The organism is Streptomyces vulcanius (assembly GCF_042653945.1).
GTDB lineage: Bacteria > Actinomycetota > Actinomycetes > Streptomycetales > Streptomycetaceae > Streptomyces > Streptomyces mangrovi.
Window position 1 is genome coordinate 1 of the sequence record NZ_JBHSFK010000016.1, and the last position, 56,467, is coordinate 56,467.

The 56,467-nt window shown below is 71.1% G+C and carries 51 protein-coding genes and 2 pseudogenes (1 of these 53 cut by a window edge); 30 read left to right on the forward strand and 23 right to left on the reverse strand.

What is annotated here, in order from left to right:
• Window positions 1-1,129, forward strand: a 1,129-nt coding sequence (locus ACFPIH_RS24300) for a discoidin domain-containing protein (RefSeq protein ID WP_381168885.1), incomplete at its 5' end; no start/stop codon positions are given.
• Between the two features lie 18 nt (window positions 1,130-1,147).
• Here ACFPIH_RS24300 and ACFPIH_RS24305 read toward each other — a convergent pair.
• On the reverse strand, window positions 1,148-1,513 hold the full coding sequence (locus tag ACFPIH_RS24305) for a hypothetical protein (RefSeq protein ID WP_381168883.1): 366 nt from the start codon (window positions 1,511-1,513) through the stop codon (window positions 1,148-1,150).
• Window positions 1,510-2,037, reverse strand: coding sequence for a MarR family winged helix-turn-helix transcriptional regulator (locus ACFPIH_RS24310; RefSeq protein ID WP_381168882.1), 528 nt, complete (start codon window positions 2,035-2,037; stop codon window positions 1,510-1,512). The genes ACFPIH_RS24305 and ACFPIH_RS24310 overlap by 4 nt, the downstream gene beginning before the upstream one ends.
• A gap of 94 nt (window positions 2,038-2,131) precedes the next feature.
• Between ACFPIH_RS24310 and ACFPIH_RS24315 the strand changes: the two genes are divergently transcribed.
• Complete coding sequence (locus ACFPIH_RS24315) at window positions 2,132-3,373, forward strand: MFS transporter (protein ID WP_381168880.1); 1,242 nt, start codon at window positions 2,132-2,134, stop codon at window positions 3,371-3,373.
• Between the two features lie 8 nt (window positions 3,374-3,381).
• On the opposite strand, the gene ACFPIH_RS24320 is transcribed toward ACFPIH_RS24315, so the two are convergent.
• From ACFPIH_RS24320 to ACFPIH_RS24340, 5 genes are all read right to left on the reverse strand, one after another.
• Entirely contained in the window at window positions 3,382-4,410 is a 1,029-nt protein-coding gene (locus ACFPIH_RS24320; RefSeq protein WP_381168878.1) for an L-idonate 5-dehydrogenase, read from the reverse strand.
• A gap of 27 nt (window positions 4,411-4,437) precedes the next feature.
• Window positions 4,438-5,208 (reverse strand): SDR family oxidoreductase, encoded by a 771-nt coding sequence (locus tag ACFPIH_RS24325; protein WP_381168876.1) that lies wholly within the window; start codon window positions 5,206-5,208, stop codon window positions 4,438-4,440.
• The gene (locus ACFPIH_RS24330) at window positions 5,205-6,197 is read right to left on the reverse strand and encodes a 2-hydroxyacid dehydrogenase (protein WP_381168874.1); all 993 of its coding nucleotides are present in this window, start codon (window positions 6,195-6,197) and stop codon (window positions 5,205-5,207) included. Before ACFPIH_RS24330 ends, ACFPIH_RS24325 begins: the two co-directional genes overlap by 4 nt.
• Before the next feature lie 95 nt (window positions 6,198-6,292).
• Entirely contained in the window at window positions 6,293-6,679 is a 387-nt protein-coding gene (locus ACFPIH_RS24335; RefSeq protein WP_381168872.1) for a LysR substrate-binding domain-containing protein, read from the reverse strand.
• Window positions 6,680-6,964: 285 nt separating this feature from the next.
• Window positions 6,965-7,291, reverse strand: coding sequence for an antibiotic biosynthesis monooxygenase family protein (locus ACFPIH_RS24340; RefSeq protein ID WP_385877468.1), 327 nt, complete (start codon window positions 7,289-7,291; stop codon window positions 6,965-6,967).
• Between ACFPIH_RS24340 and ACFPIH_RS24345 the strand changes: the two are divergent.
• Window positions 7,292-8,233, forward strand: a pseudogene (locus tag ACFPIH_RS24345) (recombinase family protein); the annotation flags it as partial. It abuts the gene before it with no gap.
• Window positions 8,234-8,305: 72 nt separating this feature from the next.
• Complete coding sequence (locus tag ACFPIH_RS24350) at window positions 8,306-8,911, forward strand: recombinase zinc ribbon domain-containing protein (protein WP_385877520.1); 606 nt, start codon at window positions 8,306-8,308, stop codon at window positions 8,909-8,911.
• Between the two features lie 372 nt (window positions 8,912-9,283).
• Here ACFPIH_RS24350 and ACFPIH_RS24355 read toward each other — a convergent pair whose 3' ends face one another.
• Window positions 9,284-9,661: a winged helix-turn-helix transcriptional regulator gene (locus ACFPIH_RS24355; RefSeq protein ID WP_381168868.1), complete on the reverse strand. Its 378-nt coding sequence runs from the start codon at window positions 9,659-9,661 to the stop codon at window positions 9,284-9,286.
• Window positions 9,662-9,710: 49 nt separating this feature from the next.
• Here ACFPIH_RS24355 and ACFPIH_RS24360 point away from each other — a divergent pair, with 49 nt between their 5' ends.
• The 3 genes from ACFPIH_RS24360 to ACFPIH_RS24370 all read left to right on the forward strand — a co-directional run bounded on the left by ACFPIH_RS24360 (window position 9,711) and on the right by ACFPIH_RS24370 (window position 12,415).
• Window positions 9,711-10,454, forward strand: coding sequence for an alpha/beta fold hydrolase (locus tag ACFPIH_RS24360; RefSeq protein WP_381168866.1), 744 nt, complete (start codon window positions 9,711-9,713; stop codon window positions 10,452-10,454).
• Between the two features lie 328 nt (window positions 10,455-10,782).
• Complete coding sequence (locus ACFPIH_RS24365; RefSeq protein ID WP_385877470.1) at window positions 10,783-12,015, forward strand: transposase family protein; 1,233 nt, start codon at window positions 10,783-10,785, stop codon at window positions 12,013-12,015.
• A gap of 109 nt (window positions 12,016-12,124) precedes the next feature.
• Complete coding sequence (locus tag ACFPIH_RS24370) at window positions 12,125-12,415, forward strand: SDR family oxidoreductase (RefSeq protein ID WP_381168862.1); 291 nt, start codon at window positions 12,125-12,127, stop codon at window positions 12,413-12,415.
• 194 nt (window positions 12,416-12,609) lie between these two features.
• On the opposite strand, the pseudogene ACFPIH_RS24375 reads toward ACFPIH_RS24370, so the two are convergent.
• Window positions 12,610-12,867, reverse strand: a pseudogene (locus ACFPIH_RS24375) (transposase); the annotation flags it as partial.
• A 476-nt stretch (window positions 12,868-13,343) separates the two neighbouring features.
• Between ACFPIH_RS24375 and ACFPIH_RS24380 the strand changes: the two are divergent.
• The 3 genes from ACFPIH_RS24380 to ACFPIH_RS24390 all read left to right on the forward strand — a co-directional run bounded on the left by ACFPIH_RS24380 (window position 13,344) and on the right by ACFPIH_RS24390 (window position 19,406).
• Window positions 13,344-15,569, forward strand: coding sequence for an ATP-binding protein (locus ACFPIH_RS24380; protein ID WP_381168858.1), 2,226 nt, complete (start codon window positions 13,344-13,346; stop codon window positions 15,567-15,569).
• A gap of 353 nt (window positions 15,570-15,922) precedes the next feature.
• Window positions 15,923-16,864 carry a hypothetical protein gene (locus tag ACFPIH_RS24385; RefSeq protein ID WP_381168856.1) on the forward strand — a complete coding sequence of 314 codons (942 nt, stop codon included), beginning with the start codon at window positions 15,923-15,925 and terminating at the stop codon, window positions 16,862-16,864.
• Between the two features lie 244 nt (window positions 16,865-17,108).
• Window positions 17,109-19,406, forward strand: a complete 2,298-nt coding sequence (locus ACFPIH_RS24390; protein ID WP_381168854.1) for a LamG domain-containing protein — start codon at window positions 17,109-17,111, stop codon at window positions 19,404-19,406.
• 307 nt (window positions 19,407-19,713) lie between these two features.
• Here ACFPIH_RS24390 and ACFPIH_RS24395 read toward each other — a convergent pair whose 3' ends face one another.
• Window positions 19,714-21,567: a glycoside hydrolase family 35 protein gene (locus tag ACFPIH_RS24395; RefSeq protein ID WP_417801375.1), complete on the reverse strand. Its 1,854-nt coding sequence runs from the start codon at window positions 21,565-21,567 to the stop codon at window positions 19,714-19,716.
• A gap of 48 nt (window positions 21,568-21,615) precedes the next feature.
• Between ACFPIH_RS24395 and ACFPIH_RS24400 the strand changes: the two genes are divergently transcribed.
• From ACFPIH_RS24400 to ACFPIH_RS24435, 8 genes are all read left to right on the forward strand, one after another.
• Window positions 21,616-22,635 carry a LacI family DNA-binding transcriptional regulator gene (locus tag ACFPIH_RS24400; protein ID WP_381168850.1) on the forward strand — a complete coding sequence of 340 codons (1,020 nt, stop codon included), beginning with the start codon at window positions 21,616-21,618 and terminating at the stop codon, window positions 22,633-22,635.
• A gap of 164 nt (window positions 22,636-22,799) precedes the next feature.
• The gene (locus ACFPIH_RS24405; protein WP_381168848.1) at window positions 22,800-24,125 is read left to right on the forward strand and encodes a carbohydrate ABC transporter substrate-binding protein; all 1,326 of its coding nucleotides are present in this window, start codon (window positions 22,800-22,802) and stop codon (window positions 24,123-24,125) included.
• A 2-nt stretch (window positions 24,126-24,127) separates the two neighbouring features.
• Entirely contained in the window at window positions 24,128-25,096 is a 969-nt protein-coding gene (locus ACFPIH_RS24410; protein WP_381168846.1) for a carbohydrate ABC transporter permease, read from the forward strand.
• A gap of 16 nt (window positions 25,097-25,112) precedes the next feature.
• Window positions 25,113-25,991, forward strand: coding sequence for a carbohydrate ABC transporter permease (locus ACFPIH_RS24415; RefSeq protein WP_381168844.1), 879 nt, complete (start codon window positions 25,113-25,115; stop codon window positions 25,989-25,991).
• Between the two features lie 19 nt (window positions 25,992-26,010).
• Window positions 26,011-26,190: a DUF6903 family protein gene (locus ACFPIH_RS24420; RefSeq protein WP_381168842.1), complete on the forward strand. Its 180-nt coding sequence runs from the start codon at window positions 26,011-26,013 to the stop codon at window positions 26,188-26,190.
• On the forward strand, window positions 26,187-27,548 hold the full coding sequence (locus ACFPIH_RS24425) for an alpha-L-fucosidase (protein ID WP_381168840.1): 1,362 nt from the start codon (window positions 26,187-26,189) through the stop codon (window positions 27,546-27,548). Before ACFPIH_RS24420 ends, ACFPIH_RS24425 begins: the two co-directional genes overlap by 4 nt.
• Window positions 27,545-28,579, forward strand: a complete 1,035-nt coding sequence (locus ACFPIH_RS24430; RefSeq protein WP_381168838.1) for a peptidylprolyl isomerase — start codon at window positions 27,545-27,547, stop codon at window positions 28,577-28,579. The genes ACFPIH_RS24425 and ACFPIH_RS24430 overlap by 4 nt, the downstream gene beginning before the upstream one ends.
• A gap of 35 nt (window positions 28,580-28,614) precedes the next feature.
• Window positions 28,615-30,903 carry a discoidin domain-containing protein gene (locus ACFPIH_RS24435; protein WP_381168836.1) on the forward strand — a complete coding sequence of 763 codons (2,289 nt, stop codon included), beginning with the start codon at window positions 28,615-28,617 and terminating at the stop codon, window positions 30,901-30,903.
• 16 nt (window positions 30,904-30,919) lie between these two features.
• Here the strand turns inward: ACFPIH_RS24435 and ACFPIH_RS24440 are convergent, their stop codons facing one another.
• Window positions 30,920-31,801, reverse strand: coding sequence for a helix-turn-helix domain-containing protein (locus ACFPIH_RS24440; protein ID WP_381168834.1), 882 nt, complete (start codon window positions 31,799-31,801; stop codon window positions 30,920-30,922).
• A 215-nt stretch (window positions 31,802-32,016) separates the two neighbouring features.
• Here ACFPIH_RS24440 and ACFPIH_RS24445 point away from each other — a divergent pair, with 215 nt between their 5' ends.
• From ACFPIH_RS24445 to ACFPIH_RS24470, 6 genes are all read left to right on the forward strand, one after another.
• Window positions 32,017-33,984: a maleylacetate reductase and hydroxyquinol 1,2-dioxygenase domain-containing protein gene (locus tag ACFPIH_RS24445; protein ID WP_381168832.1), complete on the forward strand. Its 1,968-nt coding sequence runs from the start codon at window positions 32,017-32,019 to the stop codon at window positions 33,982-33,984.
• On the forward strand, window positions 33,981-35,750 hold the full coding sequence (locus tag ACFPIH_RS24450; RefSeq protein ID WP_381168830.1) for an FAD-dependent oxidoreductase: 1,770 nt from the start codon (window positions 33,981-33,983) through the stop codon (window positions 35,748-35,750). The genes ACFPIH_RS24445 and ACFPIH_RS24450 overlap by 4 nt, the downstream gene beginning before the upstream one ends.
• Window positions 35,751-35,856: 106 nt before the next feature.
• Entirely contained in the window at window positions 35,857-36,354 is a 498-nt protein-coding gene (locus ACFPIH_RS24455) for a DUF2975 domain-containing protein (RefSeq protein ID WP_381168828.1), read from the forward strand.
• Window positions 36,354-36,566 carry a helix-turn-helix domain-containing protein gene (locus tag ACFPIH_RS24460; protein ID WP_381168826.1) on the forward strand — a complete coding sequence of 71 codons (213 nt, stop codon included), beginning with the start codon at window positions 36,354-36,356 and terminating at the stop codon, window positions 36,564-36,566. Before ACFPIH_RS24455 ends, ACFPIH_RS24460 begins: the two co-directional genes overlap by 1 nt.
• A gap of 124 nt (window positions 36,567-36,690) precedes the next feature.
• Complete coding sequence (locus ACFPIH_RS24465) at window positions 36,691-36,954, forward strand: DUF3040 domain-containing protein (protein ID WP_381168824.1); 264 nt, start codon at window positions 36,691-36,693, stop codon at window positions 36,952-36,954.
• A 391-nt stretch (window positions 36,955-37,345) separates the two neighbouring features.
• Window positions 37,346-38,563, forward strand: coding sequence for a cation:proton antiporter (locus ACFPIH_RS24470; protein WP_381168822.1), 1,218 nt, complete (start codon window positions 37,346-37,348; stop codon window positions 38,561-38,563).
• Window positions 38,564-39,323: 760 nt separating this feature from the next.
• Here ACFPIH_RS24470 and ACFPIH_RS24475 read toward each other — a convergent pair.
• Window positions 39,324-39,809: a cation:proton antiporter regulatory subunit gene (locus ACFPIH_RS24475; RefSeq protein WP_381168820.1), complete on the reverse strand. Its 486-nt coding sequence runs from the start codon at window positions 39,807-39,809 to the stop codon at window positions 39,324-39,326.
• 122 nt (window positions 39,810-39,931) lie between these two features.
• Here ACFPIH_RS24475 and ACFPIH_RS24480 point away from each other — a divergent pair, with 122 nt between their 5' ends.
• Entirely contained in the window at window positions 39,932-40,339 is a 408-nt protein-coding gene (locus tag ACFPIH_RS24480) for a hypothetical protein (protein WP_381168818.1), read from the forward strand.
• On the opposite strand, the gene ACFPIH_RS24485 is transcribed toward ACFPIH_RS24480, so the two are convergent.
• From ACFPIH_RS24485 to ACFPIH_RS24495, 3 genes are read right to left on the reverse strand one after another with little or no spacing between them, the layout of a single operon-like run.
• Window positions 40,317-41,912 (reverse strand): polyamine aminopropyltransferase, encoded by a 1,596-nt coding sequence (locus ACFPIH_RS24485; protein ID WP_381168816.1) that lies wholly within the window; start codon window positions 41,910-41,912, stop codon window positions 40,317-40,319. The two genes, ACFPIH_RS24480 and ACFPIH_RS24485, sit on opposite strands and share 23 nt — an antisense overlap.
• Window positions 41,913-41,923: 11 nt before the next feature.
• A complete protein-coding gene (locus tag ACFPIH_RS24490; RefSeq protein WP_381168814.1) occupies window positions 41,924-42,361 on the reverse strand; it encodes a DUF350 domain-containing protein in 438 nt (145 codons plus the stop codon).
• Between the two features lie 56 nt (window positions 42,362-42,417).
• Complete coding sequence (locus ACFPIH_RS24495; protein WP_381168812.1) at window positions 42,418-42,834, reverse strand: DUF4247 domain-containing protein; 417 nt, start codon at window positions 42,832-42,834, stop codon at window positions 42,418-42,420.
• 141 nt (window positions 42,835-42,975) lie between these two features.
• On the opposite strand from ACFPIH_RS24495, the gene ACFPIH_RS24500 reads away from it, so the two are divergent.
• On the forward strand, window positions 42,976-43,272 hold the full coding sequence (locus tag ACFPIH_RS24500; protein ID WP_381168811.1) for a glycosyltransferase: 297 nt from the start codon (window positions 42,976-42,978) through the stop codon (window positions 43,270-43,272).
• 27 nt (window positions 43,273-43,299) lie between these two features.
• Here ACFPIH_RS24500 and rfbC read toward each other — a convergent pair whose 3' ends face one another.
• From rfbC to ACFPIH_RS24515, 3 genes are read right to left on the reverse strand one after another with little or no spacing between them, the layout of a single operon-like run.
• Window positions 43,300-43,860, reverse strand: coding sequence for a dTDP-4-dehydrorhamnose 3,5-epimerase (gene rfbC / locus ACFPIH_RS24505; protein ID WP_381168809.1), 561 nt, complete (start codon window positions 43,858-43,860; stop codon window positions 43,300-43,302).
• Entirely contained in the window at window positions 43,857-44,765 is a 909-nt protein-coding gene (rfbA, locus tag ACFPIH_RS24510) for a glucose-1-phosphate thymidylyltransferase RfbA (protein ID WP_381168807.1), read from the reverse strand. Before rfbA ends, rfbC begins: the two co-directional genes overlap by 4 nt.
• 49 nt (window positions 44,766-44,814) lie before the next feature.
• Window positions 44,815-45,417 (reverse strand): TetR/AcrR family transcriptional regulator, encoded by a 603-nt coding sequence (locus tag ACFPIH_RS24515; protein WP_381168805.1) that lies wholly within the window; start codon window positions 45,415-45,417, stop codon window positions 44,815-44,817.
• A gap of 120 nt (window positions 45,418-45,537) precedes the next feature.
• Between ACFPIH_RS24515 and ACFPIH_RS24520 the strand changes: the two genes are divergently transcribed.
• On the forward strand, window positions 45,538-46,503 hold the full coding sequence (locus ACFPIH_RS24520) for a patatin-like phospholipase family protein (RefSeq protein WP_381168803.1): 966 nt from the start codon (window positions 45,538-45,540) through the stop codon (window positions 46,501-46,503).
• 1 nt (window position 46,504) lies between these two features.
• Entirely contained in the window at window positions 46,505-47,962 is a 1,458-nt protein-coding gene (locus tag ACFPIH_RS24525) for a flavin-containing monooxygenase (protein WP_381168801.1), read from the forward strand.
• 2 nt (window positions 47,963-47,964) lie between these two features.
• Here ACFPIH_RS24525 and ACFPIH_RS24530 read toward each other — a convergent pair whose 3' ends face one another.
• From ACFPIH_RS24530 to ACFPIH_RS24550, 5 genes are all read right to left on the reverse strand, one after another.
• A complete protein-coding gene (locus ACFPIH_RS24530) occupies window positions 47,965-51,006 on the reverse strand; it encodes an AfsR/SARP family transcriptional regulator (RefSeq protein WP_381168800.1) in 3,042 nt (1,013 codons plus the stop codon).
• 71 nt (window positions 51,007-51,077) lie between these two features.
• The gene (locus tag ACFPIH_RS24535) at window positions 51,078-51,878 is read right to left on the reverse strand and encodes a citryl-CoA lyase (RefSeq protein WP_381168798.1); all 801 of its coding nucleotides are present in this window, start codon (window positions 51,876-51,878) and stop codon (window positions 51,078-51,080) included.
• Entirely contained in the window at window positions 51,871-53,043 is a 1,173-nt protein-coding gene (locus ACFPIH_RS24540; RefSeq protein WP_381168796.1) for a CaiB/BaiF CoA transferase family protein, read from the reverse strand. The genes ACFPIH_RS24535 and ACFPIH_RS24540 overlap by 8 nt, the downstream gene beginning before the upstream one ends.
• Window positions 53,044-53,046: 3 nt before the next feature.
• Window positions 53,047-54,522: an amidohydrolase family protein gene (locus ACFPIH_RS24545; protein WP_381168794.1), complete on the reverse strand. Its 1,476-nt coding sequence runs from the start codon at window positions 54,520-54,522 to the stop codon at window positions 53,047-53,049.
• The gene (locus ACFPIH_RS24550; protein ID WP_381168792.1) at window positions 54,519-55,388 is read right to left on the reverse strand and encodes a dioxygenase family protein; all 870 of its coding nucleotides are present in this window, start codon (window positions 55,386-55,388) and stop codon (window positions 54,519-54,521) included. The genes ACFPIH_RS24545 and ACFPIH_RS24550 overlap by 4 nt, the downstream gene beginning before the upstream one ends.
• A gap of 164 nt (window positions 55,389-55,552) precedes the next feature.
• Between ACFPIH_RS24550 and ACFPIH_RS24555 the strand changes: the two genes are divergently transcribed.
• Together ACFPIH_RS24555 and ACFPIH_RS24560 are read left to right on the forward strand one after the other, a co-directional pair.
• Window positions 55,553-56,350, forward strand: coding sequence for an IclR family transcriptional regulator domain-containing protein (locus ACFPIH_RS24555; protein WP_381168790.1), 798 nt, complete (start codon window positions 55,553-55,555; stop codon window positions 56,348-56,350).
• A gap of 24 nt (window positions 56,351-56,374) precedes the next feature.
• Window positions 56,375-56,467, forward strand: partial view of a hypothetical protein gene (locus tag ACFPIH_RS24560; protein ID WP_381168788.1) — the 5' end (the start) only. The gene runs 156 nt beyond the window's last position; the window shows 93 of its 249 coding nt (coding positions 1-93); the start codon lies at window positions 56,375-56,377; its stop codon lies beyond the right edge, outside the window.

Sequence of the window (56,467 nt, forward strand, 5' to 3'; positions counted from 1 at the left end):
CGCCTCCGCTCCGACACCCGCCTCCGCTCCGACACCCGCCTCCGCTCCGACACCCGCCTCCGCTCCGACACCCGCCTCCGCTCCGACACCCGCCTCCGCTCCGACACCCGCCTCCGCTCCGACACCCGCCTCCGCTCCGACACCCACCCCCGCTCCGGCAGCCGTACCGGTTCCCGATGCCCGGGCCGCGGCCGTTGCGCGGCCGGGCGAGTCCGGCGCCGAGGTTCTGGCCTCGACGGATGCCGACGGACCGGTCGCCGGGGGCGACATCCGGAGTGAGACCGGTGCCGGTGCGGGCCGGCCTCTGCTGGCCGCCGCGGGGATCGTCGGCGCACTGCTGATCGCCGTACCGTTCCTGGTGGCGGCGCTCGGCGACGACTCGGACCGCTCCGCCAAGGCGTCGGGGACGGCGGCCGAGGCCACGCCGTTCGAAGCCGAGCCGACCGGCGCGTACACGGCCCTCTCGCCGTCCGCCGAGCCGTCCCCGAAGGGGTCCGCCGCCTCGGCCGGGGTCAAGCCCGCGGGCGACGCGGCCTCCCCGTCGGCGAGTCCCCGGCGGAGCCCGGAGAAGAGCACGACCACCAGGAACACGTCGAGCCCGTCGAGCACGTCCCATTCCTCGGACACCTCGAATTCCTCGAACTCGAACTCGAACTCGAACTCGGGTACGGGCACGGGCGGTTCCGGCAGCGGGACGACGTCCACCCACACCGTCAACGTGGCCCTGGGCCGCCCGGTGTCGGTGGACAGCTATGTCCAGGAGTACGTCGGCTCCCGCATCACCGACGGCGACCGGCAGAGCTACTGGGAGAGCGCCTACGGCAACGACGCGTTCCCGCACACCGTCCGCGTGGACCTCGGCGCCGAGCGCTCGGTGAACCGGGTGGTGCTGAAGCTGCCGCAGGTCGCCGACTGGAACTCGAGGGTGCAGACCCTGTCCGTGCGCGGCGCGCACGCAGGCTCCGGCACGTTCGTGCTCGCCGGGTCGGCCGGCCACACCTTCGACGTCAGCACCGGCAACACGGTGACGATCCGGTTCCCGGCCACGTCCACCCGCTACGTCGAGATCCGCTTCACGGCCAACGCCGGCTGGCCGGCCGCCCAGCTCTCCGAACTCGCCGCCTACTGAACGCGCCCATAGGCGCGGTCAGTTCGGCGGACCGGAGAATCGCGCCGCGAGGTCGCGGTGCCGGTCCGCGGCCTGCTTCGCCTGGTCCGCGCCGACGGTCGAGCCCGGCATGCCGCCCAGCCGCTCGACCTGCTCCGCGAAGCGCAGGTGTTCGCGCGCCGCGTGCTCGCGGCAGGCGAGGCAGGTGACCCGGTCCGGACGTGGCGAGGTCATCGCGTACGGCACTCGCATCCCGCATCCCGTGCCGACGACGCTGGGCAGGTCACCGGCCAGGCCGAAGGTCGCTGCCAGCATGCCCCGGACGACGGCCTCGCCGCGGACCACCTTCACCTCGACGTGGATGTGCGGATCACTCCCGCTCTCCTGGCCCCCGGCCCCGCTCATGACGCGTCGTCATACCCCTCCGCCGCGACCGCGACGCGGCGCAGCATGTCGGACAGGGCCCGGCGCTCGTCCTTCGAGAGGACACCGAGGATGCGGTACTCCTCGTGCCCGACCACGTCCATCGCGCTCAGCCAGGTCGAGCGGCCGGTGTCGGTCAGTTCCACGTCGACGCGGCGGCGGTCCGTCGTCGACGGCGTACGGCGGACGAAACCGCGGCGTTCCAGGGCGTCGAGCCGGCCGGTGACCGAGGCCGGCGCGAGGTCGAGGTCGGCGGCGAGTTCGGACGGCGTGGCACGCCCGGCGCGGGCGGCGAGCCGGTGCAGGGTGTCGAACTCGTGGCGTTCCAGGCTGTAGTCGGCCAGCGAGATCTCGCGGATCCTGCGCAGATGCCAGGTGATCTTCTTGATGCGGGTCACCGCGCCCTCGATGTCCGGATCGAGGTCGGGCAGCACCGTCAGCCAGCGGGTGACGTGCTCATCCGTCCAGTCCTGCCGGCCGGGCTCCGTGTGCTTCCCGTGCTCCATGGCGGCCACTGTACGTCCTGCCTCTTCACCCTCGGATACTTCGGCACCATATATTTCGTTGACGAAACTTCGGTACCGAAATAGATTCGCGGGCATGCCGTCACCTCCCCTCCGGCGCAACCGCGCCTTCCGGCTGCTCTTCCTGGGCCGGACGCTCTCCCTCGCCGGCGACGCCGTCGTACCCGCCGCCCTCTCCCTCGCCGTGCTCCGGGCCACCGGCTCCACGTCCGCGCTCGCGCTGGTCCTCGGCTGCGCGATGGTTCCCCGGCTTCTGCTGCTCCCCCTCGGCGGAGTCGTCGGGGACCGGTTCGACGCCCGGAGGGTGGCCCTCACCACCGATCTCGTACGCTGCGTCACACAGCTCTATGTAGGCCTTCAACTCCTGGGCAGCGCACCCGGGTTGTGGCAGATCGCCGTCGCGGAGGCGGTCGGCGGGGCCGCCTCGGCGTTCGCCATGCCGACCCTGCCGCGGCTGATCACCGGCTCGGTGCCCGGCGACGACCGCCAGGCCGCCAACGCGGCGCTCGGCGTGGTCGGCAGCGCCACCCGGCTCGGCGGCCCGGCGCTGGCCGGCGTCCTGATCCTCACGGTGGGGCCCGGCTGGGCGTTCGTCCTGGACGCCGTGTCCTTCGCGGTCAGCGCGGCACTGCTCGCCGTCCTCCGTATCGCCCATGTCCCGGGGGAACGCCACTCCCTGCGCGTCGATCTCGTGGAGGGCTGGCAGGAGGTCCGCAGCCGCGACTGGTACTGGTCGAGCCTCCTCGCCCACGCCACCTGGAACTTCGCGGCGGCCGTGCTGATGACCCTCGGACCCGCCCTGGCCGTACGGCAGTTGGGCGGCGAACGGACCTGGGTGGCGATCCTCCAGGCCGGCGCCGTAGGACTGCTGCTCGGCTCGCTGCTCGCCGGGCGCGCCCGCCCCCGCCGCCCGATCCTGCTGGCCAACCTCGGCCTGGCGACGTACGCGCTGCCGCTCGCCCTCTTCGCGGCCGGCGCCCCGGCCGTCGCCGTCATCGCCGCCTACGGCCTCGCCCTGGCCGGACTCGGCTTCCTCAACCCCGTCTGGGAGACCGCCGTCCAAGCCGCGATCCCGGCCGATCTCCTGGCCCGGGTCACCTCGTACGACTGGCTGCTGTCGATGGGCGCCATGCCCCTCGGCTACGTCCTGGCTCCGCTCGCGGCGGACGCCTGGGGGCCGCAGGCACCGCTGTGGGCCGCGGCGATCGCCGTGGGACTGGCCTGCGCGGGAACCGCGGCCGTACCGGGCGTCCGCCGCTTCACGGCGCCCGCGGACACGGCCCACCACACGGCGCCCGGGCAGGTGGAGGTGAAGTAGGAGTCCCGTCAGTCGCGGGTCAGATCCAGCAGCACCTTCGACGCGAGGGCGCGGTCGTGGGCGATGTCGAAGGCCGCCCTCGCCTCGGCGAGCGGGTAGGCGTGGGTCACGACCGCGTCGACCGGCAGCGGACCGGCGAGGAGCTCGATCGCCTCGTCGAACTCGGTGTCGAACCGGAAGGCGCCGCGCAGCTCCAACTCGCGGGTGACGGCGATGTTCCCGAGCAGCGGGACCTCACCGGGCGGCAGCAGGCCCAGCTGGACGACCGTACCGCCGCGCCGCGTCCGCTCCACACAGGTGCGCAGCCCCGCGGGCGCCCCGGACGCCTCCACCGCGATGTCGTACGACGCCGTCCGGGCCGCCGGGTCCGGGCTGTCCGCGCGGACCGTACCGGTGGCGCCGCAGGCCCGCGCGATCCGCAGCGGGGCGTCCAGAAGATCGCTCACCACGATCTCGGCGGCGCCCCGGTGGTGCAGTACGGCGGTGACCAGACAGCCGATCGGACCCGCGCCGGTGACCAGGACCCGTCGGCCGCGTACGTCTCCGGCCCGGCGCACCGCGTGCAGCGCCACGGACAGCGGCTCGGCCAGCACCGCGCGCCGCAGGTCGAGTTCCGGCGGCAGCGCCCGGATCTGCGCCTCCGGCACCGTGACGTGCTGGGCGAAGCCGCCCTGCACATGAGGGGTGCGGGCGGCGCTGCCCAGGTAGCGGGTGCCGGCACACACGTTGCGGCGGCCGGCGCCGCACTCGGCGCACTGGTCGCACGGGGTGGCCGGGTGCACGGCCACCGGGGTGCCCACCGCGGGCCCCTCGGCGCCCGGGCCGAGGGCGGCGACCCGGCCCACGATCTCGTGGCCCAGCACCATCGGCTCCCGCACGGTGAAGTCGCCGACGCGGCCGTGCCGGTAGTAGTGCAGGTCGGAACCGCAGATGCCGCCGTAGGCGACGGTGACGGCCGTCTCCCCGGGGCCGGGCGCGGACGGCGTGAACTCCTCGACGCGGAGGTCTCCCGCCTTGTGGATGACGCAGGCACGCATGGTGGGCCTTCCTTCCGGACCAGGGGATCAGAGGACTGAACTCATGCCGCCGTCGACGTACAGAACCTGCCCGTTGACGAAGTCGGAGGCGGGGGAGGCGAGGAAGACCAGGGCGCCCACCAGGTCCTGGACCTGCCCCCAGCGGCCGGCGGGCGTACGCCCCCGGACCCAGGCACTGAACTCGTCGTCCGCCACCAGGGCCGAGGTCAGTTCCGTGTCGAAGTAGCCCGGTCCGATGCCGTTGACCTGGATGCCCAGGGGGCCGAGGTCCGCGCACATGCCCTTGGTGAGCATCTTCAGACCGCCCTTGGTGGCCGCGTACGGCGCGATGCCGGGCCGGACCACCTCGCTCTGCAGCGAGCAGATGTTCACGATCTTGCCGTGGCCGCGTGCCGCCATGTGCCGCGCGACCTCCTGGCCGACGAGGAAGGCGCTGGTGAGGTTGGTCTCCAGCAGCCGGTGCCAGTCCTGGTGGGTGAACTCCAGCAGCGGGGCCCGGTGTTGGGCCCCCGTGTTGTTCACCAGGATCGACAGCGGGCCGGTGTCGGCCTCGACGCGGGCGACCCCCTCGGCGACTGCCGCCGGATCCGTCACGTCGAACGCGACGGTGCGCACCCGGTCGCCGTGCTCGACGGCGAGTTCGGCGCGGGTCCTCTCCAGCGCGGCGGCGTCGCGGCCGTTGAGGACCACCGTGCAGCCGGCCTCCAGCAGACCCGTGGCGAGCGCCCTGCCGATGCCCCGGCTGGAGCCGGTCACCAGGGCGTTCCGGCCCGTGATGTCGAACGCGGGGTGGCTCATGCGTCCACCCCGTGGAAGACGGCCGCCGTGCCGGGCAGGGGGGTGCGGGCGGGGTGGCCGGCGAGGACGTCGAGAATGTTGTCGACGGCCAGGTCGACCATCGCGGCGCGGGTGCTGTCCGTCGCCGATCCGATGTGCGGGAGCGTGACGACGTACGGCTCGTCGACCAGCGGGGAGAGCTCCGCGCCCATCGGCTCCCGCTCGTACACGTCGAGGCCGGCCGAGTGCACCACGCCCGCCCGGACCGCCCCCAGCAGCGCCTCCTCGTCCACGACTCCGCCGCGCGAGGTACTGACCAGGGTCGCCGTCGGCTTCATCGCGGCGAGTTCACGACGGGAGATCAGATGCCGGGTCTCCGCCGTGAGCGGCACATGCAGCGAGACCACGTCCGCCTCGGCCAGCAGCGTCTCCAGGCTCACCGAGGTGGAGAGGGAGTCGTCGGCCGCCGCGTACGGGTCGTGGTGGACCACCCGCATCCCGAAGCCCTGTGCGCGACGGGCCACCGCGCGGCCGATCTGCCCGTAGCCGACCAGGCCGAGGGTCGCTCCGTGGACGTCGAGGCCCAGGTAGTCGTGCATCCGGAAGACGTCCCAGCCACCCCGCTCCAGGCTCGCGGCGGCGGCGCCGAGTCGGCGGCGGGCCGCGAGGATCAGCGCGAAGGTGAGGTCGGCGGTGGTCTCCGCCAGGACCCCCGGGGTGTGGGTGACGACGATGCCGCGCTCGGCGGCCGCCGCCCGGTCCACGTTGTCGAAGCCCATGCTCGCCAGCGCGATCACCCGCAGGGACGGCCCCGCGGCGGCCATCAGCGCTGCGTCCACCGGGTCGCTGCCGAGGGCGAGGAGGCCGGCGCTCCCGGGCGCGAGCGCGGCGAGGTCGTCCGGACCGGGCTTGGCGGCGCCCGGCCAGGACACCACATCCGTCCCCTCTGCCAGCCGGCTCAGCCCGGAACCGGGCAGTTCCTTCCGGGTGGTGAGCACGCGTATCGCCATGTGTGACTCCGATCCGGGCGGGTGGTTTCGGCACACGCTAGCCAGCCTGATTCACCGCGACAAAGAGCAATTCACTGTGACCCCATCGCCGATTCCTATTCGTCGGATGCGTCGGATGCGTCGGTGTCTTCGTGGTACTCCCGCACCAGTTCCAGGAAAAGATCGTGCACCGCCAGCGCCGGTTCGGACAGCGGCTGATTGTCGGACGTGGCCAGGGAGAGCTTGACCCGGATCACCGGATCGACGATACGCCGCACGCTCAGCGAACGGACGTCGAGGATCGCGCGGGCCGCGGACCGGGGCAGCACGGTCGAACCCAGGCCCGCCTCCACGGCGTTCACCAGCGTCAGGGCCGACTCGACCTCCCCGACCACGTTCGGTTCGAGCGGCACCTGCTGGAAGGCGGCCTCCACCACCTGCCGGATGGTGTGGATCCGGCTCGGCAGCAGCAGCGGGACCCGCTCCAGTTCCCGCAGGCTCACCTCCGCCTCCCGGCTGCCCGCTCCCCGATCAGGAACAGCTCCTCCGTGCGCAGATGCTCGAACTGCACCCCACGCAACGGACCCGATAGCGCTCGCGCACGCTCCTCAGCAGGGGCAGCGCGAGCGCGGCGCCCAGACTGTACGGGGCCAGCCCCACCGAGACGCCGCCCGAGACCTTGCCCGCCGCTCCGGACACGCGGTCGCCGACCTCTGCAACCTCGGACCGCTCCTGGCCGCGAAGGGCGTCGTCGTGCAGGAGTGACGGAGGAGTAGGACCGGTGCGGGCTACTCGCCCTTCGGCGCCGCCTGCTGTACCACCTCGAAGGACCAGAGAGTGGAGGCCGAGGCCGCGGGCTGGGGGCGCTCGCCCTCCCCGCCGCCCCGGTGCGCCGCCCGCATCGGGCCCTCGAGCCAGGCCTGGAAGGACTCCTCGTCACGCCACCGGGTGTAGACGAGATAGGTGTCGGTGCCCTCGACCGGGCGGAGCAGCTCGAACCACTCGAAGCCGTCCGAGTTCTCCACGGCGTGGGCCCGCGCGGCGAACCGCTTCTCGAGGGTCTCCCGCTGCTCGGCCGGCACGGTCAGTACGTTGATTTTTACTACGCTAGGCACATGACACCTCTCGTCAAACGGGGCCCCGACTGGACCCCTAATCTGGACCATGTGCGCGCAGTGTCCTACATCCGACAGTCAAGGAAGCGTGAGGACGACTCCGCGTCGTCCCCCGAAGCACAGCGGACCAAGTGCGAGGCGCTGATCACGGCCAAAGGCTGGGACAACGCGGGCCACTTCGCCGACGTCGGTAAATCCGGCTGGGACCCCAAGGTCGTCCGGCCTTAGTTCGAGGAGATGATGTCCGCCGTTCGCGCCGGGCACGTAGACGCAGTGGTCGTGTTCTCGCTGTCCCGCCTCACTCGACAGGGTGCTCTTGAGGCCATGCTGATCAACGAGGAGTTGGCCAAACACGGCGTGCTGCTCGTCAGCGTGGAAGAGCCCTACCTGGACACGTCCACCCCCATGGGTGTCGCGATCTTCGGCCTTATCGCTGCGCTGGCTCAGCAAGAGTCCGACATGAAGTCGGCGTACATCACGGCGACGAAAGAGACCCTGCGCGCTGCGGGCTCCCACGTGTCTGGCATGGCCCCGTACGGCTTCCAGTCGACGCGTGAGCCGCGCGGGGAACTGGTGGTGGTCAAGCTGGTCCCAGATCCCGCTGAGGGCCCCCACGTACGCGAGATGGTGTCTTGGGCGCTCGGTGGTATGGCGGCATCGGCCATCGCCCGGAAGCTGAATGGCGAAGGCGTGCCGACCAAAGCAGCGGTTATGACAGCGCGTGTGACCGCCCGGCGGAACAGGGGCGTAAGCAAGCCGCTGGAGCGTACGGTGTGGGTGTCTTCCACCGTGCTGCGCATCCTGCGTGATCCCCGCCTAGCTGGCTATGCGGCTGAGCGCCAGGGAACCAAGCGCGCCGTCCTACGCGACGACTCGGGAGCCCCGCTGATGGCGCATGAAGGGATCGTTCCCGCCGATGACTGGTGGCGCCTTCAAGACGTGCTCGACGGCCGCACACCCCACGTGGTTCGCCAGGGTGGGCGGTCGGTGTCATCGCTGCTAGGAGGCGCCGGAATGCTCTTCTGCGGCGTCTGCGGTAGCTCCATGGTCACGGACAAGCGCAACGGCAAGCAGCTCTACCGGTGCAACCGTGCCCAGTCCGGCGCGGTGCAGGGGCATGGCGGGCTGGCCATCAACATGGATGCTGCCGATGACGTGGTGGCCCGTACGGTGTGGTCCCGCCTGACTGCGCCAGACCCCGAGGTCCCGGAAGATCTGGAATGGCTTGCCGAGGCGGCGCGCCGGTTTGCAGCGCAGGCGGACACCAGCGAGCGCCAGGCCGAACTAGTTGCCGCACGCGCCGAGTTGGAGCATGTACGGGAGGCGCTTCGCACGCTGTACACCGACCGGCAGGCAGGGTTGTACGCCGGGTCGGTGGGCGACCAGATGTTCCGGGAATCCGTGGAACGACTGACAGCGCATGAGGCACGTACGACCGGACGCGTGGAAGAGCTGGGAACCGCTGAGGCCGGCACGGTGGCTATCCCGTCAGAGTGGACTGCGCCGTCGTACTTTCTGGGGATCGGCCGGAAGGCTTCAGGGTGGTGGCGACATATTGCGCTCATCCAGTTCACCAGCGCGCTGAGCTCTGGGGTGTCGAGGCAGGGTCTTTGCGTGTAGTCGATTCGTCCGGTTGGTCAGGTGATTCCGCGGGCTGTCAGGATCGCGTCCCGCGAAGTGGTGTACCGATGTGGAGTTCTCGATTCCACAGGTCACACGCGCCAGCAGGGCCGACGTCCGGGCAGGGGCCGCTCCCGCGGCCGGGAACAGCATCGACACCGCTCCAGGAGCCTTGCCGGTCCATGCTGCGGAGGCGGTCACCGGAGCGAGGCGGTTCGGATTCCTGCACCACTTCGCGGGACGCCACCGCTGTCAGGGGCCGTTGTGGGTCGCAGGCGGTGTAGCGGCCGGCTACGAGCCGGACCATCTGGTCGGTTCACGGGCCGCTCAAGCAGTGCCCTTCTTGATCACCTGTCCGGTGGCGGTCACGGGTCAGGAGTCGGGGGTGCTGTCCTGCTGCGCCGCTTCCTGGAAATTGGCGACGGCGGCGCCGTACGTCTTCGCCCAGTCGGTCAGGGCGGCGATGGGTTCGGTGAGGGTCTGGCCGAGGTCGGTGAGGCTGTATTCAACCCGTGGGGGTGCCTCGGCATAGGCACGGCGTTCGACCAGGCCGTAGCTCTGAAGTTTGCGCAGTGTCTGGGTGAGTACCTTGCGGGAGATGCCACCGACGAGGTCGACGAGTTCACCGTGCCGGCGGGGCCTGCGACTCAGGGCGAACAGAACGACGACGGCCCATTTGTTGGTGATGATGTCGATGGCGAGCCGGGCGGGGCAGTCGGCGAGGAACACGCTTCCGGCTGAGTCGTGCATGGCCGAAGGTTACCAGGAGGTACCTATCGGCTCACTAGCGTCTTCCTGCATGAGTACGTCGCACACGAAAACCTATGTTCTTGTCCATGGTGCCTGGCACAGCGGGCGCGTCTGGGACCGGGTGGTTCCCTTGCTGACCCGGGCCGGGCATCAGGTGGTCGCCCCTTCGCTGACCGGCCACGGCGAGAAGGAACACCTGCTCACTCCCGATGTCGACCTGGACACCCACGTCGCCGACGTCGTCGCTCTCCTCAGCGAGTGGGATCTCACCAACGTGGTGTTGGTCGGGCACAGTTACGCCGGGATGGTCATATCGGGCGTGGCCGGAGAGGTCCCGGAGCGGATCGCGCATCTGGTGTACGTCGACGCGATGGTCCCGGTTGACGGTGAGAGCGCGCTGGACGTCATACCGGAGAAGACCCAGCGACTGATCGACGCGGCCGCCGCCTCCGACGCCCCCTGGCGTATCCCGCCCGTGCCGGAAATGCCCGCGCCCATGGGGCTGTTCGGGGTGACCGACCCGGCGGACACGGCGTGGCTGCGCACGATGCTGTCGGACGAGTCGGTGCGCTGCTTCTTGCAACCTGTCCGGCTGGACAACCCGGCCGTGGATGCGATTTCCCGGACGCACATCCACTGTGTCGGCAGCGCACCAGGAGACGTCACGCGCCGCCCAGTTCCGGCGGTGCAGCCCAACGGCGCTGCGTCGCAGGTGCGGGAGCTGCGGAGCGGCCATGACTGCATGGTCACCGTGCCGGACGCACTCACCGACCTGCTGTTGAAGGCCGGCTGACCGGTTGCCGGTTGCCTGGCGACGGCAGGTCTCCGCCGTTCAAAGCTCAAGAAAGGCCAGTACCTCGTTCACCGTGGCCCTGGGGTATTCGAATGGTGCGAAACTGTAGTTCTGCCTGTGCATGCACCGGGCAGTCGGGCTCCGGTGGCCGCGGGGAGCGTCCAGATGCTTTGCGTGTTCGCAGTTTGAGCTGGGCCGGGCGGTGATGGCCACCGGTGTCCGGTGCGGGTGGGCCAGGATGCGGATGCACGCACAGCCTCGGTGATCACGTAGGTGTCAAATCCGCATGACCACAACCGAGACCGTGCCTGCATCCCCATCTTCTCCCATGCCTGATGGGCTGGAGCAACTGGCCCGTACTACATCACCGCAGCCACTGCCCGACGCTGTCTGTCTGGCCCGGTTTCTTTCCGGTCTGCCGGATCCGCGCGGCCGCCGTGGCCGACGTTTCCCGCTGGTGGCGATCGTGGCGGCGGCCTCGGCGAGCGTACTGGCGGGTGCGAGATCCTCGACCGCGATCGCCGAGTGGATCGCGGATGCGCCCCGCTGGGTCCTTCTGGCCCTCGGCTTCGCCGTCGATCCGTTCAGCAGGGCGGTTACGGTGCCGCATCCCACCACGGTGATGCGGCTGCTCAAGCATCTCGACGGCGACGCCTTGGACGCCGTGATCTGTGCGTTCTTACAGGCCAGAAGCGCCCCGGGACACCGACGGGCGGTGGCGGTCGATGGCAAGGTGCTGCGTGGATCGCGGCGAGCGGGCGGGAAGGCGGTGTGGCTGCCGGCCGCGATGGACCACGCCGGCACCGTCCTCGGACAGCGGCAGATCGATGACAAGAGCAACGAGACCCTGACGACGAAGCACACTGGAACCTTTATCGGCTGCCAGCGAGTGAGCACCAACGCGCAGGATGCGCAGCTTCAGGCGGACGCTCTCGCTGAGGCGGGATGCGCCCGCATTTTCGAGGACAAGGCGTCAGGGTCTGGATCAAAGCGGGTCGAGTGGGTGCGCGCGGGCGGTTCCGCGTGGACCGGTGCCTCGGGGGTCGCCGACGTGGACACCGGGCGCCCACCAGCGGCATCGGGGACTACCTGCGCGGCGCGTTCCCCTCCCTCGCGCAGAACTCCACGGCGAGCATCGACGAGGGCCGTTTCCGCTCCGTCCCCGCGAAGGAACGCCGTCGAGCGCTCGATCAAATCCGCGGCCTCGGCCGAGCAGGGCTGGTGGGACGGGATCCTGCCGGACTGGTGGCTGCTGGTCGAATGGCCCGAAGACGCCGAGGCACCCACCGAGTACTGGCTGTCCAGCCTGCCGGCCGACGCTCCGGTCGCCGACCTGGTCCGGCTGGCCAGAGTCCGCTGGCGCATCGAGCACGACTACCGCGAACTCGAGCACGGCCTGGGCCTGGACCACTTCGAAGGCCGGTCTTGGCCCGGCTGGCACCACCACGTCACCCTGGTGACCGCCGCCCACGCCTTCCTCACCGAACAGAGCCTGTCCCCAAAAGCCCCCGGACCGGTCTCACCTTCGACCAAGTCCTCGACACCCTCCAGAACACCCTGAGGTGCTGGACAGGCATCTGCACCACCTGTCACCAGCGCGCGGCCACCCCCGCCGAGGCCGCGCAGGCCGGCGACCCGGTGGTGGCGACCGTTCCGCTGAACACCTGCGCGTGCAGACCGCCGCGGCAGCGTGGGGCCGGCGCGGAGCCCGCGTCAACGCCGCCAGCCCCGGCGTGATCATCACCCCGCTGGCCCTCGATGAACTCTCGGGCCCGCGCCGCGAGTGGTTCGAGACGGTGCGCGAGGTTTCGGCCGCCAAGCGCTTCGGCACCTCCGAGGAGGTCGCCGCGGCCGCCGCCTTCCTGCTCGGCCGCGAGGCCGGCTTCATCACCGGAGCCGACCTCCTGATGGACGGCGGCGTGACCGCGGCGCTGCGCGCCGGTGAGCTGACCACGCCGTAACGAGCCGAGAGCCACGGCCGTGAATCCGGCCTGGTCCGGGCTCGCAGCCCGGACCAGGCCGGACGGCTGGTCCTCACCGCTGACACCCCGGGCCCTGCGGGCGGTGCACGGCTGTCTGCGCGGTAGCGGCGTGCTTCATAGCGTCACCATCAGCCACATAGGCGCCATCGCGCCCATAGAGCCTGTCAGGCCAATTTCGCCACGGCCAGCACGTAGCTCACCCCAGCCCCCTCCAGCATCCGGCGAAATCCCCATTCCTGGCCGTAGGCGGAATCTGTGGTCACCCAGCCGATGCGCAGGTCAGAAGCGAGCGCGCGCAGCGCCTGGCGCCGGGCGAGTTCGCCCTCGGTCGCGAACGTGCAGTCCTCGGGGATCCCGGCCGCACAGCAGCGGTCCGGGTCACCGGTCCGCATCAGCTGGGCAAAGCCCGTCGGCAACCGTCCCAACTGCATCTTGGCCCCTCGGTCCATCGCCAGGACAAGGGGTGCCAGTTCACCGAGGCCCGTTTGCCGGAGCAGTCCCTGCCTGCCACGGACGCCCCCTGAGCGGGAACGACTCCCGGCCGGGGACCGAGCGGCGCAGAGGCGCAGAAAGGCTAAGGTGAGGCTGTGAGCTGGTTTGTATGTCTTTGTTCGGTCCATGGGCGGAGGAGCGTTCCTGTTCCGCTCGGTGCCTGGACTGACTTGGGCAGCACTGTGGCTCGAGGATGCCCGACCGTTGACGCCGCAGATACCGCAGATCCGGCTGCGGGCCCGTGCACGGCGGCCGGGTCCACGCCGCGGCGGTGGTGCCCGAGGCGTGCCCGCACAGGCGGCACGCGGGGGTGTCGTCGGGCGGCAGGATCAGTTGGACGTTCCCGGCACGAATCCGTGATGGTGGGAGGCGAAGCCCCCTGACCAGCGTCACCCCCGTCGCGGGGAACCTTCCCGTGACCTGTACCAGCTTCGTCGGCCGGCGGCACTACATCGCCGAGATCCGCCGCCGCCTCGGCCCGACGCGGCTGCTGACGCTCACCGGAATGGGCGGCGTCGGCAAGACGCGGCTGGCGCTGGAGGCGGCGGCCGCGTCCAGGAAGGCCTTCCCGGACGGGGTGTGGCTGGTCGATCTGGCTCCGGTGCGGGACCCGTCGACGGTGGCAAGCGCGGCCGCAGCCGCGCTGGGAGTGCCGGACCTGGGCACCAGTTCCGTCGTGGACCGGCTCACGGGGTATCTGGCCGTGCGCCGGGCGCTGATCGTGCTGGACAACTGCGAGCACCTGGTCGACGCCTGCGCCGAGCTGGCCGAGAAGCTGCTGTCGGCCGCTCCTGAGGTACGCGTTCTGGCGACGAGCCGGCAGACGCTGGGCATCGCGGGCGAGCACGTTTTGATCGTGCCGCCGCTGTCGGTGCCGGACGAGGCGGTCGAACTCCTGCGGGACCGGGCCAGTGCCGTCCGGCCGGAGTTCCGGATCACCGACCTGAACCGGGCCGGGGCCTCCCGCCTCTGTGCCGACCTGGACGGACTGCCGCTGGCGATCGAGCTGGCCGCGTCCCGGCTGCGTACGCTCACCGTCGACCAGGCGGTCGACCGGATGCAGGACCGCTTCGCCCTGCTCACGAGCGGCAGCAGGACCGCCCGGCCGCGTCAGCGCACGCTGCGGGCACTGATCGACTGGAGTTACGAACTGTGCGACCCCGCCGAGCGGCTGGTGTGGAACCGGCTGTCGGTCTTCGTCGGCGGGTTCACTCTGGACGCGGCCGAGAGCGTCTGCGTAGGGGAAGGCATCGACCGGCTCGAGGTGGTGGACCTCCTGGACCGGCTGGTCTGCCAGTCCGTCATCCTGGCCAGTGAGCACGAGGGCCTGCGGCGCTACCGGCTGCTGGAGACCATCCGCCACTACGGCAGGCAGCGGCTCACCGAGTCAGGCGAGGAGCAGCGGCTGCTGCGACGTCACCGCGACTTCTTCCTCGCCCTCGCCGAACGCGCCGCCGACGGCTGGCACGGCCCGGGCCAGGAGGAAACCCTGGCCCGGCTGCGCGCCGAACACAGCAATCTGCTCGCGGCACTGGACCACGGCGGCGACCCGCAGGCCGAGCTGGCACTGGCCGCCGCGCTGCGCTTCCACTGGTGCGCCGACGGGTTCCTCGGCGAGGGGCGCCGTCGGCTCGACCGGGCGCTCGCTGCCGCGCCCGAGCCCACCCCGGCCCGGGCCCGGGCGCTGTGGGCCGTCGGCTGGGTCGCGCTGCTGCAGGGCGACCTCACGGCGGCCGACCGGTGGCTGACCGAGGCCGACGAGCTGGGCGACCCGGCGGTACGCGCGAACGTCCGGGGCTTCCGCGGCACGTTGGCGCTGCTCCGGGGGCACATGGAGGAGGCCGTGTCCCTGTTCGAGGGCGCGGTGGCCGCTCAGACGGCGCTGGGGGAGGAAGCCGCGACGGTCTTCTGGCTGTTCCAGCTCGTCATCGCCCAGGCCCATCTCGGTGACCCGCGCGCGGCCGAGACGGGCCGGCATGCGGTCGCCATCGCGCAGGCCCACGGTGAGTCGTGGACACGCGCGCACGCGCTGTGGGTGCTGGGCCTCGACGCCTGGGTGCAGGGCGATCTGGAACCGGCCAGGGAGCTGAACCGTGCCGGGCTGGAGATCCAGCGGGGCTTCAACGACTACGTCGGGGCCGCGCTGATGCTGGAGCTGCACGCCTGGATCAGCGCCACCGGCGGCGACCACGAGCGGGCGGGGCGTCTGCTGGGCACTGCGCGCGCCCTCTGGCGGAATGCCGGTACCGCTCTCTCCGTGTTCGGCCCTTATCTTGCCGAGCACCACGCACGCTGCGAGGAGGCGGTCGTACGCGCCCTGGGCCCGGCAGCGTACGAGAAGGCGCTCACCGAGGGCAGCCGCCACGACGGCCCCGGCCGGGCCATTGCCTTCGCTCTGGACACCGGCGCCGACACCGAACGGGCTGACCCCGCCACCGCGGTCAGCCCGCTGACCCGCCGGGAACGGCAGGTGGCCGCGCTGGTGGCCCAGGGCATGACCAACCGGCAGATCGCCGCCGCGCTCGTGCTCTCCCCGCGCACGGTCGACAGCCACATCGACCACATCCTCGCCAAGCTCGCCTTCAGCCGCCGCGCCCAGATCGCGACCTGGTGGGCAGCGAATCAGGTACCCACCCCGTAAAGATCCGTAGAACCACCGATGCTCCGGAGCGGGGCCCGCATCGATCCTTATTGGCATGGACGCGCAACACGGCGGACATGACGGGCGGGTGACACGGGCCTGCTGAACGCACCAGCAGTCCGACCGCGACTCCGTCCGGCGACGCCCGTCCGTCGCCGGCGCGACCCGCCCAGGGCACGGCATGCACACAATGCGTCGGCCCGGCGGCCTCTCGGTCGAAGGCCCCGCTCACCGATGAGAGCACCGCCCTCACGCTCACGACGACTTCGAAGACGCTGATCTTCCATGACGGCCGGCCCTTGGCCGATCGACACCCTCGCATTCTCCCGCGCCTTACCCAGTCCGGAGGACATATGTTCAAACGAACCGCTGTGCATGTACGTGGAAAGACGAGATCCAGGAAAGGGAAGCCCGCGTTCGCGGCCTTCGTCGCGGTTGCCGTCGCGATAGCGCTGCTCCAGGCACTCCTGTCGATCACATCGGCGCAGGCCGTATCGATCAACGACTGCCCGGGAGGTGCTCATTCAGGAGAGGGATCATCGAGCTGTCCCAACCTGCACAATGACGACCTTCTCAACCAGAGGTCGCTCCCCCCGAACCTGTTTCGCGGAGACTCCCGCCTGCCGTACGACATTTTCACCAACGGCTTCGCGGCGCGGGGGGCAAATGACAACATAGTCTCGCACGTCCAGGGCGACCGGGCCGGAAACAGCAACTATATTTCGACGACGGGAACGCTGGGTGTGGCGGAGCCGTTCGCGCGGAGTCAGGGATTGCGTAATCTGGCATCCGCGGCGGCGCAACCGCGTTGTTCGACCGGTCGGCTCGCGCTCTACGCATTCATTCCGGGCCTTGGCAATTACCTGATACAGAGGTGCCAACACGGGCTGGTGACCTCGGAGTCCTTCGTCTATGTGATCGATCCCGTATGGGCGAGGAACGCACTGTATGTTCCCGATCAGATCCGAGGGAACGCGGATCTCTACAACCACTACAGATCCCAGGACGAGTGGGCCTTCGTTCACCGGATTCCGAGAGAAGCGATCCTGGGCGTCCGCATCTATCGAATGACGGCAACCGCCGAACGTAACACGATAAACACGCGGACCATCACCTTCAGATACGACCGATTCGCCTTGAACCCCCACCATGTGGAAGCGCGAATCGTCTACAATCCGGGCGGTGACCCGAATGGCCACTTCAACTTCCAGCAGGACCTGAACGTTCCCGCCCTGCAAGCGCACCCGTACGACCGCGGTTGTTCGACGATAACCCGTTGCAGGGGCGGATCGTGAAATTCCGCAAAGCTTCCGGCCGCAGGCGTCCGGTTCACCCGGCACCAGCTGAATCCACACTGCTTCAGGTTCGCCCACCCGGCCTCCTGACGGTACCCCAGAGAGGCCGGCCGCTGACCGCCCCGGCACTCTCCACGCCAACCCGTATCCCCATAGAGGGACCAGTGCCGCCCCACCAGGATTGCTCGAGAAAAGCGGCCTGCCAGCAAAGCGAGAGGGATCTCCCCGAGATGAGAGGCAGCGCATGCTGAGGAACAATGAGCGAGGGGTGAAGGCCCGGGCGGGCGCCTCGCCTCTACGGCGGATCCGAGCCGGTCTCGTCGCCACCCTCTCCCTCGCGCTGGTCGTCGGCGCCGGGCTGCTGACGACCGCCCCTCCGGCCCAGGCCGACATCACCGACGGCCTGCTGCTGCGGTACAAGCTGGACGAGGCCTCCGGCACGGTCGCCCACGACTCCTCGGGCCACGACCACGACGGTACGGTCGTCGGCACCGCCGACCTGGGTGGCGACGAGGGGCTGGGCTTCAACGGCACCGACACCTACGTCAAGATGCCGGACAACATCATGGCGGGGCTGAACTCGATCAGCGTCGACTTCGACGTACGGATCGACCCCACCCTGGGCAGCCCGTACTTCTTCTACGGACTCGGCAACACCAGCGGAACCAAGGGCAACGGCTACCTGTTCACCACCGGCAACTCCTTCCGCACCTCACTCTCCCTGACCGACTACACCGCCAAACAGGACATCCAGCCCTCCGGCGCCGCCTACGAGCTGCCGCGTGGCGCGTGGGAGCACGTGACGTACACCCAGACCGGCCACACCGGCATCCTGTACGAGAACGGCGTGGAGAAAGCCCGCAACACCAACGTCACCATCACCCCGGGCGCGATCGGCGGCGGGACGACGATCGCGAACTACATCGGCCGTTCGCTCTACGCCAACGACAAGTACTTCAAGGGCCGGATGCGGGACTTCCGCGTCTACGACAAGGCCCTGTCCCCGGCCGAGGTCGAGGACAGAGCCAACGCCGTAGAGCTGCAGTGGGAGGAGCTGCAGGCCCTGGCCACCTACAACGGGGCGCTCGCGGCGTTCGAGGACCCCAACATCGGCCCGGTCGTCATCTTCCCGTCGGACTACACCGGGGACATCGACAACGTCCAGCGGCCGCCGGACTGGACCGACTCCTCCGGGCACACACCGACGCTCTGGCCCACCCCCACCACCGCGAAGAGCCAGCTGTTCACCGCCGATCAGATCACCGCCCTGCAGGACGCGGTCTTCGCCGCGGTACAGCCCGACGGCGACACGACGTACGACCTGACCGTCCGCTACGACGGGATGAGCGACCGGGTGGTGGCGCAGACCAACGCCCCGTCATCGGTCACCGACCCCCTGACCACCCAGTACACCGGCCAGCTCGTGATCGACACGTCCACGGACACCCACCCGTCACCGCCCGCATGCACCCCGGCGCAGGCCGGCGTCACCAAGGGCCTGCTGCTGGACTACAGGTTGAACGAGTCCATCGGCGAGGCCGTCCACGACTTCTCGGGCCACGACCGCGAGGGCACGGTCGTCGGCACCGCCGACCTGGGTGGCGACGAGGGGCTGGGCTTCAACGGCACCGACACCTACGTCAAGATGCCGGACAACATCATGGCGGGGCTGAACTCGATCAGCGTCGACTTCGACGTACGGATCGACCCCACCCTGGGCAGCCCGTACTTCTTCTACGGACTCGGCAACACCAGCGGAACCAAGGGCAACGGCTACCTGTTCACCACCGGCAACTCCTTCCGCACCTCACTCTCCCTGACCGACTACACCGCCAAACAGGACATCCAGCCCTCCGGCGCCGCCTACGAGCTGCCGCGTGGCGCGTGGGAGCACGTGACGTACACCCAGACCGGCCACACCGGCATCCTGTACGAGAACGGCGTGGAGAAAGCCCGCAACACCAACGTCACCATCACCCCGGGGGCGATCGGCGGCGGGACGACGATCGCGAACTACATCGGCCGTTCGCTCTACGCCAACGACAAGTACTTCAAGGGCCGGATGCGGGACTTCCGCGTCTACGACCACGCCCTGACCCCGACCGAGGTCCAGGACCGGGCCAACGAGCCCGCGAAGCACTGGGAGCAACTGCAGGAGCTGGCCAACTACAACTGCGCACTCGCGTATTTCGACGACCCCAACATCGGGCCGGTGATCACCTTCCCGTCGGACTACGACGGAGACCTCGACGACCTGCAGACGCCGACCGACTGGACCGACTCCTCCGGGCAGGCACCGACGAGCTGGCCCACCCCCACCACCGTGAAGAGTCCTACGTTCACCGCCGCCCAGGTCAAGAAGATCACTGATGCGGCCTACGCGCAGATCGCGCCCGACGCCGACCAGACATACAGGGTCGCGGTCAGCTACGACGGGATGAGCGACCGGATGGTGGTGGTCACCGACGCTCCGGCCTCGGTCACCGATCCGCTGCTGAACACATACCCCGGCATGATCACCCTCCAGGCACCCCCAGCCTGACAGGCGATCCGGATCGGCTGAAATCAGGGAGGGGCCCGGGTCACCCGGGCCCCTCCCCGCGGTCGGACGGGCACCTCTGCCCGCTCCGCTCAGAAACTCCTCCGTGCTCTTCCCCGCTGCCCTGGCCCCGAGGTGCGGTATCGCGTGCGTGACGCGCCCGATCGACGACGCCGTCCACGGACACCTCGGCCAGGCGCTCTGCCGTCGGCGCCCCAGCCCTCGTCCGGCCGACTGCCCGGCGTGGACCTCGCACCGGCGACCGGCGCCACCGTCATGACGCGCCGACCCGCCAGTCGGTACGGCCCCGTCAGTCGAACTCCTCGACGTACTCCTCCGGCGGCCCCAGCTCCGGGCGGTCGCGCAGTTCCAGGACTCCGCCGAGCCGCTCCAGCTCCAGGACCGTCACGGTGTTCCCGCCCGGCCGCAGCAGCGGGGCCGGGCAGTACAGGGTGACCTGCGGGCCGATCTCCCAGTGACGGCCCAGCAGGAACCCGTTGACCCACACCAGGCCACGGGCCGATCCCGGCAGCGCGAGGAAGGTGTCCGCGGGCGTGCCGACGTCGAACCTCGCGACCGCGAACCCCGCACGCGTGCTCGCGGGACCGGCGGCGACCGCCTCGGCCAGCTCCCCGCCGGACCACTCCTGAAGCGCGAGCGGTGTGCTGTCCCAGCCCTGCACGATGCGCCGGTCCACGAGGACGGGCCCCAGCAGACCCTTGTGCCCGCCGATGCCCGGCCCGTAGTTCACCCGGCCGAGGTTCTCGACCAGCACGTCAAGGCGTACGACATCCCCGGTGCCGCGCACGACCAGCTCCGGGGCGTCGGCGTCGGCCATCCCCAGCAGGGCGCCGTCGGCGAAGACCAGCGCCCGGTCCCGTACGTCGGTGAGGAGCAGCCGGTGCTCGCCCGCCGGGACGCGCGGACGTGCCGTGTGCAGGACCATCCCCGCGTCGAGCCCGAGCCGCTCGAAGGAGGCGGGGCGCGGCGCGGTCGAGGTCGGAGCCGGGACCGCGCGCAGGCCCGCGAGCAGGTCGGAGCGGTGGACGAGCGGCACCCGGGCGGGCGGCAGCGTGGGCAGCCGCGCGGGGGAGCGGAGGGGGCCGACCGCGCCCAGGGCCTCGCGTACGGCGAAGAACTTGTCGGTGAGCGTGCCGTCCTCGGCGATCGGCGCGTCGGAGTCGTAGCTCGTCACGACGGGCCGCAGCCGGCCCGCGTCGTCGTTGGCGCCCGCCCAGAGCCCGAAGTTGGTGCCGCCGTGCGCCATGTAGACGCTCACGCTGCCGCCGTCGGCGAGGATGCCGCGCAGGGTGTCGACCGCGCTCTCCACGCCGCGGACGTGGTGCCGCTTGCCCCAGTGGTCGAACCAGCCGTTCCAGAACTCGGCGACGAGGAACGGCTCGTCGGGCCGGCGTGCCGCGAGGAGCCGGCGTGCCGCCTCGGGCTTGGAACCCAGGGTGACGGCCGTCAGGGTGCCGGGCAGGGTGCCGCCGTCCAGCATCAGCTCGGTGGGCCCGTCGGCGGTGAACAGCAGTTCCCGGATGCCCCGCGAGGTCAGCGCCCGGCGGAGCCGGCGCAGATAGGCGTGGTCGTCGCCGAAACTGCCGAACTCGTTCTCCACCTGCACCGCCACCACCGGCCCGCCCTCGGCGGTCTGGAGGGCGGCCAGGCGCGGGACCAGCTCGTCGAACCAGGCGTCGACGGCGGAGGTGAACGCCGGATCCGAGCTGCGCACCGCGACGTCCCGGCCGGTGAGCCAGCTCGGCAGACCGCCGTTGGACCACTCCGCGCAGATGTACGGCCCGGGCCGGACGATGACGTCGAGACCCTCCTCGCCCGCCGTACGGACGAACCGCTCGACGTCCCGCCAGCCGTCGAAGCGCGGCGCCCTGTCCTCGCGCGGCTGATGGAAGTTCCACGCCACGTACGTGTCGACCGTGTTGAGACCGAGGTCGGCGAGCCGGCGGATCCGGTCCCGCCACAGGTCGGGGTGGACGCGGAAGTAGTGCAGCGCCCCGGACAGGACGCGATGCGGGGCGCCGTGCCGGTACAGCCGGCCTCCGCGCCAGGTGAGCGCGCTGGCGGCGTCGGTCGTGGTGTGGGCCGGGGAGATGTGGGTCGTGCTCGGCTCAGTCACGGAGCGAGCGTATGTTATCGATGCCATGACTAACAAGCTCGCTAGGATCTGCTCAGGCAGGACGAGAGGAGCGCCATGACCGAGGGCATCACGAGGCCGAGGCAGCCGAGCATGGCCGACGTGGCCCGGACCGCCGGGGTGTCGGCGCAGACCGTCTCCCGCGCGCTGCGCGGCTCCCCGAACGTCAACCCCGAGACGAAGCGGCGTGTCCTCGCCGCCGTGGAACAGACCGGCTACCGGTTCAACAGCGCCGCCCGGGCGCTGTCCTCGGGGCGCAGCCACACCATCGGTCTGGTGCTGCTGGCGTCCGGCGGGTACTACTCGCGCTCGGCGGTGACCGCCGGCGTCGAGGCCGCCGCCGGCGAGGCCGGGTACGCGGTGAACATCGCGACCATCTCCGCGCTCGACACCGGCCTGATGGAGCGGGCCCTGGCCAAGCTCGCCGACCAGGGCGTCGACGGCTTCGTCATCGCCGTACCGCTGATCTCGGTGACGCAGAAGATGGAGGACATCACCCGCGACATCCCGACCGTCACCCTCGACGGTTCACGGACGGCGGGCGCCCGGGTCCTCGGCATCGACCAGCAGGAGGCGGGCCGGATCGCCACCCAGCACCTGCTCGACCTGGGCCACCGCCAGGTCTGGCACGTCGCCGGGCCCGACGAGTGGATCGAGGCGCGGCAGCGGCGGCAGGGCTGGCAGGAGTGCCTGGCCGCCGCAGGGATCGAGGCGCCGCCGCCCCTGGAGGGCGACTGGTCGCCCGACTCGGGGCACCGCCAGGGACAGATCATCGCGATGATCCCGGACGTCACCGCGGTCTTCGTCGCGAGCGACGAGATGGCCTTCGGGGTGATCCGCGCACTGCGCGAGCGCGGCCGGTCGGTGCCCGACGACGTGTCCATCGTCAGCGTCGACGACATCGCCCTCGCGGCCTACTGCTCCCCGTCGCTGACGACCGTACGGCAGGACTTCTACCGCTACGGCGCGGCGGCCGTCGCCCTGCTGCTGCACGGCGACGAGGCGGAGGCCGACGAATCCGCCGTCACCGCGTCGCTGTCGGTGCGCTCCTCCACGGCACCGCCCCGCCGCTCCTGAGCCCGGGGGCGGCCGTTCGGCAAAATGCCGCGGGTGACCCCTTGCGCCCCTCCGGGCATCGGTGTCACCGTAAGCCTTCATGTTATCGGTGCCACCGTAACAACGCCCGGGCCGTCCTGTGCCCGGACGTCGGGCGCGGTGGCGTCCACGGGAAGGACCCCCCAATGAGGAGATCGCTCGTCCTCGCGGGCACCGCGCTGTCGGTGCTCGGACTGCTCGCCGGCTGCTCGGCCGGCGGCGGGAGCGGCTCGGACTCCGGCCGGACCACCCTCGAGGTGGCCGCCCTCGAAGGCGGCTACGGCCGGGACATGTACACCCAGGTCATCAAGGCGTACGAGACCGCCCACCCCGACATCGACGTCAAGCTCCAGATCTCGAAGAGCATCGAGGACGAGATCACCCCGAACATGAAGGCGGGGCGCTATCCGGACGTCGTGGTGCTCGGCCAGGGCCGCAAGGCCGGCCTCACCGAGACCCTCGTCAAGGACAAGGCCCTGGAGGACCTCACCCCGGTCCTGAAGGAGAAGGTCCCCGGCGAGACCGGGACCGTGGGCGACAAGCTCACCAAGGGCATCGTCGGCAACCTCAACACCAACCCCTACGGCGACGACAAGACGTATCTGATGCCCATGTACTACGCCCCGACCGGACTCTTCTACAACAAGGGCCTGTTCGAGCAGCAGGGCTGGCAGGTACCGGCCACCTGGGACGACATGTTCGCCCTCGGCGACAAGGCGAAGAAGCAGGGCATACCCCTGTTCACCTACCCGACCGCCGGCTACCTCGACTCGTACTTCTTCGCGCTCCTCGCCGACATCGGCGGCGAGCAGTTCTACACCGACGTCATGACGTACAAGAAGGACGTCTGGAAGACGGCGAACGCCCGCAAGGCCCTCGACCTCACCACCCGGCTGCTGAGCTACGCCGCGCCGACCACCGTCGGCTACGCCAACGAGCAGGACTTCACCAAGAACCAGCAGCTGATCCTCGACAACAAGGCCCTGTTCATGCCGAACGGCACCTGGATCGTCGGCGAGATGGCGGACGCGCCCCGCGCCAAGGGCTTCCAGTGGGCCCTGACACCGCTCCCGGCGGTCACCGCGGGCGCCAAGCGCTACATCACCACCTCGGTCGAGTCGGTCTGGGTCCCCAGCGCCGCCAAGGACAAGGACGCGGCCAAGGACTTCATCGCCTATCTGTACTCCGACGAGGCCGCGAAGATCTTCGCCAAGTCGAACGCGATCCAGCCCGTCGACTCCGTCACGAGCAGCCTGTCCGGGGAGAACGCCGAGTTCTACAAGGTCTACGACGACCCCTCGGTCTCCGCGCTCGTCGGCGGCTTCGCGAGCACCGCGCCCGTCGAGGGCGTCGACATCAAGGCCACGCTCTTCGACACCGCCAACAGCGTCATCAGCGGCGACACCACCGAGGACAAGTGGCAGTCCGCGCTGAACGAGGCCAGCGAGAAGCTGCGCCAGGCCGGCGACTGACGGTGACGACACTCTCCACCCCGCCCCAGGGCTCGAAGGACCGCACACCGAAACGGGCGCCGTCCCCCGCGAGTCCCCGCCCTGCCCGCAGACGCGGGAACACAGGCTTCGTACTCGCCTGTCTGCTGCCCGCGCTGCTGCTCTTCGCCGTGTTCATGGTCCTCCCGACCGTGAACGTGTTCCGGATGTCCCTCTACACCTGGAGCGGTTTCTCCCCGGACATGCGGTTCGTGGGGCTCGACAACTTCCGCCGCCTCCTCGACGACGACCAGTTCGTGCGCGCCTTCCAGAACACGGTCGCGCTGCTCGTCGTGGTGACCGTCGTGACGATGGGCTCCGGCCTGTTCCTCGCCGCGATCATGACCCGGCAGCGGCTGCGCGGACGCAACCTCTACCGGTTCGTCCTCTACATCCCCAACGTGCTCTCGGTGGTCGTCATCGCGGCGATCTTCTCAGCCGTCTACGACCAGAAGAACGGCCTGCTCAACGGCACCCTCCGGCTGCTCTCCCTCGACAGCTGGCAACAGGTCTGGCTCGGCGACCAGAAGATCGTCCTCTACTCCGTCGCGATCGCCATGGTCTGGCAGTCGCTCGGCTACTACATGGTCCTCTACATGGCGAGCATGGCGAGCATCCCGGAGGAGCTCTACGAGGCGAGCGCACTCGACGGGGCGTCCACCGGCCGCCAGTTCTTCGCCATCACCCTGCCGCTCATCTGGCAGACCCTGCGCACCACACTGACGTTCTTCATCATGAGCTCCGTCAACCTCAGCTTCGTCCTCGTCCGCGCGATGACCGGCGGCGGACCCGACGGCTCCTCCGACGTCCTGCTCAACTACATGTACAAGCAGGCCTACACGAACTCCTCGTACGGCTACGGCATGGCCATCGGTGTCGTCGTCTTCGCGTTCTCCTTCCTCGTGTCGCTGCTGGTGAGCCGGGCGACGCGGCGCGAGCCCCTCCAGTTCTGATTCCGAGGACGGACCCATGACCACGCCCCCTGTCCACCGTCCCCGCGCGTCCCGGCTGCTCACCCACACCCTGGTCACCGCCCTCGCGCTGGCCATCGCCGTGCCGGTCGCCTGGGTGCTCCTCGCCTCCCTCAAGCAGAAGAGCGAGTTCTTCGGCAGCCCCTGGACGCTGCCCAAGAGCCTGCACTTCCGGAACTACTCCGACGCCTTCACCACCGCCCACATGGGGCAGTACTTCCTGACCTCGGTGCTCGTCACCCTGCTCGGCCTGGTCCTCGTCCTGGCGGTCTCGGTACCGGCGGCCTACGTCGTCGCCCGGTACGAGTTCCGGGGCCGCCGCCTCGTCGAAATGGCCCTGATGGCAGGCCTGTTCGTCAACGTCAACTACATCGTCGTACCGATCTTCCTCATGCTCGTCGACTGGGACCGCGCACTGATCGACGTCTTCCCCGACGGCTTCTTCATCGACAACCCGGCGATGCTGTCCCTTGTCTACGCGGCCACGTCCATCCCCTTCACCGTCTATCTGCTCACCGCGTACTTCCGGTCGATCCCGGTCGAGTACGAGGAGGCCGCTGCCCTCGACGGCGCCTCCCGCTTCCGGATCATGACCCGGATCATGCTCCCGATGGCCCGTCCGGCGGTCACCACCGTCATCCTCTTCAACTTCCTCGCCTACTGGAACGACTTCATCATCTCCCTCACCCTGCTCCCCGGACAGGGCAAGACGCTGCAGGTCGGCCTGCTCAACCTGTTCACCGCGCAGAAGGCCGCGGCGGACTACGGGCGCCTCTACGCCGGCATGGTCATCGTCATCGTGCCCGTCCTCCTCGTCTACGCGCTCATCCAGCGCCGCCTCATCGAGGGCATCGCCGCCGGCGGGGTAAAGGGCTGACCCGCAGAAGGGAACCGACATGAACGACTCGACGCGTACGGCGCTGCTGGTCACCGCCCGCGTGCTCGTCACCGCGGCCTGTCTCACGCTCGTCGTCACCGCCCGTACGACGGTCGGGTGGGGACACCTCGCGGCCATGCTCGCCGGACTGGCCGGCCTGCTGGTCCTGCTCGCCTCCTACAACCGGCGGTTCCGGTGACCGCGCCCGCCGTGTCCGGCCGCGAACTGGCCGCCGTCCGCCCCAGCGCCCGCCAACTCGCCTGGCAGGCCATGGAGTTCTACGGCTTCATCCACTTCGGCATGAACACCATGACGGACCGGGAGTGGGGCGAGGGCCACGACGACCCGGCCCGCTTCGACCCGTCCGCACTCGACGCCGACCAGTGGGTCACCGCCCTCAAGAGCGCCGGAATGACCGGAGTGATCCTCACCTGCAAGCACCACGACGGGTTCTGCCTCTGGCCGAGCGACGTCACGGCCTACTCGGTCGCCGCGTCCCCCTGGAAGGACGGCCGGGGTGACGTGGTCGCCGAGGTGGCCGACGCGGCCCGGCGGCACGGCCTGCGGTTCGGGATCTACCTGTCCCCCTGGGACCGCACCGAGGCGTCCTACGGCTCCGGAACCGCCTACGACGACTTCTACGTCGCCCAGCTCACCGAACTGCTCACCCGCTACGGCCCGGTGTTCTCCGTCTGGCTGGACGGCGCCAACGGCGAGGGCCCCAACGGCAAGGTCCAGGTCTACGACTGGGAGCGGTACTTCGCCGTCGTCCGGGAGTTGCAGCCGGACGCGGTGATCAGCGTGTGCGGGCCCGACGTCCGCTGGTGCGGCAACGAGGCCGGCGAGACCCGCCCCGACGAGTGGAGCGTGGTCCCACGCGCCCTGCTGGACGCCGAACGGACCGCCGAGCGCTCGCAGAAGGCGGACGACGGCACCTTCGCCCGGCTGGTGCGCAGCGACGACCGCGACCTCGGCAGCCGCGCCGCGCTGGCCGGACACGAGGACGACCTGGTCTGGTACCCGGCCGAGGTGAACACCTCGATCCGGCCCGGCTGGTTCCACCACCCGGCCGAGGACGCCGAAGTCCGCACCGTCGAGGAGCTGTTCGCCATCCATCTGCGCGCGGTCGGCGGCAACTCCTGCTTCCTGCTCAACGTCCCGCCGGCCCGGGACGGACGCGTGCACGACGCCGACGTGGCCGTACTGGAGCAACTCGGGCGGCGCATCGCGGACTTCAAGGACCGGCGGATCGAGACGACCATGACCGTGTCGACGGACGAACTGCCCGTTCTCACCTTGGAGTTGGAGCGCCCCAAGGCCGTCGAGGCGGTCGTCCTGGGCGAGGACATCGCGCAGGGACAGCGCATCGAGCACATCGTCGTCCGGGGCCGGGACGCGGACGGTCGCTGGACGACGCTGGGTGAGGCGCACGCGGTCGGCCACCAGCGCATCCTGACGTTCCCGCCGGTGGAGGTCGACACGGTGACGGTCGAGGTGCGGGAGGCGCGGGACACCCCCGTCGTCGCACGAGTGGCCGTGATCGGAGCGGCGTCGTGAAACGCGTGATCCTGTACGTCACCGGCGCCTGTATCACCCTCACCGCGCTGGTCGTCACCCTGGTCACCACCCTCGGCCACGACTCCTCCGACGATGTGGCCTCCGTCGGCGGACATCCGGTGACCCGGGCCGAACTGCTCTTCCACATGCGCCGGTTGGCGCCGACCGTGCAGAGCGAGCTGCGCACCGAGTACCACTTGGTGGGCACCCCCAGCTGGCAGGCCAGGGTCGGCGACAGGACCGCGCTCCAGCGGCTGGAGGACCGGGCACTGGAGGAGATCCGGCACGACAAGACCTCCCTCGTCCTGGCGAAGGAGCAGGGACTCGTCGACTCCGTGGACCACAAGGACTTCCTCGCCGACCTCACCGCCGAGAACGACTCCCGTGCCCAGGCGATGGCGGTGGGGCAGACCGTGTACGGGGTCACACGGTTCTCTCCGGAGGAGTACTACACCCATCGGCTCACCGAACTCACGACGGCCCTGGAGAAGCGGCTGAGTTCGGGTGCGAACGCACCGCTCCAGATCACCGACGCCGAGGTCAGGAAGGCCTTCGACGCCGACCGGGAGGACTGGAGCGCCAACGCGACCACCTACACGTACACCCAGCTCGTCGTGCCGGTGCGGGCCGGCACCGACGCCGCCGACCTGCGACGGCGGGTGGCCGCGGCCGGGCACCTCACGGCCGTCGCCGCCGACGAACCCGGCGCGAGGCTCACGACAGGCACGTACGACGGAGGCGGCTCGGGCGGGCTGAACGCCCATGACCAGGACCTCGCGGCGGTGCTCGGAAAGCTCGCACCGGGCCGGATCTCGGCCCCCGTCCAGGGCACCGGCCAGATCACCTACTACGAACTCGACGGCAAGAAGGTCGACGAGGACAAGGCGTTCGCCGAGTACGCGCGGCGGATCCGGCAGTCGCTCGTCGAGGAGAAGTTCGACCAGTACCTCCAGCGCCGGATCGACAAGAGCGACATCGATGTCGACACCTCGGCGGTGGACGCCATCACAGCGGAGGACATGCAGCAATGAGACCTGCCGACACCGAACCACCCCCCGTGCACCGAATGCTCCGCGCGAGTCTGGGCGCCCTGTTCACCGCCCTTCTCGCCGCCGTACTCGTCGGATCCCTCGTCCCGGCGGCGCACGCCGCCGCGCGCCCGCAACCCCGTCCCGTCCACCTCAAGGCGGCCTGGCCCGGCAACTCCCCGAACACCACCGGCGGCAAGGACTACTACCTCGACGCCACGCTCGGCCGCGACACCGCCGCCGGGACCTCCCCGGCGACCGCCTGGCGCACCCTCGCCAAGGCCACCGCGACGACGTTCGCACCAGGCGACCGCATCCTGCTGAAGGCCGGCGAGCAGTGGCAGGACCAGCAGCTGTGGCCGAAGGGCTCCGGCAGCACGGGCCGGCCGATCACCATCTCGGCGTACGGCGACCCGAACGCCGGCCGCCCGTACATCGCGACGAACGGCAAGGTGCCGAGCCCGTTCAGGGCCGACGGCACCAAGAACCCGGCCACCGTCGGACTGACCGGTGCCATCGTGCTGCGCAACCAGCAGTACTGGGACATCGACAACGTCGAGCTGTCCAACGACGACGACTTCGCGACGAACATCACCACGGGCTCGTACGTCCGCGACGGAATCATGGTGTCGATCAACGCCGACCTGCTGGCAGGCGGCGCGGACAGCGTCATGGACCACTTCCGCGTCTCGAACGTCTTCGTCCACAACCTCGACGGCCCCAGCTCCTGGCAGAAGATCCACTACGGCGCCGTCGACTTCCAGGTCTTCGGCAGCAAGAGCTACAAGGACTACGGCACCGGCGGCTACCACTTCAAGGACGTCCGGATCGAGGACAACACCTTCGAGAACGTCGAACTGCACGCCGTCCAATTCGCGTTCAACTGGTTCGCGGCCGACAGCGCGGACTCCGGTCAGTACGACGAGAGCGGCAAGTGGCACGAGGGCTGGGAGCAACTCTGGGTCCGCACCCGTGACCTGTACAGCCGCGACGTCTACATCGGCCACAACTACGCCGAGAGCATCGGCCAGGGCGCGATCCAGCTCGCCGACACCAAGAACATGACGGTCGAGTACAACGAGGTGAACGGCTTCCTCAAGCGCTACGACGCGGTGTCCTGCGCGCTCTACCTGTGGGCCGGCGCCGACTCGGTCATGCAGTACAACGAGGTGTACGGCGGCCCCGACAACGAGTACGACGGCACCCCTTGGGACCTGGAGTACACCAACTTCAACGTCACCTACCAGTTCAACTACTCGCACGACAACGCGGCGGGCTGGATGGCCTACATGGGCAACAGCTCCAACTCGGTGGCCCGTTACAACCTGAGCGTCAACGACAACGGCGTCCTGGTGAAGAACATGCTGTCGACGAACTACTCGCCGACGTACTTCGCGAACAACACCTTCGTCTACGACGGCGCGGATCTCGACTACGTCCACGACGAGACGTTCCTGAGCCGGGTCTACTTCCTGAACAACATCTTCTACAACACCTCGACGACGACCGCGACGCCCTGGTACCGGCGCACCGGCGCGCTGAGACAGGCGGTCTTCTCCAACAACGACTACTACGAGTCGGGCGGGACCCACTCCACCCAGGAGCCCGCCGATCCAGGAGGGCTGCGGGCCGATCCACGGTTCGTCGGCGACCCCGACGACTACGTCACCGGCGTGGGCGTGAACCGCATCCGGGAGGCGGCGGCGCACTTCGCGCTCCGGGACGACTCACCCCTGATCGACGCCGGCCGCTACAACCCGCACCTGGGCACCGAGGACTTCCTCGGCACCCACCTCTACTACGGCGCCGCACCCGACATCGGCATCGCCGAGAGCCGTGTCGGACCGCAGGTCACCGACCCGGTCGACGACGACCCCATCGAGGAGGAGACCGACAACCGCGTCGACCTCGCGCTCGGCAAACCGGTCACCGCGAGCTCCACCCACCCCGGCGGGGGCGGGACGCTCACCGCGGACAAGCTGACCGACGGCAGCCCGACCACCCGCTGGGCGGCGGCCGACGACGCGGCGTACCCGATCACCCTCGACATCGACTTCGGGGCGAACACGACCTTCGACGAGGTCTACCTGGACGAGTACACCGACTCGGGCACCAACCCGCGGGTGAAGTCGTTCGACCTGCAACGCTGGGACGCCGGCACCGGCCGGTGGGTGACCTTCGCGAGCCGTGACACCGGCATCGGACACGACCTCACCGTGACCGGCTTCGGCAGCGTCACCACCTCCCGGCTGCGGGTGTCGCTCACCGGGAAGATCGCGACGGAGCAGTACACGCCGACGATGACCGAGATCGCCGTCTACCAGTAGTGACGCCCCCAGCCGGTCAGCCCCGGCGGCGCAGTGCCGCCGGGGTCGTACCGAGGTGGGAGCGCAGCACCCGGGTCAGATGCTCCTGGTGGGAGAACCCGCAGGCAGCGGCCACCTGCGCGACGGGCATGGTGCCCGCCCGCAGCAGCCGGGCCGCCTGCTCCACCCGCAGCCGCACCAGATACCGGTGCGGCGGGCAGCCCGTGCGGGCCTTGAACCGCCGGGCGAACTGACTGACGCCCAGACCGGCCGCCGAGGCGAGGTCCTCCAGGGACAGCGACTCGGCGAGCCGGGCGTCGATCAGCTCCCGGACGGCCGCGAACTGCCGGTCGCCGAGCCCCCTTTGTCCTTCCTTCGGCTCGGCGTCGCGCTGCCGCACGCTGTGCCGGCGCGCCAACTGGGCCGCGGTCATCAGAGCGAGCTGCTCGGCGTAGGCGGCCCCGCTCGGCTCCCAGCGTCGGACGACCCCGTCGAGCGACAGCACGAGCTGTTCGAGGAGCGGGTCCGTGCCGCCCAGCTCCTCCCGCAGCCGCACCGGCCGCCCGTCGTCGTCCGCCGCCGACTGCAGAGCGGCGTCGGACAGATAGAAGTGCACCGTGCTGAGATGCCCGCCGAGCTCCACGTCCAGCTCCGTGCCGGCCGGGTGCAGGAACAGACCGCCGGGCGGCACCCGCCGTTGCGCGCCCAGACCCCGGCGCCCCCGCCGGACGGTCACCGGGCCGTCCAGATGCAGGATCAGCAGATGGCTGGCGGCTCCCGCGAACGAGTCCCGGTACGGCACCTCCCGCTGGGTCGACACGAACATCCGCTCCCAGCCGAGCCCCGCGCTGCTGCGGATATGACGCACCCCCGGCCGGGCCGGTATGCCGTGGGTGTCACCCAGCCCCAGTTCGCCCATCCGGCCCTCCTTCGCACCACGGCCAGTCTCGCCGCCCCGACCGCGGCCGGGCAAGCGGCAGCGGTCGCCGCCGTTTCCGTGCAGGCGGATGCTGTGTCTGTGCAGGACCGGCGGGTGCGGGGGGTTCGATACTGCGGCAGACGTCCGGCCCGGCAACGCACAGCACAGCACAGCACAGACAGCACAGGGCAGCACAGCATGGAGAGAGCGGCTTCATGAGGAGTTCCGTCAGGGGTTTCGTCCACACCACCGGCCCGAGCAGGGTGATCTTCGGCGCGGGCACCGTCGAGCGGGTGCGCGCCGAGGCGGAGCGGCTCGGCGCGACCCGGGTCCTGCTCCTGTCCGGCGGTTCCCCGGCCCTGCGCAAGGACACCGCCCGGCTCCGCGAGGCCCTGGGCGACCTGGTGGCGGCCGAGTTCGACGGCGCGGCGGCGCACACCCCCGTCGAGGTCACCGAGCGGGCGCTGGAACTGCTGCGCGAGCGGCGCGCGGACTGTCTGGTGGCGATCGGCGGCGGCTCGACGACCGGCCTGTCGAAGGCCCTCGCGGTCCGCACGGACCTGCCGCAGCTCGTCGTGCCGACCACCTACGCCGGTTCCGAGGTGACCTCCGTCCTCGGCGAGACGGAGAACGGCCGCAAGACCACCCGGTCCGCGCCCGCGATCCTGCCGGAAACGGTCGTGTACGACGTCGACCTCACCCTCGGACTGCCGCTCCCGATGTCCGTGACCAGCGGCGTCAACGCGCTGGCCCACGCCGTGGAGGCCCTCTACTCGCCGGACGCCACCCCCGTCACCGACGCCATGGCCCTGGAGGCGGTCGCCGCCGTCGCCCGCGCCCTCTCCGCCCTCCACGACGACCCCGCCGACCCCGCGGCCCGCGCCGAGCTGCTCCGGGCCGCGTGGCTCGCGGGCACCTGCCTCGGTGCCGTCGGCATGGGGCTGCACCACAAGCTCTGCCACACCCTGGGCGGCGCCTTCGGCCTGCCCCACGCCGAGACGCACACCGTGGTCCTCCCGCACGCCATGGCGTACAACGCGCCCGCCGCGCCGGAGGCGATGGAGCGCATCGCCCGCGCCCTGGGCGTGCCCGACGCCCCCACCGGAGTCTTCGACCTGATCACCCGGGCCGGCGGTCCGACGGCCCTGCGCGACCTCGGCCTGGCCGAGGCCGACCTGGACCGCGCGGCGGAACTCGCCACCGCGCAGCCGTACCCCAACCCGCGCGAACTCACCCGCGCCGGCCTCGCCGGCCTGCTGCGGGACGCCTGGCAGGGCCGCCGCCCGCAGCCCGCGGCCGGTTCGGCGCCCGACCTGCGCCCGCTCACCGACGAGGTCGTGGCCAGCTTCGGCAACTGCGCCGACCCGCGCCTCAGGCGGCTGCTCACCGACCTCGTGCGCACCCTGCACGCCTACACCGTCCGCAACGACCTGACCCCGGCGGAGTGGCAGCGGGCGATCGCCTTCCTCACCGAGACCGGCCACATCACCACCGACACCCGGCAGGAGTTCATCCTGCTCTCCGACACCCTCGGTGTGTCCAGCGTGGTCGACGCCCTCGCCAACTCCCGCACCCCGGACACCACTTCGTCCGCGATCCTCGGCCCCTTCTACGTCGCCGGACCACCCGCCGCCGCCTCCGGCAGCGACATCGCGGGCGGCCTCCCGGGCACCCCGCTGTGGGCCGACATCCGGGTCACCGACCGACGGGGCGCACCCGTCGCCGACGCCGTCGTCGACGTCTGGCAGTCCAACGAGGACGGCTTCTACGACGTCCAACTCCCGGACCTGGACGGGCCGGTGCTGCGCGCGAGGTTCACCACCGACGCGGACGGACGTCTCACGTTCTGGTCGATCCTGCCGTCCGCGTACCCGATCCCGGACGACGGCCCGGTCGGCCGGATGCTCGCCGCCGTCGGCCGCCACCCCTACCGCGCACCGCATGTGCACTTCCTCATCACTGCGCCGGGCCACCAGCCGCTGATCACCCAGCTGTTCGTGCGCGGCGGCGCCTACCTCGACGGCGCCCCCGGACAGCGCGACACGGTCTTCGGCGTCAAGGACGACCTCGTCACCGACTTCGTCCCGCACACCGGCCCCACGCCCGACGGCAGGCCGGTGGACGGCGAGTGGCGCCTGCTCGCATTCACCTTCCGCATCGCAAGCCTCCCGGAGTCAGGATGAGCACGCCCGAGCACTACGACACCGACGTCCTCGTCATCGGCAGCGGACCGGCCGGCGGCACCGCCGCCCTGGCGCTGGCGACCTACGGGGTGCGCACCCACCTGGTCACCAAGTACGGCTGGCTCGCCGACACACCGCGCGCCCACATCACCAACCAGCGCGCCATGGAGGTCTTCCGCGACCTCGGGATCGAGCAGCAGGCGCTGGAGAAGGGCACCCCGAGCCATCTGATGGGCGACACGGTGTTCGCCACCTCGCTCCTCGGCGACGAGATCGGCCGCATCCGCACCTGGGGCACCGGCGACGAGAGCCTCACCGAGTACGCGGCGCAGAGCCCGTGCGGGATGATCGACCTCCCGCAGACCTACCTGGAGCCCATCCTCCTCGCGGGCGCCGCCGAGCGGGGCGCGGTGATCCGGCTGAACACCGAACTCGTCGACTTCGAGCAGGACGCGGACGGCGTCACGGCCCGGCTGCGCGACCGGCCCACCGGAACCGAACACACCGTGCGCGCCCGGTATTTGGTCGGCGCCGACGGGGGCCGCAGCATCGTCGCGGACAAGCTCGGTCTGCCGATGGAGGGGCGGATGGGCAAGGCCGGCAGCATGAACATCGTCTTCCGCGCCGACCTCACGCCGTACGTCGAACACCGGCCCAGCGTCCTGTACTGGATCATGCGCCCGGGCGCCGACGTCGGCGGTATCGGCATGGGCCTGCTGCGTATGGTCCGCCCCTGGGACGAGTGGCTGATCGTCTGGGGCTACGACATCGACAACCCGCCGCCGCAGGTCACCGACGAGTCGGCGGCGGCGATCGTCCGCGACCTCGTCGGCGACGAACACCTCGACGTGCGGATCGACAGCGCCTCCCTGTGGACGGTCAACCACGCCTACGCGACCCGGCTGCACGAGGGCCGGGTCTTCTGCGCCGGGGACGCCGTCCACCGGCACCCGCCGTCCAACGGCCTGGGCTCCAACACCTCCGTGCAGGACTCCTACAACCTGGCCTGGAAGCTGGCGGCCGTGGTCAAGGGACACGCCGGGCCCGGACTGCTGGACACCTACTCCGACGAACGCGCCCCCGTCGCCCGGCAGATCGTCGAGCGCGCGAACCTGTCCCGGGACCAGTTCCTGCCGCTCTTCGAGGCCCTCGGCGTCGTCGGCGGGGACTCGAAAAGCTCGGAGGGCATCGCAAAGGCCCTGCACGCGGCGCGGCAGCCGGATGCCGACGGTGCGAAGAAGAGGCGGGCGATCCGCGAGGCGATCGAGCTGAAGCACTACGAGTTCAACGCCCACGGCGTCGAGCACAACCAGCGCTACCGGTCGGCCGCCGTCATCCCCGACGGCACCACCGAGACCGTCTCCCGCGACGACGAACTCTTCGGCCGCCCCACCTCCCGCCCCGGCGCGAAACTGCCGCACGCCTGGCTCGTCGACCACAAGGGCCGCCGCGTCTCGACGCTCGACCTGGTCGGCAGGGGCCGTTTCACCGTCGTCACCGGTCTGGCCGGCACCCACTGGGCCGACGCCGCCGACACCCTCGCCCGGGAGTTCGGCCTCGACCTGCGGGGCGTCGTCGTCGACCGGGACGTACACGACGCCTACGGCGAGTGGAGCCGGCGCGCCGAGATCGAGGAGGAGGGCGCGCTGCTGGTCCGCCCCGACGGCTACGTGGCCTGGCGGACACCGCGGGCCGCCGCCGACGCCACCGAGGCGACCCGGTTGCTCCGCGAGGCCCTGACGACGGTCCTCCAGCGCCCCGCCTGACAACCGCCCCCGCCTGACAGCCGTCCCGCGCGTAACAACTGTCACAACCTCGCACGGCTCCCCGGGATCGATTGATTGTCGATCGAAACCCATCGAAAATCGATGCATGAACTCGCTCTTCATCGCCATGCTCCGCGTCGGCATCGCGGGCGCCATCCTGCTCGGACTCTTCGGCCAGATCATCGTGATCCCGACGACGGCGGCCGACGAGGTCGACCTCTTCCCTCCCTACGCCCCGTTCGCCGCCCCCTATGTGACGGTGGCGATCATCGGCGTCGCCTGCGTCCAGGTGGTCCTCGGTGCGATGTGGATGCTGCTCACCATGGTCGAACGCGACGCGATCTTCACACCGCGCGCCTTCCGCTGGGTCGACACCATCATCGGCGCCTCGCTCGTGGCGACGCTGCTGGCGGTCGGCGTCACCGGGCATCTGGCCCTGGCCGAGATCCCGTCTCCCGGTGACGGGGACGACGTGATCGGCGCGCTGGGTGCCACGATCGTGGCTACCGCCGTGGGGGCGTCGTTCGCGATGCTCGTCGCCATCATGCGCGGTCTTCTGCAGAAGGCGACGAGTCTGCAGACCGAGATGGCCGAGGTCGTCTGATGGCGATCGTCGTCGACCTCGACGTCCAACTCGCCCGGCGCGGACTGTCGGTGGGGGAGTTCGCCGACGCCGTCGGCATCACCCCCGCCAATATCGCCGTACTGAAGAACGGCCGGGCGAAGGCGGTACGGTTCACGACCCTCGACGCGATCTGCCGCATCCTCGACTGCCAGCCCGGCGACGTCCTGCGCTGGGTCCCGGACGACGAATGACATACGCCCCGAGAAGACCGTGCTCGAACTCGGCGGGCACCGCCCCGAATGAGGGCCTGACGAGGCGTTTGTGGGGGTCGGCGGCCAGGAAAAATACCCCCAAGTCCGCCCGGAAGGAGAAGCCATGGCTCAGTCGGACGACGAGTGCCTGGTCGGGCTCGCGGCTCGGCTGGAGCGTGACGATCCCCGGTTCGCCCGGGCGATGAGCGCGGGCCGCCCCTCCCGGCCGCGCGAGTACCGCCGCACCGGCGCCTGGTGGGCACTGGCGGTCGCCATGGCCGTGCTGGTCACCGGTGTGGTCGTGGCCGACGGACTGCTCATCGCCACGGGCCTGGTCGCCGCCGGTATCGCCGCGCAGCTGTGCGACCCGCACCGGGCGCGGCGCTGATACGGGCGGTGGTCGTCCGGAGTTGACCGGCATTCGTCGATCTTGGCGTTTTGTGATGCGGTAGACTTCTTTACCGAACGATTACACTTCACTGAGTGAGATTTGGGGGGACGTGACATGGGTCGAGTGATCCTCGTGCGCGTCGACAAAGCCCCTCGCGACGGCGTTCCCGATACCGACTGCGCCGGCCCGAGTCGCCGCGCAGCGCGCTGACGCGCCCCGCCACACACCACTTCACTCTCACCTTCACGCCGCATCCGTACGGTCCCGCGCACCCCGCGCACCCCGCACTCCGTACGGCACCGACGACCACCCCGCGCCGAAGCGCGCCGATCGGCACCCGCAAGGGCACGTACCCCGCCGCCGAATCGACCACGGAGGACAGACGCCCGTGCACGACACCGCAGCCATGCTCATCGAACTCGGGGCCATCATCCTCGTCCTGGGCCTGCTCGGACGACTGGCCGGCCGGGTGGGCTTCTCGCCCATACCCCTGTACCTGCTCGCCGGCCTCGCCTTCGGCCAGGGCGGCATCCTGCCGCTCAGCGCCAGTGAGGAGTTCGTCGCCACCGGCGCCGAGATCGGCGTCATCCTCCTGCTGCTCCTGCTCGGCCTCGAGTACAGCGCCTCCGAACTCGTCACCAACCTCAAGACCCAATACCCCTCCGGCGCGGTCGACTTCGTCCTCAACGCGGTCCCCGGTGCCGTCATGGCACTGCTGCTCGGGTGGGGTCCGGTCGCCGCGGTCGCGCTCGCCGGCGTCACCTGGATCTCCTCCTCCGGAGTGATCGCGAAGGTCCTCGGCGACCTGCGCAGGCTGGGCAACCGCGAGACCCCGGTCGTCCTGGGCATCCTGGTCCTGGAAGACCTCTCGATGGCCGTCTACCTGCCGATCCTCACCGCCCTGCTGGCCGGGGTGAGCCTCGCGGGCGGCGCCGTCACCCTGCTGATCGCCCTCGGCACCGTCGGGACCGTCCTCTACGTCGCCCTGCGCCACGGCCGGCTGATCAGCCGCGCGGTCTCCTCCGACAGCGCGGAGATGCTGCTCCTGGTCGTGCTCGGCCTCACCCTGCTGGTCGCCGGCATCGCCCAGGAACTCCAGGTCTCGGCGGCCGTGGGCGCGTTCCTGGTCGGCATCGCCCTCTCCGGCGAGGTGGCCGAAGGCGCCCACAACCTCCTCACCCCGCTGCGGGACCTGTTCGCCGCCGTCTTCTTCGTCTTCTTCGGCCTGCACACCGACCCGGCCAGCATTCCGCCCGTCCTGCTTCCTGCCCTCGCCCTGGCCGCCGTCACCACCCTCACGAAGATCGCCACCGGCTACTGGGCGGCCCGCCGCGCCGGGATCTCGGCCAAGGGCCGCTGGCGGGCCGGCGGCACCCTGGTCGCGCGCGGCGAGTTCTCCATCGTCATCGCGGGGCTCGCCGTCGGCGTCGAACCCCGCATCGGCCCGCTGGCCACGGCGTACGTCCTGATCCTGGTCGTCCTCGGCCCCCTGGCCGCCCGCTGGACCGAACCCCTGGCCCGCCGCCTGACCCCCCTCAAACACCCCGAACCGAACACGCCCCCGGCCGCGACCGAGCCCGCAGAGCCAGCCGGAGCGGCCCACTGAGACGGCCCGGACGGCCCGGGCGGGCCCGGGCTGATCCGGCACTCAGGCGGCCCCTGGTCGTAGCCTTCGCGGGCTCGCGGATCCGGCACTCCGAGCCCACGAGCCGGGCCCACCGGGCTTGGCGGGACGACGGGAGTCGGCGGCCCTGGCACACGGCGTGCCGGGCGGGGCGGGGTGACACGGGTGAGCCGGGGAGAGTCGATGGGCCTGGCGCCTGATGGGCCGTGCGGAGTCGGCGGGTGTGGCGCACGGCGGATCGGGTGGGGCGCCGGTGGGCCGGGCGGGGGACAGGTGGGCCCACCGCACACCCGTCGGGGTGTCGCCCCACCACACGGATCACGGTGGCCCGGGCGGAGTCGGCGGGCTTGGCGCGCGGTAGATCGGCCGGAGTCGGCGGGCCTGGTGCACGGCGTGCCGGATGGGGTGGTGCCGGTGGACCGGGGGAGTCGATGGGCCTGGTGCATGGTGGGGCGGGATGGCGCCGGTGGGCCGGGCGGAACCGGTGCGCACTCGCCGGGGAGTCGCGCCGCCCGCGCGGGCCCTCCCCTGGCCCCACCCCGCGCGCCCCGTGCCGTCCTCGGCGTCTGCCGAACAGAGCCCCGCGAGGTCCGTCCTGGCTGCTCGCGGCGCGACCGAGCCGTGCCTCGACGGCTTCGAGCGGCACGCCTCGTGACGCCGCCGCGCGAACGGTGACGGGCTCCGGTCCCGGCGCGGCCTCGCCGGCGCCCCACCCGGAGGGCCGCCGTACCCCGACCCGGTGTTACTCCCGGCCGAGGATCGCCGCTGCCGCGTCCACGCCCTCTCGGGTGCCGATCACTATCAGGGTGTCGCCGCCGGTCAGGCGGAAGTCGGGCTTGGGGGAGGGGATGGCCTCGGCGCGGCGGAGTACCGCCACGATGGAGACGCCGGTCTCGGTGCGCATACGGGTGTCTCCCAGCGGCAGGCCGTTCCAGTGCGAGACCGCCGACAGTTCGATCCGCTCCGCCACCAGGCCCAGCTCGGTGGTGGAGAGCAGGTTCGGACTGTGGTGCTCCGGCATCATCGCGTCGACCAGCGCCGTCGCCTCGCCCGCCGTCAGATGCACCGACAGCGCGCAGGCGTCGGGATCGTCCTCGCGGTACGCGTTCAGCGTCCGCCCGCCGTCGCGGTGCGCGACCACCGACAGCCGGCTGCGCTCGCGCGTCGTGAGGTCGTAGCGGACCCCGATTCCCGGCAACGGCGTACTGCTCAGGCGCGGACTGCCCACGACTGCCCCCTGTCCGAATCTGCGTGCAACTGCTGATGCCAGCCTAACCAGCACCGCGACCGACGGGAGGGTGGGAGAATCGTCGGCCGGGATCCACACCGCCGTGGAAGGAGCCGTAAGGCATGATCGAATGGGTGTCCCTCAAGACCGGGACAAGGCCTGTTCCCCGTCCCGTCGCCACCCCGCTGGTGTGGGCCACGGCCTTCGGCGGGGCCCTCGCCCTGGTCGCCCTGCACAACGTGCTCGTCGGCCCCGACCGCCCCGGCCTCGCGCTGGCCGCGCTGTCCGTGCTCGCCGCCCTGCTGGGCCTGTGCGCCCGCTTCACCGCCGCCCCCGGCACCGCCATGCTGTGCTGGCTGTTCCTCAACGGCTTCGCGATCCCGCCCGTCGGCACCCTCACCTGGGCCGGACAGCGCGACACCCTCTGGCTCGGCTGCCTCTGCGCCGCGACCCTCCTCGGCACCGGCCTGGCCCGCCTGCACCACGCCCGCGCCGCCTACCGAAGAGTCAGTAGTTCTCCCACTCGTTGAGCACGTACTCCAGCACCGCCGGATCCATCAGCGTGCTCGGCCGTACGTCCTCACGGCGGCGGTCCACGGGGAACACCGTGGCCGCCTTCAGCACCGAGTCGTCGAGATAGCGCAGCCGCGGCGCGTCCGAGGCCAGCCGCAGGGCCGGGGGCGTGTCCGTGCCGGGCGCGGCCAGCACGAATCCCCAGTTGCCGAAGCTCGGCACGTCGACCTGGAACTCCGTCGTCGCGAACCCGGCCTCCTCGATCGTCGCCGCGATCGACCAGAACGTCTTGGGCGCGAAGAACGGCGACCCGCTCTGCACCATCACCCTGCTCTGAGGCGTCAGCACCTGGCCGAGCAGGCTGTAGAACTCCACCGAGTACAGCTTGGCCAGCGCCGCCGTGTCCGGGTCGGGGAAGTCGACGACGACCGCGTCGTACCGCTGCCGGGCGTCCCGCAGCCAGTTGAACGCGTCGGCGTTGACCACCTCGACCCGTGGATCGGCCAGCGCCGAGCCGTTCAGCTTCCGCAGCGGCGCGAAGTCGCGGGCGAGCCGGGTCATGGCCGGATCCAGTTCCACCAGGGTGACGTGCCGTACGTCGTCGTAGCGCAGCACCTCGCGCAGCGCGAGCCCGTCGCCGCCGCCCATGATCAGCACGTTGCCGCGGCGGCCCGAGAGCGCCGGGTGGACCAGGGACTCGTGGTAGCGGTACTCGTCGACCGAGCTGAACTGCAGATCGCCGTTGAGGAAGAGCCGCATGTCCGGCTCGCCCGTGAAGGCCGTGGAGCGGGTGACGACGATCTCCTGGTACGGCGTCGTCTCGGCGTGCACGACCGGGTCCCGGTACAGCTGTTGACGGGCCGTCACCTCCAGGTCGTCCGCCAGCGCGTACGCCGTCCCGAGCACCGCCAGCACCCCGGTCACCCCGGCCAGCAGCCCGAGCCGGACCCGGCGCCTGGTCTGCCGGCGGAAGATGAACACCACCACGACCACACCGGCCACCGCGTTGACCGCGCCCACCACCAGCGCGCCCTTCAACTGCCCGAACGTCGGCAGGAGCAGCAGCGGGAAGCACAGCCCGCCGACCAGCGCGCCGATGTAGTCGACGGCGAACATGTCGGCGACCGCGCTGCCCGCCTCCTGCCGCCGGATCCGCTGCAACAGCGTCATCAGCAGCGGTATCTCGGCGCCGATCAGCGTCCCGATCGCCAGTGTGATCACGACCATCACCGGGGTGTAGAGCTGCAGCCAGGCGAACGCCGCGTACAGCACCAGCACCGACAGCCCGCCGGTCAGCGCCAGCGCGCCCTCCACCAGCGCGAACGCGCCCACCGGGCGGCGGCGCAGTGGTTTCGCGGCGAGCGAGCCGACGCCCATCGCGAAGACCATCACGGAGATGACCAGGGAGGTCTGCAGCACGGAGTTGCCGACGAGGTAGCTGCCCAGCGCGGTGAGCGCCAGCTCGTAGACGAGGCCGCAGGCCGCGCAGAGGAACACGGCGAGCAGGAGCAGGAAACGCGCCCCCCGGGAGTACCGGGGGGCGGCCGGGGGAGGAGCGGTGGCGGAGTTCCGCTCGGCGGTGACGGTCATGGGGGCGGTGCCTACGAGACCGCGGCGCCGACCAGGAAGGCGGTGCCCAGGTACATACCGGCCTGGACCCAGGCGCCGGGGTGCGGGCGGCCGTCGCCGTCGTCGAGCACCACCGCGCCCATCTGACCCGGCGTCAGCAGGCCGATCACGATACCGACCAGCGTCATCACCAGCACCCCGGCGAGGCCGTACAGCAGGGTGCTCAACAGGCCGTAGCCCAGGCCCTGTTCGGACTCGCTCGCGCGGATGGCCTCCATGATGACCAGGCCCACGGCGATGGACTGGCTGCCCAGCAGGACGGCCGCGCCGCGGTTGCGCTCGGTCCACACCACGTGGAAGAGCCTGCCGGGTGTCACCAGGTCGAGGGCGAGGAAGCCGGCGGCCATCACCGTGAGGCCCACGACTCCGTAGAGCAGGGCCTGGCCGGTCGACTCGAGGATGTCGGTCACTGCGTTGCCTTTCCTGAGAGCGTCGTCACAACTCGCGGGGCCGGTGGGCCGGTCCGTCACTTGCCTTCGCCGGGGCCGCCGCCCCGGAAGCTCGCGCTGTCCGGGTCGGGCCAGCCGCCGAGGTACTGGCTGTGGCGGTGGTAACCGTTGCGGTAGTCCTCTATCGCGATCCGGCTGCCGGCGCCGTACGGCGAGACGGTGACCAGGTCGTCGCCGTAGCGCAGGAACTCCGAGCTGTCGCCGTTGGCACGGTCGAGCGCCGCGCGATGGCCGTGGATCGCGTCGGCGACCACGACCGGGTTGCTGTCCCGGTCGACCCAGGCCGGCCCGTTCGCGGTGTAGGTGTCGCGGATCCAGCCGCGCGGCACTCCGTTGCTGTCCCCGGAGGAGCAGGCGCCGAGCAGGGCCACGGTCAGTGCGACCCCGGCCGCCGCGCGGACGCGTCGCGAACTCTTCGGAAAACGGCTGAACACGATCCCCCCGTTCGGATCTTGCTATGAGCGGCGCCGAGTATGGCACACCAGGTCGGCGGGGGTGGAGTGGTGGGAGGAGGAACGACGGGTTCCGCGGGCGCGCGTACGCCGTACCCGCAATCGGGTGGCCGTACGTCCCCTGTGTCCGCCGGACGGCCGGGGCACCCCGACGACCGGGTCCGGGTGGAGATCGCCGACGACGTCGTCGGCGTCGGCGCGGCCGGGCGCCGGGCCTGTGAACCGGCGCGCGGCGAGATCCTCGCCGAACTCGACCACGACGACCTGCCGGCCAAGGACTGTCTGGCCGAGCTCGGCACGGCCTGCGACGCGCCCCCCGAGGCCGTGTTCGTCCACAGCGACACCGCGCAGATCACCGAGGACGCCGAGCGGGACGACAGCCGCTTCAACGGGGGCGCCAACCTCATGAAAAGACGATAAAGGCGCGGCCTGATCCATGGACGAGGATCAACCGAACGAAGGCAGTAGCCCTTGTCGCTCGGCCTCTTTCAATGTGGGTGCCGCTGCGTCCTTTTCGGAAATCAGCGGTGTGATGTCCGGGGGCCATTCGATGGCCAGCGCCGGGTCCAGCGGATTGATTCCGAACTCGCGTTGGGGAGTGTACGGCTCGGAACAGAGATAGACGACGGTGGAGTCCTCTTCCAGTGCCATGAAGGCGTGCCCCAGCCCTTCCGCCAGATAGAGGGAGCGGTGCGTGGTGTCGTCGAGGCGCACGGCCTCCCATGTGCCGAACGTCGGGGAGCCGACGCGGATGTCGACCACCACGTCGAGGACGGCGCCGCCGACGCAGGTGACGTACTTCGCCTGCCCCGGCGGGACGGCCGCGTAGTGGACGCCGCGGAGCGCGCCGCGCACGGAGCGCGAGAGGTTGGCCTGCTCAAGACGGAGTCCATGGCCGACGGCGTCCCGGAAGGCGCCGCCCTTGAACCACTCGTGGAAGCGTCCCCTGTCGTCCGGGAACACCCTGGGCGTGTCGACCCAGGCTCCGTCGATGCCGAGCGGTTTCACGTGGTCGCCTCCCTGCGCCGTGGCATGAGCGGTTGTTCCCGGGCACCTTCCAGCAGCCCCAGCAGGTAGTGGCCGTATCCGCTGCCGAGGAGCGGGCGGGCCAGTTCACGGAGTTGGCCGTCGTCGATCAGGCCCGCCCGCCACACCGTCTCCTCGACGCAGCCGACCTTGAAGCCCTGGCGCTCCTCCAGCACCCGGACGAACTCGGAGGCCTGGACGAGGGAGGTGAAGGTCCCGGTGTCGAGCCACGCGGTGCCCCGGTCGAGCCGGGTGACGTGCAGTACCCCGGCGTCCAGGTAGGAGCGGTTGAGGTCGGTGATCTCCAACTCGCCCCGCACGCTGGGCCGTAGACCGCGGACGATGTCCACGGCGCGGTGGTCGTAGAAGTACAGGCCGGGCACCGCGTACCGGGACCTCGGCCGGGCCGGCTTCTCCTCGATGGACACCGCCCGGCCCTGTTCGTCGAACTCCACGACGCCGTACGCCGAGGGATTGGCGACCTGGTACGCGAACACCCGGCCGCCCTCCGGGTCGTCGTGCAGGGCGAGTCGTGAGCCGAGGCCGCTCCCGTGGAAGATGTTGTCGCCCAGAATCAGGGCGACGGACCCGTCTCCGATGAATTCGGCCCCCAGGAGGAGGGCATGGGCGACGCCCTCCGGGTGCTGCTGCGCCAGGTACTCCAGACGCAGCCCCAGCCGGCTTCCGTCGCCGAGCAACCGGCGGAACTGGGGCTGGTCCTCGGGTGTGGTGATGACCAGGATCTCGTGAACTCCGGCCATCACCAGCGTGGAAAGCGGGTAGTAAATCATGGGTTTGTCGAAAACGGGCAGCAAATGCTTTGACACCGAGCGGGTCAGCGGCCAGAGCCGCGAGCCGGTTCCCCCGGCCAACAGAATTCCGCGCACGCCGGCAGCCTAGGCGAATGAGCGGAGAATACCGGTTTTTCGCACCGGTTCATTTCATGCATGTCGGATATCGCAGAATGAGCCGCAGCGTGTCGGTCAGGACCGCGGTGGGGGCCGTGGGATCCGCGATGCGCTGGACGCCCAGGCCGATACCGAGGCCGAGCAGAGCCGTCGCCGCCTGCTCGGCCGGCATGGCGAGTGTCGTGCCGGTGTCCCGGGCGAGGGTGACGAGCAGCTGCGCGAGCACCTCGCGCACGGCGGCCACGCGCGCCGTGATCTCCTGCCGCAGCTCGCCGTCGTGCCGGGCACCGGTCAGGAACTCGACTTCGAGCGTCGTCCAGGCCTCCTCCCCGATATGGGCCTCACCCCACGCGGTGAAGGCTGCGAGCCGGTCGTCGACCGGGCCGTCGCCCATCACGGAGGCGGCCAGCAGCGTCAGTTGCTCGGCGCGCACATCGTCGAGGACGGCGAGGCAGAGGTGGCCCTTGCTCCGGAAGTTGGAGTACACGGCCCCCTTGGAGTAACCCGCCGTCTCGGCGACCTCGCCGAGGGAGGTGGCGGCATAGCCCTTGCGCAGGAACAGCTCCCGCGCCGTCGCGACGAGCCGCTCCCGGGTGCGCTCCTGACTCTCGGCGCGGCTGAGGCGGGCCATGGTGGTGCACCTTTCTGGACGTCTGGTCCGGATCCTATCCCCGCCCTGCTCTGGTCCCGCTCATTCGGATACCGCTAGTATCCCGATCTCATCGGTATCCCGAATGCCCCGGAGCCCCCTGTGACCCCTGCCGGCACACGTACGACCCCTGCCCGAGGACTGGTGCTGGGCTGCGGCGGAACCCTCGGCGCCGCCTGGACGACCGGCGCCCTGCACTCGCTGCGCCAGGCCCTGGACTGGGACCCGCGCGAGGCCGCGGTGCTGGTCGGCACCTCGGCGGGCGCGGAACTGGCCGCTCTGCTCGGCGCCGGCATCGGCGTCGACACACTGCTCGCCGCCCAACTCGCCGAATCGGACGCCCCGCCCGAGCTCGCCCGCCACTTCGCGGCACCGCCCCGGGGCATCCCGCCCCGGCCCGCCGCCTTCCCGGGCTCGCCGGGACTGGCCCGGCGCGCGTTACGGCGTGAGATCCCCGCCTTGGCCGGACTGTCCGGCGCGCTGCCGCAGGGCCGCGGCGACGCCCGCAGGCTGACGGCCCTCGCCGACTGGCTGGCGCCCGGCGGACGGTGGGTGTCGCATCCGGCGACCTGGCTGGTCGCGACCGACTTCGACACGGGACGCCGTACCGTCTTCGGACACCCCGACACGCCGGAGGCCGCGCTGCGGGACGCACTGCGCGCGTCCTGGGCGGTCCCCGGGTGGTTCCCGCCCGTGCGCATCGGCGGACGGCGGTACGCCGACGGCGGCATCCTCTCCACCGCCTCGGCCGACCTCCTCGTACCCGCCGGCCTCGACGAGGTGTACGTCCTCGCGCCCATGAGTTCGTCGACGCCGGCGCCCCGCACCGGGCTCGGCCGGGCGGAGGCGCTGCTGCGGCGGGCGATGACCCGCACCCTGGACGCCGAGTGCGCCGCGCTGCGGGCGGCCGGCACCCGGGTCGTGCGGATCGAGCCCACGGCCACCGACCTGAAGGTCATGGGCGGCAACGCGATGGCCGCCGGACGGCGTCTCGCCGTACTCGAAACGGCGCTGCGGACGACACGGGCCGTCGTCCGCCGGCACATCGGCACACGGACGGGAGCCTGAGATGCGGGAATCCCGCGACGTGGAGGCGCTGGTCATCGGCAGCGGTATGTCCGGGATCGGCGCGGCCGTGGCGCTGCGCCGGGCCGGCGTGCGGGACCTGGTCCTTCTCGAGAAGGCCGACGACCTGGGCGGCACCTGGCGGGACAACACCTACCCGGGCTGCGCCTGCGACGTCCCCTCCGCCCTGTACTCCTACTCCTTCGCACCCAACCCGGAGTGGACGCGGGCCTTCGCCGGACAGGCCGAGATCCGCGCCTACCTCCGCGACACGGCCGCCGCCCACGGCGTCACCCCGCTCGTGCGGTTCGGCACCGAGGTGATCCGGGCCCGCTGGAGCCCCGGTGACGCCCGCTGGCACGTCGAGACCACCCGCGACCACTACACGGCCCGCCTGCTGGTCTCGGCGGCCGGACCGTGGCACGAGCCGCGGATCCCCGACATCCCCGGGCTTGCCGACTTCCCCGGCGAGGTCTTCCACTCCGCGCGCTGGCGGCACGACCACGACCTGGCGGGCGCGCGGGTCGCCGTCGTCGGCAGCGGGGCGTCGGCCGTGCAGTTCGTGCCCGCGATCCAGCCGAGAGTCGCCCGGCTGCACCTGTTCCAGCGCACCGCCCAGTGGGTGCTGCCCAAGCCCGACCACCACGTACCGCGCGCCGAACGATGGCTCCTGCGCCGGCTGCCCGCCGCCCAACACGCCCTGCGGGGCGCCGAGTACGGCGCGCTGGAGGCCCTCGGCGTCGGCTTCCGCCACCCCGCCCTGCTGCGCGCGGTGCAGAAGGTGGGCGCCCTCCATCTCGCAGCCACCGTCAAGGACCCGCGACTGCGCAGCTCCCTGACGCCCGATTACACCCTGGGCTGCAAAAGGCTGTTGCTCTCCAACACCTATTATCCGGCGCTGACCCGGCCCAACGTCACCCTCCACGCCACCGCCGTCAAGGCCGTCGACGGCAACCGCCTCATCGGGGCGGACGGCAGCACCGCGGACGTGGACACCGTCGTCCTCGGCACCGGCTTCCACATCCTCGACATGCCGATCGGCCGGCGGGTGTTCGACGCCGACGGCGCGAGCCTGGACGACCACTGGAAGGGCAGCCCGGACGCCTATCTGGGCACCACCGTGAGCGGATTCCCCAACGCTTTCGTCCTGCTCGGACCGCACCTCGGCACCGGGCACTCGTCCGCGTTCATGGTCCTCGAAGCCCAACTGGCCTATCTGGCGGGCGCGGTGCGCCACTTCCGCTCGGCGGGCTGGACCAGCATGGACGTACGCCCGGAAGTACAGGCCGCGTTCCGTGCCGAGGTCCGGCAGGCGCTGCCGTCGACGGTGTACAACGCGGGCGGCTGTGCCAGTTACTACCTCGACGCCAACGGCGTCAACAGCTTCAGCTGGCCCTGGTCGACGGGACGGATGCGGCGACGACTGGCCCGCTTCGACCCCGAGGCGTACCAGGCCCGTTGAGATCATTCCTCGCCGAGAAGCTCGCGGACCCCCTCCGCGCGCGGGGAACCGAGCGCCGTGTAGAGGGCCAGGGCCTCGCGCACATGGCGTCCAGCCCGTGCCGGCTCCCCAACGGCCCGCAGCACGGCGGCCGTTCCGACGTGGGCGCGGGCCTGTTCCTCCTGCTCCTCGATCCCGCGCGCCACTTCGAGCGCCGCGGCGTGCGCGTCGAGCGCCTCGGCGGACCGGCCGACGCCGTGCAGGGCCTCGCCGAGGCCGTTCAGGGCACCTGCCTCGCCGTAGTGCTCCCCGGATCGGCGGAACAGCTCCAGGGCCTCGCGCTGGTGCTCGGCAGCCTCCTCGTGCCGGCCGAGACCGCTCAGCGCGTTGCCCAGGTTGGACAGGGCGTGTCCCGTCCCGCTGGTGTGCGCCAGCCGGCGGAACAGCGCCAGCGCCCGCTCGAAGTGCCCGGCAGCGGCGGCGTGGTCGCCCAGCCGCGCCAGCAGGATGCCGAGGTTGCCCAGGGCGCTGGCCTCGCCGGTGGAGTGGTTCACGGTCCTGTACAGCTCCAGTGCCCGCTCGTAGCGCTCGACGGACGCCTCGAAGTCCTCCAGCAACTCCAGCACGATGCCCAGGTTGTTGAGCACGTCCGCCTCGCCGTGCGCGTCGCCGACCGAACGGAACAGCACCACCGCCCGCTCGTGCTGCTCGGCCGCCTCGCGGTAGCGTCCGCGCAGTTCGTGCAGGACTCCGACATTCGTCAGGTGCCGGGCCTCACCGGCCGCGTAGCCGATACGGCGGCACAGCGCGAGGGCGCTCTCGTGGTCGCGCAGGGCGCTGTCGTAGTCGCCGAGCCGCCGGTGGACGGCGCCGAGACAGGCGAGGACATCGGCCTCGCCCCGCGCGTCCCCCACCGAGCGTGCGGCCCGCAGCGCGTACGTGTGGACGGTCAGGGCGTCCGTGTAGTGACCCGAGCGCTCGTAGTGCCGGTGCAGCGTGGTGGCGAGGCGCACGGTGTGCCCGGAAGGGCCCGGCTCCCCGGTCCGTGAGCACAGCGCCACCAGCGTGGGCTGGGCGGCGCTCAGCCAGGCGCGGGCCTCCTCGGCGGTCCGCAGCGGCGGCAGCCCGGTGTCCGGCCGGTCGACGGCGGGACGCAGATGGCGTTCGGCGGGGTAGAGCACGTCCATGGCCGCCGCCGACGCCGCCAGGGAGTGGTCGAGCAGCCGGGTGAGCGCGGCGTCGCGGTCCTCCGACGGGTCGTGCAGGCCGGCCAGCTCCGCCGCGTACACCCGTAACAGGTCGTGCATGCCGTACCGGCCGGCGGCCGTGCGGTTCAGCAGGTGGGCGCGGGCCAGTTCGTCGAGCGCCCGTCGGACGCCGTCCACGGACCCGCCCGCGAGCGCGGCGGCCGAGTGCGTGTCCACGTCGGGTCCGGGGTGCAGGCCCAGGAGCCGGAAGAGCCGGGCGGGCAGCTCGGCGAGCCGGGCGTAGGACCAGGAGAACACGGCACGTACGGCGGCACGCGGGTCGTCGCCCGAGTCCAGCAGGTCCAACCGCCGCTGATGGTCCCGGAGTTCGGACACCAGACCGGCGAGCGGCTCGCCCGGCCGGGACAGCACCAGCTCGGCCGCCACCCGCAGGGCCAGCGGCAGTCGCGCGCACTGCTCCGCGAGGTCCACGGCGACGGCGTGCTCCGCGTCGGCCCGCTCGCCGATCAGCGCCCGCAGCAACTCCAGGGAGTCGGCGGGGGAGAGCGCGTCGAGGATCACACGGTGGGCGCCGTGCATCGACACCAGCGCCCCCAGCGAGTCCCGGCTGGTGATCAGCACCCGGCAGCCGGGGCTCCCCGGCAGCAGATGCCTGACCTGGGCGGCGGACGCCGCGTTGTCGAGGACGACCAGCAGTCGCCGTCCGTCGAGGGCCGTGCGGTAGCGGGCCGCGCGGTCCTCCAGCCGCAGCGGGACCTCCTGCCGGGGGACGCCGAGGGCGGTGAGGAATCCGGTGAGCGCCTGGGCCGCCGACACCGGTTTCTGCGGGTCGTAGCCCCTGAGGTCGACGTAGAGCTGCCCGTCGGGGAAGCTGCCTCGCGCCTGGTGGGCCCAGTGGACCGCCAGCGCCGTCTTGCCGACGCCCGCGGTGCCCGAGACGGCGGACACGACCACCGCGCGGCCGTCTCCGACGATCAGGTTCCGGGTGAGCACGGCGAGTTGTTCGTCCCGCCCGATGAACGGCCGTACATCCATCGGAAGTTGAGCCGGGACCGGGATCGCCGGGACCCGAGGTGCCGTCGGTTGCGGTGCGACGGCGGCGCCCCTCGACAACTCCTCGTGCAAGGCACGCAGTTCGGGGCCCGGAGGGACGTCCAGCTCGTCCGCCAGATGCTGCCGGATCTCGGCGTGGGCCCGCAGTGCCTCCGCCGTCGAGCCGACGGCGGCCAGGGCGCGGATCAGCAGCACGGCCAGCTGCTCGGACAGTGGGTGTTCGGCCGTCAGGGGCCGCAGAAGCTCCGGCACCCGCTGCGGGCAGCCCTGCCGCAGACAGACCTGGGCCCAGGCGAGCGCCGCCTCCAGACGTTCCTGGCTCCAGCCCGTCCGCATGCGCTCGGCCCAGGCCCCGGGCAGCCCCGCCAGCGGGGTGCCGCGCCACAGCCGCAGCGCCTCCTCGAGGAAGAGCACGCGTTCCGGGTCGGAGAGCGACGGCTCACGCCCCCGCGCGACCAGGGAGCGGAAACGTGTGAGGTCCACGGCGTCGTCGTCCGCCTCCAGCACGTAACCGCCGGAGATCCGGCCGAGCCGGATCGCCGGCTGGCCCGCCTCCTGGCCGCCCTCCGCGGCCACGGCCTCGTCGAGGAGCCGCCGCAACCGGCTGATGTGGGAGTAGACGACCGAGCGCGCGCCGTCCGGCGGGTCGCCGTCCCAGAGCCGGCCGACCAGTGTCTCCACGGTGACGGGCCGTCCCGCGTCGGCCGCCAGCGCGGCCAGGACCGCCCGTCTGCGCGGCTGTCCCAGGTCCAACCCGCCCCGCGCGACGCGCAGTTCCAGCGGACCGAGCAGATGGAGCTTCACCGGCCCTCCGTCGCAAGGTTTTCGCAAGGCCGATCCTAGATCCTCACATCGTCGGTCGTCAGGCGGACGGATCAGCCCTCGTAGGGACTCGGCGGCACGGGCCGGTTGTTGAGGTCCACGGACAGGAAGATGTCGTTCGCGACCGGCGCGCGCAGTTCCTCGGCGAGCTGGCCGATGAGGCCCGCGGTACGGGCGAGCAGGGCGAAGGCGCGCAGCAGTTCCAGCGGAAGGCCGAGGTCGGCGAGCGCGGCGCCACAGACCCCGGCGCCATTGAGCGGCAGCGTTCTGCCCAGCACCCGGGGGTGGACGCGGCCGATGGCGGCGAACAGGGCGAGGTGCGGGCCGAACTGGCCCTCCTCGCGGGCGATGCGGAACAGGCGGGGCGTACGGGGGTCGCCCTTCTTGTGGACGTGGTGCCCAAGACCTGGGATCAGCCGCCCGGCCTCCCGGGCCGATCGCACGGCGGTGAGGGCGAGCGCGTCCCAGCCGGCGTCGTCGCCCGGGAGGCCTTCCCCGTCCTCCGTCTCTGCCAGGACGTCGTGCAGGAACCGTCCGCAGTCCTCCGTGACGCCCAGGAAGCGTGAGCCGCCGCCGAGGAGGCCGGCCGCGAGGGCGCCCTGGACGGAGTCCGGGGCGGAGAGGTACGTCAGCCGTGCGGTGATGGCCGTCGGGGTGAAGCCGTGGTCGGCCAGCGCGGCCAGCACCGCCTCGAAGACGCGGACCTCGCCCCGGGACGGCCGGCGCTGCGTCGCCAGCCAGAACGCCAGCTCACCGAAGCCGACTTCGCCCATCACCTCCTCGGCGAGGTCGTGCCCGAGGAGGGTGATCCGCTCCAGGGAGGAGGCGCCGAGGGCTGTCGGGTACTCAGACATCGTCGTCCTTCGTCGGTTTGGCCAGCCACGCTCGCAACTCGGCGCCGTGTTCGTCGAGTTCGGGAGGCGGCAGCCGGTACGTGGCCGGTGACTCGGAGAAGCGGATCGGGTGCCGGGTCGTGGGAACCGCCCGCTCGCCCTCGCCGACCTCGACGACGGGTTCGAGCCCGAAGCGCTCGGCCATCGCGAACCCGCCGTCGATGGTGTTGATCGGCCCGCACGGCACCCCGGCCGCCACCAGCAGGTCGAACCACTCCAGCGCGGTGCGGGTCCGCAGCCGCTCCACCAGGATCGGCCGCAACTCCTCCCGGCGCTCGGTGCGGTCGGCGTTGCGGCCGAACCGCGGGTCGTCGGCCGTCTCCGGGGTGCCGAGCACCTCGCACAGCCGGCGGAACTGCCCGTCGTTCGCCGCCGTGACGATCAGCTCCCGGTCGGCCGTCGGCAGGGGCTCGTACGGGAACACGCTGGGGTGCGCGTTACCCATCCGGTGGGGCACGGTCCCGCCGGCGACATACGCCGAGCTGTGGTTGACCAGCCCGGTCAGCGCCGAGGACAGCAGGTTCACCTCGACGAGTTGGCCCCGCCCGGTGGCGTCCCGGTGCCGCAGCGCGGCGAGGATGCCGATCGCCGCGTGGTTGCCCGCCATCACGTCGAACACCGAGATCCCGGCCCGGTACGCGGGCCCCTCGGGGTCGCCGGTGAGGCTCATCAGCCCGGAGACGGCCTGGACCATCAGGTCGTACCCCGGCACGTGCCGCCCCGCGTCCGTCCCGAACCCGGTGATCGACGCGTACACCACCCCCGGGTTGCCGGCGCTCACCGAGGCGTGGTCGAGGCCGTACCGGGCCAGTCCGCCCGGCTTGAAGTTCTCGATCACCACATCCGCGCGCCGGGCCAGTTCCCGGGCGATCCTGGCGTCCTCGGGGTCGTGGAAGTCCAGCGCGATCGACCGTTTCCCCCGGTTGACGCCCAGGTAGTAGGTCGACACGCCGTCCCGCACCGGAGGCGTCCAGGTGCGGGTGTCGTCCCCGGCCGGGCCCTCCACCTTCACCACGTCCGCCCCGAGGTCCGCCAGCAGCATCGTGGTGTACGGCCCCGCGAGGATCCGCGAGAAGTCCGCCACCAACAGCCCGTCCAGGGGCCCGCGCACACCGTCGTCCGTCATGGTCTACGACTCCTGTCGCACGGCCACGCCCTCGCCGCGGTACTCGCTGTAGGTGTACGGGTTGGAGATCGGCTCGGTGTCCGGGATCTCCGGCGCCATCGCCTCCCGCCACGCCTCCTCGCCCAGGGTCGCGCGGGCGTACTCGACGGTGGCGCCCACCGCGTCGCGCGCCCTGCGCAGATCGGTACCGAGCAGCTCGTGGCGGTACTTGACCACTCTTCCGTTCACCACGACCGTGTCCACGTCCGCCCGCTGGGCCTGAAGGACCACATGCCCGTAGGGGTGCAGGAGCGGGAACATCGCGGGGGAGCGGTCGTTCCGTATCAGCACGAGGTCGGCCTTCTTGCCCGGCGTGAGCGAGCCGATCGTCCCGTCCAGGCCGAGCGCCCGCGCCCCGCCCAGGGTGGCCCACTCGACGACCTCCCGCGCGCGCAGCGGGTGGTGCACCACCGTCTCGCCGGTCGCGTGCGCCTCCAGGTGCTCGCGGGCGCGGTCGGCGGACAGCGTGGCGCGCATCGCCGAGAACAGGTCGGCGCTGAACCACACCCCGGTGTCCATCGACAGCGACACCGGGATGCCGTGCCGCCGCAGCCGCCAGGTGGGCGGGTAGCCCTGCCCGGCGTTCTGCTCGCTCTCCGCCGACACCGAGACCCGCCCGCCGGAGGCGGCGATCCGCTGGTAGGAGTCCTCGGCGAGGGTCGAGGAGTGCACATAGGTGACGTCCGGCGTCATGAACCCGTGGTCCCACATCAGCCGGATCCCGTCGTCGCCGGTCGCGCCCCACACCCCGGCGTGCGTGGTGACCGGCAGCCCGAACTCCCGGGCCGCCTCGAACGCGGCCTTCTCCGGGAACGCCGCGTCGCCCGTGACGTCGAACGCCAGCTGGAGGCCCAGCATGTCGTCCCGCGCGGAGAAGTGCCGGTCCACGAAGGAACGGAACGAGGCGGAACGGGTCCACTCCCAGGGCGCGCCCAGGAGATTGCCGTACGCCAGGACGAAGCGGCCGGGTACGGACCGCAGCGCCTCGACCGCCGCGTCGCCGTGCTCGGGGGTCTGCAGGCCGTGCGACCAGTCGACCGTCGTCGTCACGCCCGCGTCGAGCGCCTCGACGGCCGACAGCAGGTTGCCCGCGTGGATGTCCTCCGGACGGAAGATCCTGCCCCAGTTGAGGTAGTAGAAGACGAAGTACTGCGACAGCGTCCAGTCCGCGCCGAAGCCGCGCAGCGCGGTCTGCCACATGTGCCGGTGGGTGTCGACCATGCCGGGCATGAGGATGCCGCCGCCGGCGTCCACCACGACCGCGTCGTCCGGTGCGGCCAGTCCGTGTCCGACCCGCTCGATACGCTCCCCGCGCACCAGCACGTCCCCGCCCTCCAGCACACCGATCGCGGGATCCATGGACAGCACGGTGGCGTTGCGGAAGAGGAGCGGGCGGCCGGCGGTCAGTTCGTCCGGGCGCGGGGTGTCGTACGTCGTCATGAGGTCCTGCCTCCTTGGAGCACGAAGTCGAACTCGGCATGCAGGTAAGGCGTTTCGCAGCGGCCTCCGTCGGGGGCGGGCCCGGCCGGCCGCTCGGCGAAGTCGACGACCAACTGGTCCTTGGTGCCGAACACGACGTCGGTGTCCAGATAGGGGGATCCGGACCGGAACAGATGGGTGATCAGCCGCGCGTAACCGGGGTGGTCGATGAGGAAGTGGATGTGCGCGGGCCGGTAGTGGCTGATGGAGGTCCGGCCGATGAGCGCGCCGACCGGCCCGTCCATCGGGATCGCGTAGCCGAGCGGCGCGATGGTGCGCACGCAGTACGTCCCGTCCGGCCGCGTACGGTACTTGGCGCGCAGCCGCGCCTCGTCGACCGCCGGGAGCTGCGCCTCGTAGGCGCCGTCCGTGTCGGCCTGCCACACGTCCAGGACGACGTCCGGCAGCGGAGTCCCGTCGAGGCCGAGGACACGGCCGGTGACATACAGGGGAGTGCCCTCGACGCCCTCCGCCATGTCGTGGCCGTACGGCGCCGGCGGCGAGCCGTCGATGTGGAACGGGCCGAGGACGGTGGCCGGGGTCGACTCCGGCGCGAACCGGTGGTTGAGCTGGACGACGAGGGTGCTCAGGCCGAGCACGTCGGAGGCGAGGATGAACTCCTGCCGCTTGTCGTCGCACATCCGCCCGGTCGCCGTGAGCCACTCCACGGCCGCCAGCCACTCCTCCTCGGTGAGCCGGACCTCGCGGGCGAAGGCGTGCAGATGCCGTACCAGCGCCGACATGAGTTCGGCGTCCCGGGGCGAGTGGGCGGTGGCCCAGCGTTTCTCCGCGAGGGCGGTGAGGTTCTCCTCCGTCACGAAGGCCATGGAATCCTCCTTGATCCGGCCGGCCGACGCTGTGCGGACGAGTGTCCGTACAGCGGTCACTCTGCCTCGCGATCAAGGGGGAGGCAAGGGGGAGGTGGGTCTTTCATCCAGATCAAGGGCGGCCGATGCTGTCGGACCACTGTCCGCTCCGCTAGCGTGGGCGTATGCGTCGAGAAGGAAATCCCGAGTTCATCGAGGCCCTCGCCCGGGGCCTGGACGTGCTGTGCTGCTTCCGGCCCGGCACTGGCACGATGGCGCTCAGCGAGATCGCCGGCGCCACGGGCCTCGCCCGCCCCACCGCCCGGCGGATCCTGATCACCCTGGAACAGCTCGGCTACGTCCGCTCGTCCGACCGCGGCTTCTCCCTCACCCCGCGCGTCCTCGACCTCGGCAGCGCGTACGTCGGCTCGATGAACCTGTGGGACCTCGCCCGCCCCCACCTGCGCGAACTGGTCGACAACACCGACGAGTCCTGCTCGGTCGCCCAGCTCGACGGCTCCGACGTCGTCTACGTCGCCCGGGTCGCCGTACCGAAACTGGTCACCCTAGCCGTGACCATCGGCACCCGGTTCCCCGCCCTGCAGACCTCGCTCGGCAAGGTCCTGCTGGCCGCCCTCACCCCGGACGACCTGGACAAGGTGCTGGCCGAGCCCAGCCGCTCCGGCGTCACCCCGCACCGGACACCGGAGCGCGACGAGATCGACGCCATGCTGCGCGACGTACGGGCCAAGGGCTGGGCCGTCACCGACCAGGACCTCGCGCCGGGCATCCGCTCGGTGGCCGCCCCCGTGCGCGACGGGGACGGGGGGGTGGTCGCCGCGGTGAACGTCAACGCCCATGCCGCCGAGACCTCGATGGACACCCTGGTCGACCACCACCTGCCGCTGCTGCTGCGCACGGCGAGCGCCATCAGCGCCGACTGGGCGGCCTGGCAGGCCCGCCCGCTGGAGACCGCGCGTTGAGTTCCGCGCGTTGAGTTCTATTCGATGAGCTCCCAGTCCTGGGAGCCGTCCCTCGCCGCGTTCTGCAAGGTCGGCGGTGCCCCGTCGGACGTTCTGGTCCACGACATCGAGGGCCTG

Coding starts and splice junctions, on each gene's coding strand:
- ACFPIH_RS24325 (WP_381168876.1), bottom strand. CDS start 5,208: ATGAGCCACCCCGCGTTCGACATCACGGGCCGGAACGCCCTGGTGACC.
- ACFPIH_RS24465 (WP_381168824.1), top strand. CDS start 36,691: ATGGCTCAGTCGGACGACGAGTGCCTGGTCGGGCTCGCGGCTCGGCTG.
- ACFPIH_RS24310 (WP_381168882.1), bottom strand. CDS start 2,037: ATGGAGCACGGGAAGCACACGGAGCCCGGCCGGCAGGACTGGACGGAT.
- ACFPIH_RS24315 (WP_381168880.1), top strand. CDS start 2,132: ATGCCGTCACCTCCCCTCCGGCGCAACCGCGCCTTCCGGCTGCTCTTC.
- ACFPIH_RS24305 (WP_381168883.1), bottom strand. CDS start 1,513: ATGAGCGGGGCCGGGGGCCAGGAGAGCGGGAGTGATCCGCACATCCAC.
- ACFPIH_RS24330 (WP_381168874.1), bottom strand. CDS start 6,197: ATGGCGATACGCGTGCTCACCACCCGGAAGGAACTGCCCGGTTCCGGG.
- ACFPIH_RS24540 (WP_381168796.1), bottom strand. CDS start 53,043: ATGACGGACGACGGTGTGCGCGGGCCCCTGGACGGGCTGTTGGTGGCG.
- ACFPIH_RS24400 (WP_381168850.1), top strand. CDS start 21,616: ATGACCGAGGGCATCACGAGGCCGAGGCAGCCGAGCATGGCCGACGTG.
- ACFPIH_RS24535 (WP_381168798.1), bottom strand. CDS start 51,878: ATGTCTGAGTACCCGACAGCCCTCGGCGCCTCCTCCCTGGAGCGGATC.
- ACFPIH_RS24480 (WP_381168818.1), top strand. CDS start 39,932: ATGATCGAATGGGTGTCCCTCAAGACCGGGACAAGGCCTGTTCCCCGT.
- ACFPIH_RS24460 (WP_381168826.1), top strand. CDS start 36,354: ATGGCGATCGTCGTCGACCTCGACGTCCAACTCGCCCGGCGCGGACTG.
- ACFPIH_RS24545 (WP_381168794.1), bottom strand. CDS start 54,522: ATGACGACGTACGACACCCCGCGCCCGGACGAACTGACCGCCGGCCGC.
- ACFPIH_RS24485 (WP_381168816.1), bottom strand. CDS start 41,912: ATGACCGTCACCGCCGAGCGGAACTCCGCCACCGCTCCTCCCCCGGCC.
- ACFPIH_RS24405 (WP_381168848.1), top strand. CDS start 22,800: ATGAGGAGATCGCTCGTCCTCGCGGGCACCGCGCTGTCGGTGCTCGGA.
- ACFPIH_RS24525 (WP_381168801.1), top strand. CDS start 46,505: ATGCGGGAATCCCGCGACGTGGAGGCGCTGGTCATCGGCAGCGGTATG.
- ACFPIH_RS24355 (WP_381168868.1), bottom strand. CDS start 9,661: ATGCACGACTCAGCCGGAAGCGTGTTCCTCGCCGACTGCCCCGCCCGG.
- ACFPIH_RS24350 (WP_385877520.1), top strand. CDS start 8,306: ATGCTCTTCTGCGGCGTCTGCGGTAGCTCCATGGTCACGGACAAGCGC.
- ACFPIH_RS24320 (WP_381168878.1), bottom strand. CDS start 4,410: ATGCGTGCCTGCGTCATCCACAAGGCGGGAGACCTCCGCGTCGAGGAG.
- ACFPIH_RS24395 (WP_417801375.1), bottom strand. CDS start 21,567: ATGGCATCGATAACATACGCTCGCTCCGTGACTGAGCCGAGCACGACC.
- ACFPIH_RS24455 (WP_381168828.1), top strand. CDS start 35,857: ATGAACTCGCTCTTCATCGCCATGCTCCGCGTCGGCATCGCGGGCGCC.
- ACFPIH_RS24550 (WP_381168792.1), bottom strand. CDS start 55,388: ATGGCCTTCGTGACGGAGGAGAACCTCACCGCCCTCGCGGAGAAACGC.
- ACFPIH_RS24385 (WP_381168856.1), top strand. CDS start 15,923: ATGTTCAAACGAACCGCTGTGCATGTACGTGGAAAGACGAGATCCAGG.
- ACFPIH_RS24365 (WP_385877470.1), top strand. CDS start 10,783: ATGCCTGATGGGCTGGAGCAACTGGCCCGTACTACATCACCGCAGCCA.
- ACFPIH_RS24555 (WP_381168790.1), top strand. CDS start 55,553: ATGCGTCGAGAAGGAAATCCCGAGTTCATCGAGGCCCTCGCCCGGGGC.
- ACFPIH_RS24450 (WP_381168830.1), top strand. CDS start 33,981: ATGAGCACGCCCGAGCACTACGACACCGACGTCCTCGTCATCGGCAGC.
- ACFPIH_RS24390 (WP_381168854.1), top strand. CDS start 17,109: ATGCTGAGGAACAATGAGCGAGGGGTGAAGGCCCGGGCGGGCGCCTCG.
- ACFPIH_RS24415 (WP_381168844.1), top strand. CDS start 25,113: ATGACCACGCCCCCTGTCCACCGTCCCCGCGCGTCCCGGCTGCTCACC.
- ACFPIH_RS24360 (WP_381168866.1), top strand. CDS start 9,711: ATGAGTACGTCGCACACGAAAACCTATGTTCTTGTCCATGGTGCCTGG.
- ACFPIH_RS24440 (WP_381168834.1), bottom strand. CDS start 31,801: ATGGGCGAACTGGGGCTGGGTGACACCCACGGCATACCGGCCCGGCCG.
- ACFPIH_RS24515 (WP_381168805.1), bottom strand. CDS start 45,417: ATGGCCCGCCTCAGCCGCGCCGAGAGTCAGGAGCGCACCCGGGAGCGG.
- ACFPIH_RS24420 (WP_381168842.1), top strand. CDS start 26,011: ATGAACGACTCGACGCGTACGGCGCTGCTGGTCACCGCCCGCGTGCTC.
- ACFPIH_RS24445 (WP_381168832.1), top strand. CDS start 32,017: ATGAGGAGTTCCGTCAGGGGTTTCGTCCACACCACCGGCCCGAGCAGG.
- ACFPIH_RS24435 (WP_381168836.1), top strand. CDS start 28,615: ATGCTCCGCGCGAGTCTGGGCGCCCTGTTCACCGCCCTTCTCGCCGCC.